51 protein-coding genes and 3 pseudogenes (1 of these 54 running past the window's edge) are annotated in these 57,671 nt (G+C 67.9%); 34 read left to right on the forward strand and 20 right to left on the reverse strand.

Annotated features, from left to right (window positions below; translation table 11 throughout):
- Nucleotides 1-262: 262 nt before the first annotated feature.
- From AV521_RS30995 to infA, 8 genes are all read left to right on the forward strand, one after another.
- Entirely contained in the window at nt 263-484 is a 222-nt protein-coding gene (locus AV521_RS30995; protein WP_076093017.1) for a hypothetical protein, read from the forward strand.
- 435 nt (nt 485-919) lie between these two features.
- Nucleotides 920-1,096 (forward strand): hypothetical protein, encoded by a 177-nt coding sequence (locus AV521_RS49505; protein ID WP_179023496.1) that lies wholly within the window; start codon nt 920-922, stop codon nt 1,094-1,096.
- 277 nt (nt 1,097-1,373) lie between these two features.
- Complete coding sequence (locus AV521_RS31010) at nt 1,374-2,684, forward strand: hypothetical protein (RefSeq protein WP_076093021.1); 1,311 nt, start codon at nt 1,374-1,376, stop codon at nt 2,682-2,684.
- Nucleotides 2,681-4,405, forward strand: coding sequence for an Hsp70 family protein (locus AV521_RS31015; protein ID WP_076093022.1), 1,725 nt, complete (start codon nt 2,681-2,683; stop codon nt 4,403-4,405). Before AV521_RS31010 ends, AV521_RS31015 begins: the two co-directional genes overlap by 4 nt.
- A gap of 4 nt (nt 4,406-4,409) precedes the next feature.
- On the forward strand, nt 4,410-5,144 hold the full coding sequence (locus AV521_RS31020) for a hypothetical protein (protein ID WP_076093024.1): 735 nt from the start codon (nt 4,410-4,412) through the stop codon (nt 5,142-5,144).
- A 374-nt stretch (nt 5,145-5,518) separates the two neighbouring features.
- A complete protein-coding gene (locus AV521_RS49510; protein WP_179023498.1) occupies nt 5,519-5,695 on the forward strand; it encodes a hypothetical protein in 177 nt (58 codons plus the stop codon).
- Between the two features lie 188 nt (nt 5,696-5,883).
- On the forward strand, nt 5,884-6,675 hold the full coding sequence (locus AV521_RS31035) for an N-acetyltransferase (protein ID WP_076093026.1): 792 nt from the start codon (nt 5,884-5,886) through the stop codon (nt 6,673-6,675).
- A complete protein-coding gene (infA, locus tag AV521_RS31040; RefSeq protein WP_010981942.1) occupies nt 6,672-6,896 on the forward strand; it encodes a translation initiation factor IF-1 in 225 nt (74 codons plus the stop codon). The genes AV521_RS31035 and infA overlap by 4 nt, the downstream gene beginning before the upstream one ends.
- 184 nt (nt 6,897-7,080) lie before the next feature.
- Here the strand turns inward: infA and AV521_RS52820 are convergent, their stop codons facing one another.
- From AV521_RS52820 to AV521_RS49515, 3 genes are read right to left on the reverse strand one after another with little or no spacing between them, the layout of a single operon-like run.
- Entirely contained in the window at nt 7,081-7,227 is a 147-nt protein-coding gene (locus AV521_RS52820) for a transposase (RefSeq protein WP_107481073.1), read from the reverse strand.
- A 33-nt stretch (nt 7,228-7,260) separates the two neighbouring features.
- On the reverse strand, nt 7,261-8,739 hold the full coding sequence (locus tag AV521_RS31050) for an oxidoreductase (protein WP_076093028.1): 1,479 nt from the start codon (nt 8,737-8,739) through the stop codon (nt 7,261-7,263).
- A gap of 47 nt (nt 8,740-8,786) precedes the next feature.
- Nucleotides 8,787-8,960, reverse strand: a complete 174-nt coding sequence (locus AV521_RS49515) for a hypothetical protein (RefSeq protein WP_179023500.1) — start codon at nt 8,958-8,960, stop codon at nt 8,787-8,789.
- Nucleotides 8,961-9,427: 467 nt separating this feature from the next.
- On the opposite strand from AV521_RS49515, the gene AV521_RS31055 reads away from it, so the two are divergent.
- Nucleotides 9,428-10,153 (forward strand): YqjF family protein, encoded by a 726-nt coding sequence (locus tag AV521_RS31055; RefSeq protein WP_076093030.1) that lies wholly within the window; start codon nt 9,428-9,430, stop codon nt 10,151-10,153.
- 675 nt (nt 10,154-10,828) lie between these two features.
- Here the strand turns inward: AV521_RS31055 and AV521_RS31065 are convergent.
- Complete coding sequence (locus AV521_RS31065; RefSeq protein WP_256725729.1) at nt 10,829-11,098, reverse strand: DUF3761 domain-containing protein; 270 nt, start codon at nt 11,096-11,098, stop codon at nt 10,829-10,831.
- 484 nt (nt 11,099-11,582) lie between these two features.
- Between AV521_RS31065 and AV521_RS31070 the strand changes: the two genes are divergently transcribed.
- A complete protein-coding gene (locus AV521_RS31070; protein ID WP_076093036.1) occupies nt 11,583-12,161 on the forward strand; it encodes a Type-2Aa cytolytic delta-endotoxin in 579 nt (192 codons plus the stop codon).
- An 866-nt stretch (nt 12,162-13,027) separates the two neighbouring features.
- Nucleotides 13,028-14,157: pseudogene (locus AV521_RS31080) on the forward strand (IS630 family transposase).
- A 72-nt stretch (nt 14,158-14,229) separates the two neighbouring features.
- Here the strand turns inward: AV521_RS31080 and AV521_RS47950 are convergent.
- A complete protein-coding gene (locus AV521_RS47950; protein ID WP_030825962.1) occupies nt 14,230-14,607 on the reverse strand; it encodes a hypothetical protein in 378 nt (125 codons plus the stop codon).
- Between the two features lie 521 nt (nt 14,608-15,128).
- On the opposite strand from AV521_RS47950, the pseudogene AV521_RS47955 reads away from it, so the two are divergent.
- Together AV521_RS47955 and AV521_RS47960 are read left to right on the forward strand one after the other, a co-directional pair.
- Nucleotides 15,129-15,448, forward strand: a pseudogene (locus AV521_RS47955) (transposase); the annotation flags it as partial.
- A gap of 144 nt (nt 15,449-15,592) precedes the next feature.
- The gene (locus AV521_RS47960; RefSeq protein WP_076093247.1) at nt 15,593-16,339 is read left to right on the forward strand and encodes a phosphotransferase family protein; all 747 of its coding nucleotides are present in this window, start codon (nt 15,593-15,595) and stop codon (nt 16,337-16,339) included.
- Nucleotides 16,340-16,413: 74 nt separating this feature from the next.
- On the opposite strand, the gene AV521_RS31100 is transcribed toward AV521_RS47960, so the two are convergent.
- Nucleotides 16,414-16,746 carry a hypothetical protein gene (locus tag AV521_RS31100; protein WP_076093042.1) on the reverse strand — a complete coding sequence of 111 codons (333 nt, stop codon included), beginning with the start codon at nt 16,744-16,746 and terminating at the stop codon, nt 16,414-16,416.
- A gap of 86 nt (nt 16,747-16,832) precedes the next feature.
- Complete coding sequence (locus tag AV521_RS31105) at nt 16,833-17,672, reverse strand: patatin-like phospholipase family protein (protein WP_076093044.1); 840 nt, start codon at nt 17,670-17,672, stop codon at nt 16,833-16,835.
- Nucleotides 17,673-17,811: 139 nt separating this feature from the next.
- Between AV521_RS31105 and AV521_RS31110 the strand changes: the two genes are divergently transcribed.
- A complete protein-coding gene (locus AV521_RS31110; RefSeq protein ID WP_079249497.1) occupies nt 17,812-18,468 on the forward strand; it encodes a TetR/AcrR family transcriptional regulator in 657 nt (218 codons plus the stop codon).
- Between the two features lie 574 nt (nt 18,469-19,042).
- On the opposite strand, the gene AV521_RS31115 is transcribed toward AV521_RS31110, so the two are convergent.
- A complete protein-coding gene (locus tag AV521_RS31115) occupies nt 19,043-19,945 on the reverse strand; it encodes a hypothetical protein (protein ID WP_076093048.1) in 903 nt (300 codons plus the stop codon).
- On the reverse strand, nt 19,942-22,149 hold the full coding sequence (locus AV521_RS31120) for a hypothetical protein (RefSeq protein WP_076093050.1): 2,208 nt from the start codon (nt 22,147-22,149) through the stop codon (nt 19,942-19,944). The genes AV521_RS31115 and AV521_RS31120 overlap by 4 nt, the downstream gene beginning before the upstream one ends.
- 964 nt (nt 22,150-23,113) lie before the next feature.
- Between AV521_RS31120 and AV521_RS31125 the strand changes: the two genes are divergently transcribed.
- The 3 genes from AV521_RS31125 to AV521_RS47970 all read left to right on the forward strand — a co-directional run bounded on the left by AV521_RS31125 (nt 23,114) and on the right by AV521_RS47970 (nt 24,712).
- Complete coding sequence (locus AV521_RS31125; protein WP_107481076.1) at nt 23,114-23,773, forward strand: transposase; 660 nt, start codon at nt 23,114-23,116, stop codon at nt 23,771-23,773.
- Nucleotides 23,774-23,782: 9 nt separating this feature from the next.
- Entirely contained in the window at nt 23,783-24,430 is a 648-nt protein-coding gene (locus AV521_RS31130; RefSeq protein ID WP_076093052.1) for a class I SAM-dependent methyltransferase, read from the forward strand.
- Between the two features lie 84 nt (nt 24,431-24,514).
- Entirely contained in the window at nt 24,515-24,712 is a 198-nt protein-coding gene (locus AV521_RS47970) for a transposase (RefSeq protein ID WP_179023502.1), read from the forward strand.
- A gap of 508 nt (nt 24,713-25,220) precedes the next feature.
- Here AV521_RS47970 and AV521_RS31140 read toward each other — a convergent pair.
- A complete protein-coding gene (locus AV521_RS31140) occupies nt 25,221-25,742 on the reverse strand; it encodes a hypothetical protein (RefSeq protein WP_076093054.1) in 522 nt (173 codons plus the stop codon).
- Between the two features lie 389 nt (nt 25,743-26,131).
- Between AV521_RS31140 and AV521_RS31145 the strand changes: the two are divergent.
- Both AV521_RS31145 and AV521_RS51230 read left to right on the forward strand, forming a co-directional pair.
- Nucleotides 26,132-26,668 (forward strand): annotated as a pseudogene (locus tag AV521_RS31145) (hypothetical protein); the annotation flags it as partial.
- 320 nt (nt 26,669-26,988) lie between these two features.
- Nucleotides 26,989-27,669, forward strand: a complete 681-nt coding sequence (locus AV521_RS51230) for a DUF4232 domain-containing protein (RefSeq protein ID WP_079249483.1) — start codon at nt 26,989-26,991, stop codon at nt 27,667-27,669.
- Between the two features lie 998 nt (nt 27,670-28,667).
- Here the strand turns inward: AV521_RS51230 and AV521_RS31155 are convergent.
- A complete protein-coding gene (locus tag AV521_RS31155) occupies nt 28,668-30,005 on the reverse strand; it encodes an MFS transporter (protein ID WP_076093058.1) in 1,338 nt (445 codons plus the stop codon).
- Between the two features lie 136 nt (nt 30,006-30,141).
- Between AV521_RS31155 and AV521_RS31160 the strand changes: the two genes are divergently transcribed.
- Nucleotides 30,142-30,501, forward strand: coding sequence for a metalloregulator ArsR/SmtB family transcription factor (locus tag AV521_RS31160; RefSeq protein WP_076093060.1), 360 nt, complete (start codon nt 30,142-30,144; stop codon nt 30,499-30,501).
- A gap of 290 nt (nt 30,502-30,791) precedes the next feature.
- Here the strand turns inward: AV521_RS31160 and AV521_RS31165 are convergent, their stop codons facing one another.
- On the reverse strand, nt 30,792-32,840 hold the full coding sequence (locus AV521_RS31165; RefSeq protein ID WP_256725731.1) for a spermidine synthase: 2,049 nt from the start codon (nt 32,838-32,840) through the stop codon (nt 30,792-30,794).
- 1,841 nt (nt 32,841-34,681) lie between these two features.
- On the opposite strand from AV521_RS31165, the gene AV521_RS31175 reads away from it, so the two are divergent.
- Nucleotides 34,682-36,583: an Ig-like domain repeat protein gene (locus AV521_RS31175; RefSeq protein ID WP_143658673.1), complete on the forward strand. Its 1,902-nt coding sequence runs from the start codon at nt 34,682-34,684 to the stop codon at nt 36,581-36,583.
- Nucleotides 36,584-36,869: 286 nt separating this feature from the next.
- On the opposite strand, the gene AV521_RS31180 is transcribed toward AV521_RS31175, so the two are convergent.
- Together AV521_RS31180 and AV521_RS48760 are read right to left on the reverse strand one after the other, a co-directional pair.
- Complete coding sequence (locus AV521_RS31180; protein ID WP_143658674.1) at nt 36,870-37,625, reverse strand: terpene synthase family protein; 756 nt, start codon at nt 37,623-37,625, stop codon at nt 36,870-36,872.
- A 543-nt stretch (nt 37,626-38,168) separates the two neighbouring features.
- Nucleotides 38,169-38,642 (reverse strand): terpene synthase family protein, encoded by a 474-nt coding sequence (locus AV521_RS48760; RefSeq protein ID WP_143658675.1) that lies wholly within the window; start codon nt 38,640-38,642, stop codon nt 38,169-38,171.
- 26 nt (nt 38,643-38,668) lie between these two features.
- Between AV521_RS48760 and AV521_RS48765 the strand changes: the two genes are divergently transcribed.
- Nucleotides 38,669-38,947 carry a hypothetical protein gene (locus AV521_RS48765; RefSeq protein ID WP_143658676.1) on the forward strand — a complete coding sequence of 93 codons (279 nt, stop codon included), beginning with the start codon at nt 38,669-38,671 and terminating at the stop codon, nt 38,945-38,947.
- Between the two features lie 1,123 nt (nt 38,948-40,070).
- Here the strand turns inward: AV521_RS48765 and AV521_RS31190 are convergent.
- The gene (locus AV521_RS31190) at nt 40,071-41,858 is read right to left on the reverse strand and encodes a serine protease (RefSeq protein WP_076093066.1); all 1,788 of its coding nucleotides are present in this window, start codon (nt 41,856-41,858) and stop codon (nt 40,071-40,073) included.
- On the reverse strand, nt 41,791-42,060 hold the full coding sequence (locus tag AV521_RS49520; protein WP_179023504.1) for a hypothetical protein: 270 nt from the start codon (nt 42,058-42,060) through the stop codon (nt 41,791-41,793). Before AV521_RS49520 ends, AV521_RS31190 begins: the two co-directional genes overlap by 68 nt.
- A gap of 139 nt (nt 42,061-42,199) precedes the next feature.
- Here AV521_RS49520 and AV521_RS31195 point away from each other — a divergent pair, with 139 nt between their 5' ends.
- The 11 genes from AV521_RS31195 (at nt 42,200) to AV521_RS51245 (ending at nt 54,553) form a co-directional block, all read left to right on the forward strand.
- Nucleotides 42,200-42,697 (forward strand): hypothetical protein, encoded by a 498-nt coding sequence (locus AV521_RS31195; protein WP_076093068.1) that lies wholly within the window; start codon nt 42,200-42,202, stop codon nt 42,695-42,697.
- A 1,110-nt stretch (nt 42,698-43,807) separates the two neighbouring features.
- Entirely contained in the window at nt 43,808-45,229 is a 1,422-nt protein-coding gene (locus AV521_RS31200) for a glycoside hydrolase family 15 protein (protein ID WP_218639376.1), read from the forward strand.
- 75 nt (nt 45,230-45,304) lie between these two features.
- Nucleotides 45,305-47,230 carry a GMC family oxidoreductase gene (locus tag AV521_RS52335; protein WP_076093070.1) on the forward strand — a complete coding sequence of 642 codons (1,926 nt, stop codon included), beginning with the start codon at nt 45,305-45,307 and terminating at the stop codon, nt 47,228-47,230.
- Nucleotides 47,227-48,342: a ferritin-like protein gene (locus AV521_RS31210; RefSeq protein ID WP_076093072.1), complete on the forward strand. Its 1,116-nt coding sequence runs from the start codon at nt 47,227-47,229 to the stop codon at nt 48,340-48,342. The genes AV521_RS52335 and AV521_RS31210 overlap by 4 nt, the downstream gene beginning before the upstream one ends.
- The gene (locus AV521_RS31215; protein ID WP_076093074.1) at nt 48,339-48,863 is read left to right on the forward strand and encodes a hypothetical protein; all 525 of its coding nucleotides are present in this window, start codon (nt 48,339-48,341) and stop codon (nt 48,861-48,863) included. Before AV521_RS31210 ends, AV521_RS31215 begins: the two co-directional genes overlap by 4 nt.
- Nucleotides 48,860-49,774 carry a myo-inosose-2 dehydratase gene (gene iolE, locus AV521_RS31220; protein ID WP_107481078.1) on the forward strand — a complete coding sequence of 305 codons (915 nt, stop codon included), beginning with the start codon at nt 48,860-48,862 and terminating at the stop codon, nt 49,772-49,774. The genes AV521_RS31215 and iolE overlap by 4 nt, the downstream gene beginning before the upstream one ends.
- Nucleotides 49,775-49,776: 2 nt before the next feature.
- Nucleotides 49,777-50,802 carry a sugar phosphate isomerase/epimerase family protein gene (locus AV521_RS31225; protein ID WP_076093076.1) on the forward strand — a complete coding sequence of 342 codons (1,026 nt, stop codon included), beginning with the start codon at nt 49,777-49,779 and terminating at the stop codon, nt 50,800-50,802.
- 55 nt (nt 50,803-50,857) lie between these two features.
- Nucleotides 50,858-51,673 (forward strand): MBL fold metallo-hydrolase, encoded by an 816-nt coding sequence (locus AV521_RS31230; protein ID WP_218639377.1) that lies wholly within the window; start codon nt 50,858-50,860, stop codon nt 51,671-51,673.
- 25 nt (nt 51,674-51,698) lie between these two features.
- Nucleotides 51,699-53,354 carry an alpha-keto acid decarboxylase family protein gene (locus AV521_RS31235; protein WP_076093080.1) on the forward strand — a complete coding sequence of 552 codons (1,656 nt, stop codon included), beginning with the start codon at nt 51,699-51,701 and terminating at the stop codon, nt 53,352-53,354.
- A gap of 24 nt (nt 53,355-53,378) precedes the next feature.
- Complete coding sequence (locus AV521_RS31240; protein WP_076093082.1) at nt 53,379-53,687, forward strand: EthD family reductase; 309 nt, start codon at nt 53,379-53,381, stop codon at nt 53,685-53,687.
- 485 nt (nt 53,688-54,172) lie between these two features.
- A complete protein-coding gene (locus AV521_RS51245) occupies nt 54,173-54,553 on the forward strand; it encodes a hypothetical protein (protein WP_076093084.1) in 381 nt (126 codons plus the stop codon).
- Between the two features lie 694 nt (nt 54,554-55,247).
- On the opposite strand, the gene AV521_RS31250 is transcribed toward AV521_RS51245, so the two are convergent.
- Nucleotides 55,248-56,207, reverse strand: coding sequence for an alpha/beta hydrolase (locus AV521_RS31250; RefSeq protein ID WP_076093086.1), 960 nt, complete (start codon nt 56,205-56,207; stop codon nt 55,248-55,250).
- Nucleotides 56,208-56,332: 125 nt separating this feature from the next.
- Between AV521_RS31250 and AV521_RS31255 the strand changes: the two genes are divergently transcribed.
- Nucleotides 56,333-56,986 (forward strand): TetR/AcrR family transcriptional regulator, encoded by a 654-nt coding sequence (locus AV521_RS31255; RefSeq protein ID WP_076093088.1) that lies wholly within the window; start codon nt 56,333-56,335, stop codon nt 56,984-56,986.
- Nucleotides 56,987-57,044: 58 nt separating this feature from the next.
- On the opposite strand, the gene AV521_RS31260 is transcribed toward AV521_RS31255, so the two are convergent.
- The 3 genes from AV521_RS31260 to AV521_RS49530 form a co-directional block, all read right to left on the reverse strand.
- Nucleotides 57,045-57,317 carry an IS30 family transposase gene (locus AV521_RS31260; RefSeq protein ID WP_256725734.1) on the reverse strand — a complete coding sequence of 91 codons (273 nt, stop codon included), beginning with the start codon at nt 57,315-57,317 and terminating at the stop codon, nt 57,045-57,047.
- Nucleotides 57,318-57,377: 60 nt separating this feature from the next.
- On the reverse strand, nt 57,378-57,551 hold the full coding sequence (locus AV521_RS51255; RefSeq protein ID WP_256725735.1) for a hypothetical protein: 174 nt from the start codon (nt 57,549-57,551) through the stop codon (nt 57,378-57,380).
- 88 nt (nt 57,552-57,639) lie between these two features.
- On the reverse strand, nt 57,640-57,671 hold the final stretch of the coding sequence (locus AV521_RS49530) for a hypothetical protein (RefSeq protein ID WP_076093090.1). 271 nt of this gene lie beyond the right edge of the window; 32 of the gene's 303 nt are visible here — the last part of the coding sequence; its start codon lies off the right edge, out of view; the stop codon is at nt 57,640-57,642.

Raw genomic sequence — 57,671 nt, forward strand, 5'->3', positions numbered from 1 at the left:
GTCGACGACCTCTTCGGTCAACGAGGGACGCTGAGCGATCAGCACGAGGTATTGCCTCCAGTATTGTGCGCCCGCTATGTGACGCCGTAGACACCACGAAGGGTACGGGTAGTTCGGTCCCCTACGAGGCCGAACCTCCCGACCCCGCCCCTCTGTCAGCCGGTCGGCAGACTCGGCGCTTACTGGAGTGAAGTCTAACGATCAACTACACCTGCCTCTGAGAGTGGGCCGGCAGCGCAGTTCGTAGCGCATACTTGGGGCAATGACAAAGCGTGCTGCGCCGAAGCGCCATCTGCCTACCAGCCCCTTCAAGGCCCCGGTCACACCGGCTCCCAAGCACTTCGCCGTGGGTGACCAGGTCACACACGACATGTACGGCCTCGGCCGGGTCATCGGCATCGAGGATGGAATCGCGGCCCTCGTGGATTTCGGCTCGACGCAAATGCGGATCCTGAGCCCGTACGCCAAGATGACCAAGCTGTAGGACCGCTGTGCCCGGTCACGGCACGCCAGGCCCCTTCAGGGGCTTGTAACGAAAGGGAGACCTCTCATCGATCTGACGTCGCTGTTCTCCGCCCTGGAAGGGCAACCCCGCTGTTCCGCTGCGGCATCGCCACCTCCGACGACGAACCCCTTCCAAGCCCCGGACTTCGGGGAAGACGAGACCTTCCTGCCCGAGCATGTCCATGGGCTCGCCTCGGGCACGCGTGCCGCGCAACCCAAGGCAGCGTAGCTCCCACGAGTGCGACGCTCTCGACGGCTGGCCGCAGCCGTCTCCGGCGCTGCGGTGAGGCGTGCGGCCGTCTCCGTTCCCGTCTTCTCAAAGAGCGTTTTGTCCTGCCAAGGCCGTTTGGTGGGACCGTAGTTCAAGCCGATCGCGGGTCGCTCTCGGGTGCGGCCTGTGAGGTTCGACGCGGGTATGGAGAATGCTCTGTGGGACCGGCTTTGGGCCGAGGTGCAGGCTGAGGTGGACGGCCTCGTCTCGGCTGGGCGGAACGAGGTCAACGTCCTCAGCGAAGCGAGCGACAGGTTCTGGGACCTCTTCGGCAGCCCTCGCACCAACGCCTCCTCGCCCTTCCAGAAGGTCAAGCGCTGACGGCCCGAGACAGGCGGTCGCCCGCATTCCCGAATCGATGGGTGAGACAGTCACGCGATCACGCAGCCGGTTCGGACGGTGTCGGCACAAAGGCGCAAGACGTTCGAAGTCGCAGTCCTTCATGACAACTGTGAGTCCCTCCCACGCAAACGTCGGGTGAGGGCCACCGGGGGTGTGCTATCTGTTAACTGGGAAGGCCGATCTGGCCTGATGGGGGATGGGTGGTACCGGTATGGCCGGGGGTAAGAAAGGCTTATTGTCGCGCCTGGTGAGTCTGGTGGGACTCGCCGAGCAGGCCGACAAGCTCATCGAGTGGGGCAACACGGCGACTGAAGGCGCCTTCGGCCTGCTCAAGGGGCACCAGGAAGGCAAGCAGGCCCAGCAGCAGCAAGACCATGAGATGCGGATGGGTTCGTTCAACGAATTCCTTCGTGAGCGGCAGCACTCACGCACCATGGAACTGGTCAGGCTGGCGTCCTCGAAGGGCGTCAAGACCGCCGCCATCAGAGCTGGGCTCGATGTGGTGACGACGAGTGTCAATGCTCTCGCCGCCGATATCGTCAACCAGCGAGAGTACGAGAGGAATCGGAAGCTCATCTCGGCTTCGCAGCAGGCGGCCGAGGACCTGGAATGGCACCGGGCGCTGGTGCAGGTGGCACTTCACGACGCGCTGCGGACACGAGAACTGGAACTGGCCAACAGCCCGTTTTCCCACACCCCCGAGGCCGTCCGGGAACACGTGGTCGAGGCCACTGGTGACGGCCGGAAGCCCGTTCTGCTGATCGCCCCCTTCTACCACGAGGGAGCCGTCACGGCGGACAACGGCCCCCGTTTCGTGGTCGCCGTGCGCCAGGCCTGGCTGACCAGCCATTGGCACGGCGACCTGGAGCCGATGGCCGGCCTGATCGACCGCCCACTGCACCGCCTCGACGTGGACGTGCGGACCGTCCAGCAGGTGCTTCATGACCTGCCCGTCGTGCTGGTGTATGGACAGGCGCAAGAGGGCGGGCGCATATGGCCGTCGCTGGCGGCCTGGAACATTTTACCCGGAACGGACTGCACGTCGTTGCACATGAACTTCCCTCCGATGCCCCTGACGGCCGCCGGCGATCCCGCCGAGGCTCAGGACATCGGTGACCGGCTCGGCCGGATGTTCTCGCTGGCCGCGGGGAACCTGGGCGACTGGTTCCACCTGCTCCGCCACGAGCGGGCGCCCAGGATGCACATCCTCCTGGCCGCCGGCGAGGACTCCGAACGCGCCCTGGCCTCGACCAGCGCCGCCGACTCATACGACTTCCTGGCCGCCACGGGCCGACTCGATACCCACTTGGCCTACGCCCATCAGGCCCGCATCCTGGCCGAGGGCGGCCTCACCGACCTGGCCCGCCGCATGGCCCGCACCGCGCTCGCCGAGCTGGCGTCCCTGCCGTTGGACGACGGGACCCGGCACTTGGCCGCCCTGCGCGAACTCCTCGGGGTATTCGGGCTGCTGGGCGACGTGCAGTACACGGCCGAGGCAGAGGCCCTCCGGGAGGCGGCCGCACAACGGCGCCTTGACCAGTTGCACGGCTGGGAGGGGCGTCGATGAGCGACGAGCCGAAGGTCGCCGCGGCCATCGACTTCGGGACGCACGGCAGCGGATACGCATGGGCGGTCAAGTGCAACCAGAACGACGACAGCGCCACGCGTCAGATCCTCAGCCGCGACCAGTGGAGCGACCAGCCAGCCACGTATCCCAAGAACCGGACGGCTCTTCTGTTGAACAAGGACGGAACCGTCGCCGACTGGGGACACTCGGCCCTGAAGAAATACCAGCAGCAGCGGGGGGACAGCGCGGGTGAACTGGTCACCGGGCTCCAGATGAAGATGTTCCTGGCCCCGGCCCACGACACCGCGCCTTCGATAGGTGGCCTCGCCCGCCGCAACGAGAAGCTCATTCCCCTCTATCTCCAGAAACTCTACTCGCTCGCCCTCAACGAGATACAACTCGGCGGATTCAAGGAAGAGGACATCGTCTGGTGCCTGACGGTGCCCGCCATCTGGGACGACCAGGCGCGTGACGCCATGCGGCGGGCGGCGGAACGAGCCGGTCTGCCCACCGAGGAGCACCGGTTCCACCTCGGCCTGGAGCCCGAGGTGGCGGTCCAGTATGCACGCAACGCGCTTTCCGGCGGGGGCATGGATCGTGCGGGAACCCGTATCGTCGTCGTAGATGCTGGCGGCGGTACTGTCGACATCACGGCCTACCAGGTCGAGCCGGACGGCCGCCGCCTCGCCGAGGTGATCACAGCGGACGGCGACCGGCTCGGCTCGGAGTACGTCAACCTGGCCTTTCGGACGGAGATCTTGGAGTCTCGGCTGAACAGCCCGGGGCACTTCGACGGCGCCTCCCGGCTTCTCGACTATGAGGAGAAGGCGCCTGGCCTGCTCCACGACCTGCTCCAGGCGTTCGAGCGAAGGAAGATCGACTTCGACCCCGACGACCCCGGCGACACGAACATCTCCATTCCGGGCAGGCTCTTCCGGCTGATGGGAGATGCGGGACTCGATGCGCTGGCGAGTAGGCAGAACGGCGTCGACGACGCCTTCGTCATCTCCAGGGATGCCTTCCTCGGCCTGTTCGACCAGGTCCTGGACCCCATGATGAACCTCATCGAGACGCAGCTGGACCGCGTGCTCGCCAACGCGCCGGAGAACGTCCGCCTGCTGGGGATGGGGGGATTCGCCCAGTCTCGGTACTTCCAGCGCCGCATGGCCGAGAGGTTCGACGACGGCGACCGGGTGCGATTCGTTGTTCCGCCCCTTCCCGCGTTGGCGGTTCTCCACGGCGCCGTGCACTTCGCCTACGACCCCTCCGGGACCCGGATTCGCCGCACTCGCTACACCTACGGGTGCGACGCGAGCTGGCCGTTCAAGAAGGGCGACCCGACGAGTTCGAAGGTGACCGACGACGACGGTGCGGAGCTCTGTTCGACGCGCTTCAACGCCTTCGTCCGGATAGGGGATCCGGTGGAGGTGGACCAAGAGGTCAAGTGCGTATACACCCCCATGAAGAACAACCAACAGGATATGGCGTTCACGCTCTACCGAACCACCGAGCACGACCCGCGGTACGTGACCGACCGAGGGTCGGTCCCCATCGGCGAATTGGTGGTGAAACTGCCGTCCGCGGTCAGGAAGCTAACCCGGACCGAGCGGAAGGTCGAGCTGTGCATGCGGTTCGGCGGCACCCAGACCAAGGTAACGGCAAGGGTTCTGGAAACCGGGGAGACGCTGGAAACGTCAATAGAGTTCAAACCCAGGTGGTGAGGACGTGAGCAGTTCGTCGGATCTCTTCGAGTACATGGCGGGATTGGATCCCGACGATCGCGAGGACCTGGAGACGCTCATGATGCACTTCGCCGGAATCATCAAGCGTAAGACCAGGCGGATCGAGGCGCTCGAGAAGGACTACCGGGAACTCAGGGGTGAACTGCAGAAACTCAAGCAGGAAGTGAAGGACCAGGGGGAGAAAATACAGCATCTGCTCGCGCGGCAGAACCAGCAGCGCATGGACGTGGCGACGGACCAGGACGTCCACCACCACAACATTGCCGAGGCATACCGCAACTTCCGGGAGCAGCAGCTGCTCACCACGGTGCGGAGGTCCATACCCCGCACGGGCGCTGGCCGCATCGACCGAAGGGAACTGGCGGAGAGGATGAGCGCCGTATGCTCGGAGCTCTTCGGCCAGGCGCTCCCCGATGTCCAGGCCATCAAGGACATCTTGTCCGGTGCCGCAGCGGACGAGGACGCGGAACGCCTGTGCGCCACCGCCGCGGAACTGCGCAGACGGGCGGAGTACCTGGGCGGCGACCCCGCCTGGGTCTTCGGCTCCTCGCTTGAGTCGCTCAGTCCCGACCAGCGGGAACCAGGGCTCGGCGCACCGGAGGAAGGTGACCCCGAATTCGTCATCGCCCCCGCCTACCGGGCGCGCGGCAAGGTCCACTGCACACAGCTGGTATGGACCACCAACCCGGACACTGCTGAGGGCACGGCCGGGCCCTGAGCCACCCTCAGTCGCCAGCGCAACAAAGCCGTCCGGGAGCAGCCGTGCCCGTGATCCAACTGCTGCCCCGAACGCAGGAGTGTCCCCTGAACTGGAACGACAGGGCTTGTCCAGGGTCCAGTTGCCACGTGGCTCGTGGACGATGACTTGTGGGCGCTGATCGAACCGCTCCCGCCGCCCCGGCCGAAGCGGTCGCCGGGCCGAGGCCAGTGGATGATCAGCTCTGTCTGCAGGGCATCCTGTACCTCCTGCACCGGGACATCGCCCGCCAACTCCTCCCGCTGGAGCCGGAGTCCGGGCAGACCTGCTGGCGAGCTCGACCGGACTCGCGCGTGCGTGGACGGCTCCCACGTGCGCGCGAAAGCGGGGGAGCCGTGACCGGTCGGTCGGCGGTCGACCGGCGGAAGGCGGGCAGCGAGCACCGCCTGATCTGCGACGGCAAGGGCACCCCGCTGCACGTCATCGCGGTGGCCGCCAACGTGAACGACAACACCCGGACCCTCGACCTCGGCGACGGCATCCCACCCATCGCCGGACGACCGAGCTCATAGGAAAAAGGATTTGAGTAAGCCGGTGACCCGTTGCTACTTTCATGGTGGACCGTGAAGTCGTCGTATGGAGGTGAGCCCCGTGAACACAGTTACCCGTGGGTGCTCCCTCAACCCGTCACGGTCCGGCGGCTGACGTTCGGTGTCGCCAGGAGCGCCTGAGATCGAGGCACTCCTGGAAGGAGACTCCGATGAACACGAAGCCTTTCACATCCGGCCTGAGCGAGAACGCGGTGGTGATCACGCGCGTTGCGGACAGGCAATGGCATGCACTGGATGACGACCTGGTGGTCGGCCGAGGGCATGCGGTGCACCGGCCCGACGGACGTTTGTTCGTCAGCATCGACGCCTGGCACGACGCCACCTTCGACCGGCTCGTCGAGGCGATGCTGGCGGTACTGCCGGCGCCGCTGTACACGGTGGTCGACGAAGCCGACGTCGAGCTGACGGCCGGCTGGCGGCGGGCCGGTTTCACGATCCGGCGCCGCGAGTGGGAGTACGCCGTGCCGACCGACCCGCGGGTCACAGGGCTCGACGCAGCCCTGCCACCGTCGGGCGTGACGATCGTGCCCGCCGGTCAGGCGGACGAGAGTCTGCTGCGGGCGGTGGACCGCGCGATCCGTGACGAAGTCGAGGCGACCGTCGGATGGCAGTCGATGCCCGCGGAGGTAATTCCCCGCCCCACAGGCGACACCATCGTCGACCCGTCGAAGTACGCGGTGGCCGCGACGCCGGACCGCTACCTGGGTCTGATCCGGGTGGTGACGGTGAACCGGCCGCGCGTCGGGCTGGTCGCGGTCCGGGCCGGCGAGCAGCGCCGAGGCATCGCGCGGGCGCTGCTGGCCCACGCGCTGGGGACGCTGCACCGCTCCGGCTTCGCCGCGGCCTGGGCCGAGGTCCACGAGTCCAACCAAGCAGCCTCGGCGCTGTTCGAGGGCATCGGCGCCCGGCCGATGAGCAGCAACCTGGAGCTGGTGCGATGACGAAGAACAAGAACGTCATCGAAGTCGAGGGCAAGGTCGTCGAGTGCCTGCGCAGCGCCATGTTCACCGTGGAGCTCGAGAACGGCCACCAGGTGCTCGCGCACATCAGCGGGAAGATCCGCAAGAACTACATCAAGATCATGCTGGAAGACCGGGTGCTGGTGGAGCTCCCGCCGTACGACCTGACGCGCGGCCGGATCGTGTTCCGGTACCGGAACTAGCGGCGGTCGGCACCTTCCGCAGTAGCTGATCCTGGGGCCCCGGTCACGGCGTTGGTGACCGGGGCCCCGATGATGGCTCGCACGGCCGTGGCGGCCACCGCTCCAGCCGCCGCCAGCAGGTCTGGCCCGGGTCGAACCCCAGCTTCTGGGGGAGCAGTTGCCAGGCGATGTCGTTGTGCAGCACCTACAGGATGCCCTCCAGGCACAGCCGGTCCGGCACCGGCCGCGGGCCAGGAGCCTCCTCGGGCCAGGGCGGCAGCAGCGGCGCGATCAGCGCCCACAGCCGGATCACCGGCCGCCTCAGTCGCTGCTGGACGCAGTGGACGCCCACGCCTCCGCTCTCTCAACTGGCCACTGGAAAGGGTCAGTTCCTGTTCAGGGTGCGGGTGATACCGGCAAGTACCGCGGTCGTCAGGATCCAGCCGGCGGCAATGAGGGCGTAAGACAGCCAAGCGGTCGCTCCACCCGTCCAGTACCAGGACGTGCGTTGGCCGAGACCACCAATAGGGATCAACAGGTCAAGGGTGTAGATGAAAGGGTTGAAGGGTGGCACTTGGCCGGGTTGGGCCGGCCGGGGCGTGTGGATCGCGAAGACCGTAGTGCCGAGCAGGACGAGCGCCGCGAGCCACACGCCCGCCAGCCAGGGGCGGTAGCCGTAGCCGACCGTGGCATCGAGGAGGTGGCCCCCCAGGCGGGTGGGCAGGCCCAGGGTCCTTCTGCGGTGGCGTTGCTTGGCCAGCAGGACGCGTCGGGCGTCGTCGTCGTGGCCGATCTGCCGGTACCAAACGGCCAGTTGCTCGTAGGGCTGGGCGGAGTAGCCGGGATGCCGTCGTATCCATGCCACGCGACGCTCAACGGACGTCGTCCGGAGATCACCGCTCTCGTGGAGGGAGCCGTAGGTGAAGCCCTGCAGTCGTACAGTGTCCGGCCAGGCGTCCTCTCGGTCGTGAACGGTCATGGCCCGGGCGTTCTCCAGGTTCACCTGGCCGGACGGCGGCTCGGCGGGGGTGAAGACGAAGACTCCTGCCTGCATGCGGGCGCAGTCCAGCGCCGTACCGTCGGCCCGGACGATGGCGCCGTCGAGGGTCAGCTGGTCGGTTATCTGCGCGCCCCGCAGGCTGACCGTCCCCTCGGCCGTGAATCCCTGGGACAGCGTCATGGTGCTCACCACCGCATGGTCGGCGAGGAGCGCAACGCCATCAGGGTGGTGTAGCTGCGCCTGCTCCATGTGCAGGCCGCCGGGCAGCTGAGCACCCAGGAGACGTATACCGCCGTGCACGATGGTTCTACGGCAGAACAGTCCGCCCTCCATGACGAGCCCGCCGGCGACGAGAGCCCAGTCCCCAGGGTGTGAGACGACCGCGTCGCTGAGCATCAGCTCGCCGGCCAGGCGCGCGTTCATCAATGAGAGTCTGCCGTTCAGGACCGTGTGGCGAAGGACGACCCTGCCTGCCACCCGCGCCATGGTCAGGTTGAGTCCCGGGAGCCTGCTGCCCTTGATCTCGATCGTCCGGGTTGCGGCTCCGTACAGTCCGAGGCCCTGCTCGAACCAGCAACCCTCGAACCACAGCCCATGCCCGATATCGGCTTCACTCAGGTCGAGCGCGCCGCTGATCCGGGCACCCGCGAGCCGCAACGCCGGAACGTGCCCCGGCTGTTCCGGATTAGCGCCGAGGAGCAGAGTGGCCACGACGGTGGCCCTGACCGTCCGCTCGGCGCCCCAACCCTCGCCGTTCTCGGGGTCGTCCTCCGCACCACCCGTACGGAAGTCCACCAGGCGCCCAGTGTGATAGGCGTCCCACAACTGGCGTTCCGCCGACGTGAGTTCCTCGTACGAGTGCACCCCAGAAGACTAACGGACAGCAACCTCAGGTGATCAAGCACGGACGCTCACGGCGTGGTGGTGAACTTCCCGACGCCCAGCTTGCGCAGCCGGCCTCGCTCGGCCAGCCGGTTCGGCTCCGAGCGCATCGCCTCCGAGCGGGCCGACTCCAAGGACATCCCCAGCTCAGCGCAGACCTGCTTGACCATGACCGGCGCATCCGCCCGCCGCGCCGCATCCATGACGCGCTGGTAGCCCTCCGGCAGGACCGCCTGCCCCCGGGCGGCGTCGCTTCCTGTTCCCCTTCTACAGGCAGCTGCTCGGCCAGCCGACGCACGTCCCGCTCGGCAACGGTGAGTTCCTCCGGCTCGCCGCGCACCTCTTGGAGTTGCCGACCCAACATCTCAGCCTGCAGCTCCAGTTCGGCCTCGCGGGCCGTGATCAGCCCACGAAGGTCGCATCCACACCGCTGGCCACCTGACGTACCTCCCGCCCGGATCGTACGGACAGGTATCTCAGCCTCATGACCAGCAACTCCAGGAGGGTGGATCTTCAATGAGTAGCACCGGGCGGAGTGCAAGAGCGTGGTCCTGAAGTTCCCGGGCCCTGTGTCGCAAGTCCAGTAGCATCGACCTACCGGTAGTGTTCCGTCTCCTGTCATGCTCAAGCTGTGCAGAAGCCCGCCCCTGACGCTCGCCGCTCACCTGGCATGGCAGTCTCCCCAGACGCTCCTGTCGACATACGCTTCCCGCTGCTCACCCAGCAGTGGCTGGATTTGGTGTTCATCCACTGGGCCGTCGAACCGGCCACGGTGGCACAGCTGTTGCCGACCGGGACCGTACCCGACATCCACGAAGGAAGCACTTACGTCGGGCTGGTCGCTTTCCGCATGCGCAAGGTCGGCTGGTTCCGGCTGCCCGGGGTGCCTTACCTCGGCTCGTTCCCGGAGACCAACGTCCGCCTGTACTCGGTGGACGAACACGGCCGCCGCGGGGTCGTCTTCCGTTCGATGGATGCCTCGCGCCTGATCCCCGTGGTGATGGGACGCATCGGTTTCCACCTTCCCTACCTGTGGTCCCGTATGGCCGTGCGCGCCGCCGGCGACACCGTCACCTATACCAGCTCGCGCCGGTGGCCGGGCGGGCCCGGTGCGGCCAGCCGCATCACCGTACGGACAGGTGAACGCATCAACGAACCAACGGAGTTGGAGCACTTTCTCACCGCCCGTTGGGGTATGCACAACGCCTTCCCCGGCGGGTTGGCGTATCTGCCCAACCACCACCCGCGCTGGCCCCTGCACCGCGCCGAGCTCATCACCTGCGAGGAGAACCTGCTCACCGCGGCTGGCCTGCCCGCGCCGAGCACCACCCCGGTCAGCGTCCTGTACTCACCGGGCGTCCCCGTCCGCCTCGGCCGCCCCGTCCGCCAGCCCTGAGCAGCCGTCTGAAGAACGATCTCCGCAGGGTGGGGACTGCACCCCTCTGATCAACGGGCGGCCCGCCGGGAGTGATGGTCACGCCCGACACCTTCTGGCCCACCACCGGATCGACTGGAGCCCTCCCCGCTACCGCCAGACCCAGAACGCCAGCCAAACGTTCGCCAGTGGAGAACGTGGTATGTGAGGGACCGACAGTCCCTGCAGGCCATCGCCGACCGCGAACACGTCAGCTCGGCCACCGTACGCCTCGCCCTGCGCAGACAAGGGGTGGTTCTTCGCAAAGCCGACGGACGCCCGGCTACGGAGTGCGGTGCGGCCAGTGGTGCCCGCCCGTCGCCAGTCGGGCCGCCAGCCACGGCGGGTCCAGCACCAGCGGCGCGCCCCAGTCGTCGGGCCGCGGTCGCCCACGGCCCGTATGTCGCGCCGTTGTCGGGTGCGGCTTCGGGTGGGCTCCTGCTTCATCGCGCAGTGCCGGTACGGGCACCGGCCTTACCCGCGTTCCACCGGCTGTCACGGCCCGTCCGGCCCTTTTCGCGACGCTGACCGACGCGTTGATGTCTCGGACACCGGCACTGACACGTCGTCGGTCGGCCGGTTCGGGAGAGCCGGCGCCGAGAGCACGCAGGGTGCTTCCTCCGGACATGGAGGAGGCACCCTGCGTCCATGATCGGGCTACTTGAACCAGTAGCGGACGCCGTGGTGGTGTGAGCAGGTGCCCTGCGAGTGCCGCGAGTACGACAGTGACGCGTCCGTGCACTTCGCGGTCTCGTACCTGTCCTTGGGCTTTTGGTGGTGCGTCCAGCCGCATACTCCGGTGGTGTGGCGTATGCACTGGTGGGCGGTGTTGGTGGACGGCAAGGTGGCTGCATACGCCGCCGGGGCGCTGAAGAAGACACCGGCGAGGGCGACAGCCACGGCCGAGGCAGCAAGACGTACGCGCAAAGGAATCCCCCCTTTGAAGTGGTGCGAGTGCAGCGGGAGTTTATAGCGGTTTGAACGACTTGGCGCGCTGGTGGCTCAACCTCATTCCCTTCGCCTGAACTCGCTGTCCACCGCTGGCCAACGCTCTTACGGTCGGTATCCGCCTCCGGGTGTGAGGCGCCGGGACGCAGAACGAATGGACACGTCCTATGGCGTAGACGAAGCTCGACAAGCAGTCGGAGGGGGCCGCCGAATCCCGCATGTTCGGCATTGGCTGGATCTTGGCCGGCCGGGACCTGGACGGCGTGAGGCGGGCCTGGCGCCACCTCCTGGCGTTCCGGACCCGCGTCCTGCTCGAAGGGGTGCGCCGTGCACCCAGCCGCCCCTGCAAGGTGTCGCTGTCACGCGTCGCGCCTGCCGCACCGGTGCCCTGCGGGGCGCGGTGGTGCACTGGTGCGGCATACTGGCGCCCCACCAGTGCAACAAAATGTTTAAGGAGGGGAAGTTGGCAGCCTGCTTCAGGACGGTCACCGAGGTGGGAGAGGCTCATCTTGCCCAGGCACAGGCCCTGGGGCGTGCCTTCCAGGAGGCGATCGCGCCCGCCACCGTCAACTACGACTTCGGTCACATTCGCGATGCCGCCGCCATGCTTCCCGACAGCGACATCGTCAAGATGATCCGTGGCTGGGGACTCCAGGAGGAGGCGCCGGTCCTGGTGATGGCGCTCTCCCTCAAAGAGGCGGTCCGCCAGGCGCTCCCGCCCGAGGCGGCTCAGGCGTCGTTCTGGGACACCGTCGAGCGCGACCTCATGGATGCCTTCACCGGTCTCGCGGCGCAGGAGGGCGAACCGGGACTGGCCTACTACGAGGAGGGGCCGGACCATACGAGCTACTACCGCGATTTGTTCTTCGCCCTCCAGGACGAGGAAGTCGGCGCGTACCTGTACGCCGTCGCGTTCTGCGCCGATGTCACCGTGGGCTTTGGCAAGTCCCGTGTGGGAACCCTGGGCCTCACCGATATCGCACCGTTCGCGGTCCGGCTCAACGCGATCGTCGTGCGCCAGAAGCTCGCGAACGTGGCCTGATCCTCTGGGCATCAGGGAGGACGCAGGCAAGCCCTCGGGTTGGAGATGTGCTGGTGGATCTGCCACATGAGGACGCCGAGGCCGAGAAGCGCGGCGAGCCGGGAGACTGCGGTGACCAGGAAGCCGAGCTGAGGGACGAGGGGTGCCGCCCGTGTCGTTGACGGCGGCGACGCGGCGGCCCGGCCGTGCCTCGAAGCAAAACGTGCGGCCTCCTCATCGACAACCCCTGGCCGGGCGCGCAGCTGGCCAACGCCGCCTCATGTGCCCCGCTGCTCGGTGGCGGGGCCGCCTTCCTGCTGCCGGTATCCGTCTGCAGCACGGCTCGGTGACCGCTTCGGCGGCGGGCGTGGTCGTCGGGGAGACCCCGGGCCCGGCCTGGGTGGGCGTCCGGTGGCCGGACGAGCGCGCCCGCGAGGGCCAGGTGGCGCCAGCGGTCGCGGGTTCGTGCCGGTGCTGGCCCGGTTCGGGCAGGCACTGGCGGATCAGGCCGTGGATCACCGAGGAAGGCCGACGTCATGAAGATGATGTCCACGGCCCTCAGCAGGAAAGGCGTATGGGTGCTCCCCGTGAGCCAACTCGCCATGAGGAGCGTCAGCGCGTTGTTCAGCAACTCTCCTGCCAAGACACACACATATCGAAAGGTCCCGGCGCCCGCTGCTTCGCCTTGCAAGCGCGATTCCAGGCCCGCGATGAACGGTTCGACCTGGCGGCGGACCATGACACGGTTCCTTCGGCACGCCGCGCTCGCCTCGGTGGTGGAAGAGCGCGCCGCGGACCTGCTAGTGCTGTGACCGCATAGGTTCACCGGGTTGGCGGTCGTGGCGGTTGGATGTGCGGCGACGTCCGATCCGATCGCTGGAGGCCCGGTGGCCGAGCCTGTCCGTGTACGCAGACTGACCGACCAGGAGGGGCGGAAGCTGCAGCAGATCATGCGCAGGGGCAGCACGAGTTCGGTACGCTACCGGCGCGCGATGATGCTGCTCGCCTCGGCGGGCGGGAACCGGGTGCCGGTGATCGCCCAGCTGGTCCAGGCCGACGAGGACACCGTGCGCGATGTGATCCACCGCTTCAACGAGATCGGCCTGGCCTGCCTGGACCCTCAGTGGGCGGGAGGCCGACCCCGCCTACTCAGTCGTGAGGACGAGGACTTCGTCATCCGGACGGCCACCACTCGCCCCACCAGGCTCGGCCAACCCTTCACCCGCTGGTCGATCCGCAAACTCGCCGCCTACCTGCGGAAAGTGCACGGCCGCGTCATCCGCATCGGCCGTGAAGCCTTACGAAGCCTTACAGTGCCTGTTCCGGCGCCGCGGCATCACCTTCCAGCGCACCAAGAGCTGGAAGGACTCGCCCGACCCTGATCGCGACGCCAAGCTCGACCGGATTGAGCAGGTGCTGGACCGCTTCCCGGACCGGGTCTTCGCCTTCGACGAGTTCGGGCCCCTGGGGATCCGGCCCACCGCGGGCTCCTGCTGGGCGAAACAGGGCAAGCCGAACCGGCTGTCGGCGACCTACCGCCGCACTCACGGCGTCACGTACTTCCGCGGCTGCTACTCCGTGGGCGACGACCGCCTGTGGGGCGTCAACCGACGTCGCAAGGGCACCGCCGACACCCTGGCCGCGCTCAAGTCGATCCGCGGCCCGACTCGACGGCGCCCCGATCTACATCATCTTGGACAACCTCTCCGCCCACACCGGCGCGGACATCCGCCGCTGGGCGAAGAAGAACAAGGTCGAGCTGTGCTTCACCCCGACCTAGGCTTCCTGGGCCCATCCGATCGAGGCCCACTTCGGCCCGCTGCGGCAGTTCACCCTGGCCAACTCCCACCACCGCAGCCAGCCCGCGCAAACCCAGGCACTGCACCGCTTCCTGCGCTGGCGCAATACCAACGCCCGCCACCCCGACGTACTCACCGCCCAACGCAAGGAACGCGCCCGCGTCCGCAGCGAGAAGGGCATCCGCTGGGGCGGACGCCCCCTCAACACAGCAGCCTGACCAACCGCGAACCGCAGCCCCCGAGCACCGAAGGGGGCAGGTTCAGGAGAAGGACAGCGACAGAAGGATGACTCAGGAGGCGGACGGTTCGATCTCCCCCGCAAAGACGATGACCTGGTCGATGAGGCTCCGCCGCAGATGGACGACGTCCGTTCCCGCCAGGCGGGGACCTCCATCCGGCGTGGTAAAGACCCACTGGTACCGGGCCCACTCGTCAGGCATGTCCACCGCCGAGCAGCGCACCATCGTGCCGGTCCCCGCCGGGTGGCGCCGGATGTCCAGCACGAACCGCTCGACCGCCGCGATTCCTTCGCTGCGACCCAACGGCCCCCAGAAGACCACGTCTGAGGTCAGAGCCTGGGAGAGCAGGGCAGTCACATAGCTGTCGTCCGAGGCGTTGAACGCGGAGATGAACGTGTCGATCGCGGAGCGTGCAATCTCTTCCTGCATACCCCAGTAATACCAGCCGTTGCGCGTGCGCTCGTCCCGCGAGCCGCCTTCTGATCACGGTGAACCATCCCGGTCACAGCACTAGTCGCGAACGCAGCGGTGGCACCGGCCGTTGCCGTGGCTGGATCAACATCGACGCTGCAGCCGCTCACTACCGGTCACGCCCCCAGCGTGCGACAGCCATGCTCCAACTCGCCGCCTGACAAGCTCTAACAGAATGATCACCGGCATCACGCGGAGTAACCCGTTCAACGCATCGGGCGTAGGACGTCGGCCAGTCCTGGTGTGGTTGAGTATCGGGCGCGCCGAATGGCGGTTGGGTTGCCGCATGGCGTGCCTCTGGCAGACCGAAACGATCAGCGATGCGACATCGATCACGACCGCGCAGGTCGCGTTGACGGTGTCCGCGTTCATCCGATCTCCCTGGCGAAGCCTCGCGGCTCTGACGGCATCCGAACCGATCGTCGTGTCCTGTCCCGACGTTCACCGGTTGTCCAGGTCATGGGGCGTGGCCGTGGGCCCTGTCGGATGAAGCTGGGAGCGGATCGAACCGCTATTGCCGAGGAGGGAGCGGCGGTTCCGGTATCCGGGCCGCAAACCTCTGCCGGACCGGGAGGTACTGCGCGGAAATCTGTACGTGCTGCACACCGGCATCCAGTGGGAGTACCTGCCGAGGGAGCTGGGCTTCGGCTCGGGCATGACCTGCTGGCGGCGGCTGGGGGACTGGAAGACCGGAGTCTGGCAGGGGCTGCACGAGGTCTGGCTCGGTCAACTCCATGCGGCTTCGAGGTTGGACTGGTCCACCTGCGTCGTCGACTCCTCCCACATCAGGGCCCCAAGGGCTCCTGGCAAAAGTGGTGGGCTTGACCTGGTCAGCGGTCGGTGTCGTGCACGAGGCCGCCGGGTAGTTGCACGCAGTCAGCCGCGCAATCGCACGCGACAAACCCGGCGACGTCGACGATCACCCCCGGGATACTGGTCGCCCATGGATGAGGTCAAAGTCGTGGTCGCCCATTCAGAGCGCGCGACCCTGCGCGTCGGCGACGTGTTCCTGAAGGTGGACGCCGATCAGGCGCGCATCGACGTCGAGGTCGAGGCGATGGCCCTGGCGCCGGTCCCGACCCCGAAGGTCCTGTGGCGCAAGCCGCCCGTGCTCGCGATCGCCACGGTCGCGGGGGCGGCGCTCGGCCGGCTCGGCGGGCCATCGACCGCGTCGCCGGCGGCGTGGGCCGCGGCGGGTGCCGCCATCCGGAAGTTGCACGACGCGCCGTTGCCGCCCTGGCCCGGCCGGGGCGGCCGGGGCCTCGACGAGTTGGCGGCGGATCTCGACGGCGAGTGCGAGCGGCTCGTGACGAACGGCGTCCTGCCCGCCGACCTGGTCACTCGCAACCGCCAGGTCGCCGAAGCCGCGCTCCGGCCGTGGACTCCGGTGTTCACGCACGGCGATCTGCAGATCGCTCACGTGTTCGTCGACGGCGACGAGATCACGGGCATCATCGACTGGTCCGAGGCGGGCCAGGGTGATGCCCTCTTCGACCTCGCCACCTTGACGCTCGGACACGAGGAGCACCTCGGCGACGTCGTCGCCGGCTATGGCACCGACGTCGACCTCGACGTGATCCGCGCGTGGTGGTCGTTGCGAAGCCTGTTGGCGGTTCGGTGGCTGGCCGAGCACGGCTTCGACCCGACCGCGCCGGGCTGTGAGGTCGACGTGTTGAGATCCCGGATGTGAGGCTGCGCGGGTCCGACTGCTACGAGTGCGTTCTGACGCATCGCGCAGGCCATCTCCTGGCGTATTGCCTGCCGTTACTCCCGACAAAGTGGGGTGCGCAGTCGTCGCCAGCAGATGACGGGGGAGCCGAGGGTGGCGAACGCGTGCGGCAGCGCGATCGCTCCTTCCACGACCCAGCGGTACATGCCCAGGCCGGACGCGTGCCCGGTGCCGCGCCGGGCGATGTGCGGGGTGATCTGGAACCGGCGGACCTCGTCCCGGCAGACCTCGTGGTCATAGCCGCGGCCGGCGTACAGGTGCGTGGGGCGGCGCAGTGGCCTGCCGCGATTGCCGCCGATCGGCAGGACGGCATGAACCAGCGGGATCAGTCGAGTGACGTAGAGACGGCTCTCTGGTCGAAAACCCACCTACCAGCAGCTTCATCGTCTCGTGCGGCAGACGACCTCGACTTCCCGCCTTCAAGGAGAGTTTGGCAACGTGCGCTTTGCCGCAGTCACCCCTGCCAGACGTCGGCCACCGAAGGGGCCAACGCACTGGCCTGGGCGTGGCCCGCGCGGGCGGCAGCCGACCGGCGGGTGTCGTCCGCCATGTTGCGGCCCATCATTCGGCGCGCGGCGCGGTCCGGGGACAGCAGGATGACACGCGCTCCGTCGTCGGACAGTTCCGCGGCCTGCTGCGAGGCGCTCGGATGCGGCCCGACCGCCCGGGGAATCGGCGCGACCGCCAGTACCCGGCGGTACCCGCGTGCGAGCTGGAGGTTGGCGGTCGAACGGCTGCCGCCGTCCATCCAGCGTCGGCCCGCCGCGGTGACCGGCGGCCATACGACGGGTACGGCGCAGCTCGCCGCGACCGCTTCGAGGAGTGTGGCTCCAGAGCGCGAGTGGAACACCTCGGTCTGTCCGCTCTGCGCGTCGACCGCGGCGATCCGCAGCTCCCGCTCGGGCCAGTCGCGTACGTCGCCCAGGAGCGCGCTGACCGTGTCGAAGACGCCTGACTCCGGGCCGGTCCGGGCGCGGAGTGCTGCCCGGGCGAGGCGTTCGATGGACCGCTGGGGATCGCGCGAGCCGAGCGCCGCCCAGAGGAAGCTCGCCGTCTGGCGCGCTGTCACCGGCAGACGGACCGCGTCTGCTCCGGAGAGCTGGCGCTCGTAGAGATCCGCGGGCGGGACGCCGGACCGGAGCCGGGATCCGAAGACGGCACCGGCGGAAGTGCCGATCACGACGTCGGCGCTGCCGATATCGATCCCGGCCTCGGCGAGCCCGGCGAGCACCCCGGTCAACCAGGCTCCCCCCACCGGTCCGCCGCCGCCGAGCACGAGTGCGGTGCCGAGCATGCTTCCCCCTCCCGGTGAACGACCCGCGGACGTCCCGTCCGCGGGAAGTAAAACGGGGAACAGTCCCCGCTTACTCGGCCGACGATAGCATCCGTACCGGGGAACACCCCCCAGTACGGGGCAAGACCAGGGAGACATGATGGGCGACCGTTCGCCGGCAGGGCGCCGTGATGCGCTGCGCAACCGGAAGCTGCTGACGGACAAAGCCCGCGAAGTCTTCGCCGAACAGGGCCTGGATGCCCCGCTCGATGTAATCGCCCGGCGGGCTGGGGTGGGCAACGCCACCCTCTACCGCCACTTCCCGACCCGTGCCGCGCTCGTCGACGAGGTCTTCCGGGATGCGCTGTCGGAGACCGCAGCAGCCGGCGAACGGGCACGAACCGCCGAGGACGCATGGACGGGACTGACGCAGTACCTACGAACTGTGTTCGCGGGCCTGGCCGCAGACCGCGGCACCAACGACCTCATGACCACGAACCTGGAAGGCGTCACTTCCCTGAAGGCGATCCACGCCCACAACCGCGAAACCATCGACGAGCTGCTCCGGCGCGGTCAGGAGCAAGCCACCATCCGCCCGGACCTCACCACCGAGGACCTGCTCTTCACTCTGGCAGCACTGGGCAGGGCTGTACCCGCACTCACCACGGTCGCCCCGGATGCCTGGCACCGCCCGCTCGCCCTGCTCCTCGACGGCCTTCGCACCAACCCGGCCGCGCCTGCTCTGACCGCGCCGGCCCTCACTTCCGACCAGCTCGGCAAGGTGCTGCTCAATCTCGGCCCGCACAAGCGGCGTTGAGAGGCTCCTGAGTCACACGGCTGCCCTGCTACACCAACCCTTCATCAGGAACTTTTCCGCCTCGGGCGTCGCGATCAGGTTGGAAAAGACTGGCGCCTGGCGAGCAGAACATGCCAGGCAGTGGTCTCGGCCTCACGCAGCCACAACCTGCCCGAGGTACCGGCCCCTTGCTACGAGCGTGTCATGAGCCAGTGCGTCGCCGATCTCCTCGGTCACGGCGTTGCGCTGCTGGGCGTCGAGCTCTGCGAGAAAGCTGAGCGCACGGTCGGCAATGCCTGCTTCGTTCCCCCTGACCAGGCGGTCGAAGAACGGGCCGCCCGCGTTGCCGGGGTCGATGTACGAAGCGGCTTGGCCTCCCGCGGCCTCCAGCGCACCCCAGAATTCATCGCCTTCGGGCCCTCGATTACGACCGTGTCGCCGTCACCTAAATCGAGGAAGGCATGCGATCGACGAAGGTGCCCGGTGCGTACCTGCGCCCCTTGCAGGTGGAGCGGTCGGTGGCGGTCGGATGCCCAGTCGTAGGGGCGGTGAAGACGCCGCCAAGCTGTGTCCTCGGACGATCCGTCTTGACTCATCACCTGATTCCTTGCAGGTTCGCCGCATAGATTCGCTCGCCCACGAGGTCACCACGGAGGTGGCACTCCGCGAGCGCCCGTTCGGTGAAACGCCGGGCCTCGGGAAGGGCACCGAGCCGGAAGTGGTTCAGGCCGAGCAAGCCGTAGATCTTGCCCAGGTAGCGCTTGCCGACCTCCTCGTCGGCCTCCGCCCCGTCGGACTCGTCGAGCAGCTCACACAGCACGTCGTTGCTTGCCACGTACCGTCTGGTGTCACTGAGGTCCTGTGCGTACGAGATGCGCTCCCGGTATCGCATCAATCGCCGGCCGAGGGGAGTCGCGAGCCGGATCTCCTGGGCCGTGTACACGGCTTCGAGGTTCTCAGCGTAGATCCACTGGCCTTCCCGGTCGCCGGTCTCGATACAGCATTGGAGGGCCCGCTCGGTGTACCGAACGGCTTCCGGAATCGCGTCAAGACGCACCGAGTTGGCGCCGAGCATGCCGTACGTCTTGGCCCGCAGGTCGTCCGCGGACGGGCCCTGCCAGCCGGCCATCTCCGCCAGCAGCTCATGCAGTACCGCTGAGCTGGCGGCGAACTCGCCGTCCTCATGTTTCTGCTGAGCCCTGTGCATCAGGTACCTCAACTTGCTGAAAGGATGAGCCGTTCCCCGTGGAGCGAGCCTCTCCATCGGCTGCGAATGTCCGAGGATCTGCATGACCTCGGCGACCGTGACCAGGGCCTGGCCCCATTGGGCAACCAGCCGCTGGTCCGCTCGATACTCCTCCGGCACCCTGGCCCACTCGTCGAACTGCTCGACAATGGCATCGGCGTAGGTCCGGCACAGCTCGACGAGCAGACCCTCCTCACCACGGAAGACGGCGGCGAACACGTCGTCGCGGAGGGACATCCGGTCGCCGTTCACCGGCGTGCTCCAGTGGTTGCCGAGCGCAGCTCTTCCAGCAATTGGTGCCGGAAGAGTCCTCCGGGCCACGCAGCGGACCGGGCCTGCCGTACCGCCACCCGGACCACGTCATCGGCGTCGCCGTTCTTTCCGCCGTCCGTCGGAGCGAAACGCATGACGTTGTTCTCCGGTACGTCGATCGCCAGTGTCACGAACGGCACCCGCGCCGCACGGAGCGCGGCGAGCAGCCCCCTCACCACTGGGCACTCAAGAAAGCGGACGTCACTGGCGACCAGCACCCACAACAGCGCGTCCACGTGCGCGGTGCGCAGCGTTCCCTCGGCGAAGTGCCCGACCGGTGCCACATCAGTGGCCAGCCAGGTCAGTGATCCGACCGGCATCCCCACCGCATGCTTCAGCTCGTCCTTGCGGGACACGATCCAATTGGCGAGGAGCACCGCTTCACCCTCGCACGCCCCGACGACCGCCACGTGGCAGGAACTGCGCCACCGCCTCCGCTCCAGGACGACATACGACTCGATCGTGAGTGGCTCCGCGGCAGGAATCCAGTCCACCGACGTCGCGCCTGCCCAGTCCAGCGTCGTGGTCTGCGCCGGCTGCGGCTCGCCCACCAAACGCGCGGTGGTGGTGGGCAGGACGATCGTGTGCCCGTGCTGGACGACGGGAAGCGGGAACGTGCCGGTGACCACCTCGCTGCCGTCGATGTGGATCTTCCTCGGGGCGCCCAGCCGACACAGCCCCTGGTAGATGGCCGGCAGGTCGGCCTCGTCGGTTGCCGCCAGCTCGAGTCTCCGCATACAGCCGGCCGGGGTCTGGACCCGGAACACCTCAGTGTCGAGCACCGCACGCCACACGACATGCGGCCGGTCCAGCAGGAGCTTGCTCAGGTGATCTTCCGTTCGGCCCTTCACCAGGGTCGGGCGGTCGGCTCCCACCAGCACGTCGAAATTCTGCAGCGCGTCGGCCGTCAACACTTCGAGCGTGCACCACGCCCTGCTCAGATAGTCGTCCGAGTCATCGAGCAGAACGGCGGTCCTCCCAAGTGCCTGGAGCAGGCCGAAGTGCCCCATTGCGAACTCGAAATCCTCCTGTTCCTCAGGGGTGCGCGGAGGCTGGGGAACGCAGCTGTAGTCGTACCAGACGTGGACACGAGCAAGCAGGGCTCCGAGCAGCGGGCGGTCGCCGACCAACTCGCGCAGGTGGGCAAGGCCGATGTCCGAACGAGCCTTCCGGACACCGTTGTCCGCGGTGACCTCCTGGAGCGGCAGTACCTCTTCGTACACGTCAGCCAGGGCGGAGGGATCCAGCGCCTCGCGCAGCACGTTGACGAGGAGGGACTCGGCGAGGTCGGATCCTGCGGCTCCGACGGCGGCGCTGACGAACTGGCTGTACTTCCTAGGTGTGTGCAGGCCGCGTTCTTTCGCCACATAGACCGCCTCGCACATGGCCGAGACCAGCTGCCAGGCCGCCAACCGGGCCTGGATGCCGTCGGGATCCGGTGAGGTCGGCGTGAGCCAGCGGTGCGAGAGGAAGAGGTAGTAATGGCCGGGCAGGGTTTCCGAAACCAGTGACGCCTGCCACTGCTGGCACCGCACGAAACGGCCGGCGCGGATCAGGGCGGGCAGTGGTAACCAGTTCGGCCGCCGGCCGTCAGCGAGGTCGTACCGCGCGTACTGGCTCAGCAGCCGGGGCAGATCACGGTCCTGCGCGCCGTCCAGGAACACGCTCGGCGGTGCGCTCAACGGAAACGACCACACGATGCCGTCCCCCGGCTCACCGCGCTCAGTCTTCTGCACCATGTTGAACAGGTTCTCGCTGGTCTCGTAGGCCCACTGCCCGTCCGGCACGCACAACGGGCGGTGCCTCAGTCTGGGCTGCTGCTCCAACAACGTCTCGACCAGCTCGGGCGCGCGCCACCGCTGCTGCCGCAGGGCGTCCGCCCGCGCCTGGGCGAAACTCTTGAACGGAACTTGTCCCTGGAACGGCGTCACGCTCAGCGAACGGAAGCCGATCTCGTCGTACGACAGCGAACCCGCGCTCCTGGCGTACTTCAGAGCCCTCGCCGCGGCCTCATGAGGCGCGTCCTCCAGATACCTCGCGATCAGTTCCGGCCGGTCAGCGAACTGCTCGGCCGGGACGTCCTGCCAGGCTGCGATGTCGATGTCGCGCAGCCGGTCGTGCACCAAGGCCTCGATGTGCCTCAAGCCCGCCTCCCGCAGGTGGTCAGGTCATAGGACCCCTCAGCTTCTCCGGACCTACCTCGCCCGGAATGAAGAGATGCCCAACTCCTCCCGGACATAGGCTAGATGAGAAGCGATGCCTGCGTTTCCACGGCGGACCAGGGTTGCGTGACAGCGAGGGTCCACCCTGGAGGTGGCCGCCGAACGCCAGCGCCTGAGGGAGGCCGCCGGGCTGAGCCAGGACCAGGGGGCGGCCGCACTGAAGCACGCCGTGAGGCGACGGGGGAGGGGGAGGCCGGCCGCACGAGCCACGGCCGCCCCAGCACGGCGCCTGAGTCCGGAACCGAGACGGCGAGCAGACCGACAGCCGCCAGCACCGCCTTGGGCAGGGCCGACGACCGACACGACTGTGGGGATGGCAATGCCGTCTCGGTAGTGGCCTGACCCGCGATTCGACTGACTGCCATGTCCTTCTTCTTGAACTGTCGACCGCCGTCCGGGGTGGTGCGTGCTGCCATCGAAGCGGTCGGGCGTGTCCCGAAAGGGGCCTTCGTGACACTGGAGGCTGCCCCACGGCCCGGGAGGGCTATCGCGAACTCCTTTTCTGGGGACGTGCTTTTGGGCAGTTATGGCGGGCCGGGGTGGAATGCATCGGCTCTTACGGAGCCGAGCCGCCCTCACCCGCTATCTGCACCATGAAAGCATCACGGTCACCGAGGTCAACCAGCCCGGCAAGGCTGTCCTACTGACGCGGCAAGCCCGACTCCATCGATGGGACGGCCGTCGCCCGAGCGGTCCTCTCCAGCCGGGCCACGGCCACCGCCAAGACGAGCTGCCGACCGGTCGAGACCATCCGGCTGTTCAAGTTGGCCTCCGCGGTCACGTCCCGGTACATGGCCATCAACCAGCTCAAGGCCGTGCTCGTGGCGGCAGAGTCGGCCTTGCGTGAGTGCTTGGCTGGGCTGAGTAACCCCAAACGCATCCGTCAGTGTTCGCAGCTGAGCAGCTGAGGCCCACGCCCGGCACGGGGCCGCGGGCGGCATCCCGCCACACGCCCAGGATCCTGGCGAGGCGGATCCCGCACCTCACCGACGAGAACACTGCTGTCGATGCCTGCGCACCCAAGCTCCTGGACCTCTACGGCGTCGGTCCGGACACGGCCGCAGCCTTGCTGACCGCGGTCGGCGAAACCTCCGACCGCCTGGCGGGCGAAGCCTCATTCGCCGCCTTCCGCAGTGCCAGGCCCGTGGAAGCATCGTCTGGAAAGACCCAGCGCCGCAGACTCAACCGAGGCGGCGACCGCCAGGCCAATGCAGAGCTACGCCATCGTCATCGCCCGCCCGGCCTGGGACACCCGCACCCGTTCACTACGTGGCACGACGGGTCGCTGAGGGCAAGACACGGCGCGAAGGCATCCGGTGCCAAAAGCGCTACGTCGCCCGTGAGATCTACCACGCCCTCCTCGCATCCGGACGGCAATCCCCGGCACCGGCCCCCGCCAGTTGACATCCATAAGGGGCATCAAACGCGGCCACATGTTCCTCGGCACCGTCACCGTGGCTGCACTCGTCATCTGGCTCCGCACATCATCGGCCGTAGAGCTTTTCGGTCAAACGTTCTTGAAACGCAGGCCCTCTCCTGCCGCTAGGGTCTCCGGGTGACCGAACTCGACACCCTGCACGCCACCCGCGAGGCCTACGACGCCATCGCCCCCACCTACGCCCAGATGTTCCATGACCCCCTGGGCGACCGCCCTTTGGAGCGCGCCCTCCTGCGTGCCTTCGCGGAGCTGGTGCGGACCAACGGTGACGTCGGGGTCGCGGACCTCGGCTGCGGACCGGGCCACCTCACAGCTCACCTCCATGGACTGGGGCTGAATGCCTTCGGCGTCGATGCCTCCCCTGTGATGGTCGAGCTCGCTCGCGAAGCCAACCCTGGGCTGCGGTTCGAGGTCGGCTCGATGGCCGCGCTGGACATCGAGGACGGCGCGCTCGGCGGGGTGCTCTCGCGGTGGTCCGTCATCCACACCCCGCCGCGGGACCTGCACGCCATCTTGGCCGAGATCGCCCGGGTCCTGGCTCCCGGCGGGCACCTGGTGATCGAATTCCCTGCCACTGACGGCCCCCACATCGAGACGCAGGCCTACGACCACACGGTGGTGACGGCCTACCGCTGGTCCCCCGACCGCCTCGCCGAGCTTCTGCGCGATCACGGATTGGTGGAGTCGGCCCGCCTGGTGATCGAGCCCAAGCCCACTGACCGGCGACAGTTCCAGGAAGTCCAGCTCCTCGCATACAAGGCGTAGACCGAGGAGCAACTCAGCAGATCACGCGACTGCATCGGCTCGGATCGTTGGTCTGAGCGGCGGGCGGGATCAACGAACCCGGGTGTGCCGTTGACTGACGCGCAATCGGCGCGGATCGAGCCGTTGGGTCCGGACCGGACACTCTGGCGGGGCGGTCGCTGGCGGGACCATCGTGAGGTGATCGGTGCGATCGCCTGGAAGGTCCAGGCCGGATCGCTGTGGGTTCACCTGCCGGAGAAATACGGCAATTGGAGAGGTGTCTACAACCGTCTGCGGATGTGAGCCCTCGACGGCACCGGGGGGCGGATGTTCACCGCACTGATGGCACAGGCCGACGTGAACGAGCATCTGGACTGGGCGGTCTCGGTGGACTCGGCGATCGTACGTGCTCACCAGCACGCGGGCGGGGCCCGCAAAAGGGGCCCTGGCCGGCGAGCCGGACGAGCACGCCATCGGCCGGTCCCGCGGCGGGCTGACTACGAAGATTCCCCTCGCCGCCGACGGCAACCGTCGGCCGATGGCGTTTGTGCTTGGCGCCGGACAGGCTGCAGGCAGAAGAACGGGTGGCGGGGGCGGGGGATGTGTCTGCGGGAGGTGTGCGGGGCGGAGATCCCCGGGTGGGTCGGCCGATGGGCGAATGGGCGCGGCCCGGACGCTGGGAGTGTGGTGCCTGGCGTCCGGGCCTGGTGATGCCTGTGTGGTGTGTGGGTTATGAGATAAGAATTTGGGGTCGGGGTTCCCGGCCCGATTCCGGCGGGCCGGGGCCCCGTATTGTGCTGTCGGCTTCCACTCAGTCGTCGCCGCGGTCGCCACGGCCGCCGCGGTCGTCGCGGTCGCAGTCCACGCGGAAGCTGGCCACCACGCCGTCCTTGACGTGGATGCCCTTGGTGTGGAGGTCGTCGACGCCGAAGCTGTCGCTGTGGGGGCCGACGGTGGCGATGGGAGCACCGTTGTCGCAGACCGCTCCGCGGAAGACCTCTACGCGCTTGTGGGTCTCGTTGCGGATGTTGAGGGTCTTGGCACCCAGGCCGCTGACCACGGTGATGCAGTCACCCGGGTGGGCGGAGTAGGACCGCTCGTTGACCAGGATCCGGCCTTCCCTCTCGTTGCCCCTTCTCTCGTTGCCTTTGCCTTCGTTGCCCTTGCCGTTGTTCTGCCCGGAGCTGCCGTCGAGGGGTGCCTGGGGGGCAGCGGCCGGGGCTGTCTGCGGTACCGAGCCGGGGGCGGCTGACGCGTAGGTGATGCCGGTCACGGCAAGTGCCGCGGCCGCCCCGGCAGAGGCGGTCACGATGGTGGAACGAGCGAGCTTCATGTCGCTTCTCCTGTCTGGTTCTCGGAGATGCCGGCTCGTCAGCCGGCTGCGATCAAAGCTACTCATGGTTGTCATATCGGTCATATCGGAAGGGTGGGGTCGGGGGGCCGATCGGGGGCATCTACGGCCCTTGGCCGCCACTCGGCCAGGATATGAAGTGGCTGGGAGAAAAGGCATAGTGAATGACTATTAGCCTGACGGGGTGATCTGCTGACGCCTGCTCACCCCCTGCCGACGGCGTGTCGCTGCGAAAGAGGCGAGTTGAGTCGTGGTAGGAAGTTGCTGCCTTTCCGAGCTTGAGGGCCGCGTTTCCGCTGATCAGGCATAGGTGTCGGTGATCCCGTGGGAGCTATGGCGTGCCATGTCGTCGCTCCGGTGGAGGTCGTGGAATGCCGTCGGTCGTGGGGCTGCTGGAACAGCGCGAGCTCGCGGCTCGCCGTCGGGTGGACGAGTTGCGGGAGGAAGCTCACCGCATCCAGGCAGATTTGGCTGTAGCCGACCGGGACCGGAAGGAGTGGGCCATCGCCTGCTCGCGGGTCGGCGAGGTACTGGCTCCCGTGGACGAGATCGACCAGGGTGATTACCGGCCCGACCAGGCAGTGTCGCCTACCGGGCGGCCGGCTGGGCAGACGCAGCAGGTGCCGGAGGCGGCGCAGCCGAAGTCGCAGGTGCCCGTGTGGCGTGAAGGGCTGGCCTGGTCGGCGCTGTCGGTGGACTACCAGTGCATCCTGCGGGCGCTCGCGGACCGGGTCCGCCTTGGGCAGGGCTCAGCGACCTGCCAGGAGACGGCCGCAGGGTTCGGCATGGAGGTGGTACGGGCACGGGTGGTGGCCCCGCGGGCGAAGGCGAAACGCCTGGTGGCCCGTGGCTGGCTTGGCGACCCGGCGCCGGGCCGGTTCACGCTCGCTGCGGGTGTGTCCGGCCCTGCGGCATTCTGCATCGGTCAGGTCCGACGGATGCCGACGCTGTCTCTCGGGCCGGTCGGACGCAGTGCCGCACCCAACCGGAAACCGGCATGCGACCGACACCGCTCAAGTCCCGAAAGACAACAGCTTCTCACGCGGTGGTGTCTCGCAGGGCGGGGACGCCGTCGGGCACCATGGCAGCCGAGCCGCTCAGACCGCCGAGCGGCGTGACATAACAGTGAAACCGCCGGGACACGTCCGGTACAACCATCGCAGCACCTGCGACGTCATGAGTGTCACACGGCCAATGAGCCGCTCTGGTCAGCAGAAAGGCAACCGCGATGTCATCTCCACTCACGCTCCGGCGAGTATTCCCGGCCACCGCGCTCACCTGCGTCGCGGTGCTCGCCACCGGCTGCGGCGCGGGCTCGGCCACCTCCTCCTCCGGTGGCGCGGCTGCGGCCAAGGCTTCTGGCGCATCGGCCACGACGGTGCCGGCCGCTACATCGTCGGCCGCGGCCAAGACGGCTCGGGTCGGCAGTACGGGCACCGGCACTCAGACGCAACCGGCCAGAACAACGCATAGAGGCACCGCTGCCTGCCCGACCCGTTATGTGAACGCCAGACCGGGTGTCAGCCAGGGTGCCGCCGGCAGCGTCTACCAGGTGATCGACTTCACCAACATCTCCCAGACCACCTGCACCCTGTACGGCTACCCCGGGGTCTCGCTCGTCGGCGGCAGCCCCCTCCATCAGATCGGCCCGGCCGCCACACGGAACACCACCGCCCCCCGCGCGCTGGTCACGCTGGCACCGGGGGCCACTGGCAACGCGCTGCTGCGGATCACAGACGCTGGCAACTACCCCACGACACAGTGCCATCCGACGGCTGCGCAGTACCTGCAGGTCTACCCGCCGGGCCAGACGACCCCGATCTACGTCGCCTACAACTCGAAGGCCTGCGCCGGGACGGTCGGCCTCCTGAGCGTCACCGCGGTCCGGCCGGGCTCGGGAGCAATGTAGTAGGACGCCGGGCCGGACCAACGGCGGCACTCCGGCCACCGGGCCACGGCGCGGTGGCGTGGGCGTGTCCCCGTGCCCGTTCGCGGGCCGCGGACTACAACAGGCTCTGATACCCGCCCGGGCCTTCACCGAGCCCGCGCCACGCCTCGCGCTGCCTGCGGGACTCAGTGGCCGGGGCAGCGGATGGTGTCCTGAAGCTCCAGCAGCGGCTGGCCGAGCCCGCGGACATCTTCGCGCGCGGGCTGCGGGCAGGCCACCGACCCCTCCACTCCGGCCTACCGCCTACCCGCTGCCCTGCTGCACGCCTCCGCCATCCCGGCGTCCATTGCGACGGCAGCTGCTGCGTTCAAGGTCGGCCACTGGCGGCTCGCGGTCGACCGGCACGGCATACAGATCACCGCAGGCCCGTGGTCCAACTGCCCGTGCTGCCGCGGGGCCGGTGGTGGCTGGTGGGGCGACGGTCCGAACTCGGAGATAGGGGCATGCAGTTGCCGGTGCGACCGGACCGAGCTGCGCATCCCACTCCAGCCCGTCCGTGGGTTCGGGTTCGGGGCGGGCACGGCTGGTTACTGCCCCTGCTCGCGGCAGGGGATACTCGATCCATCACATGATCGGCTCGCAGCTCGGTGCTTGCCGTGCCGCGCCCACCTCGGAAGGCAGATCCCAGCGTGTTCCAGGAAACCCCGATATTCAACCGCCTTGTCACAGAGCGCGGTGATGTGCCGGCTCAGGCGCGTGGTGAAGCAGACCGCGTCCGCCACGAGCTGGCGAGGGTATTGCCCTCCGCTCCCTGGCCTGTCCCACACACGCTCCGGCAGCAGCCTCAACTACCCGGCTGAAACCTCTCTCCCGCATGAGTGAGACATGGTGACTTCCACCCAACCGTTCCGGTGGCGTGCCGGTGCCGCTGCGGAGGGCGGCTGTCCGGGCCGCCCTGCGCCGGTTCCGGTCGGCGTGCGTGGGGCGGCTGCGAGGGACATCGGCCCCGTCCCACCTGGTCAGTGGACATGGAGCCCGTCCGCCAGCTGGCTGTGGCTGTGCCGCCAGCCGTTGGGCACCGGTCGGGCGCCGACGAGATGGGGGTGGCCGTCGTCCAGATCGGTGTGCTCGTGCTCCATGGCGACTGGCGCCTCGGACGGCCACAGTCGCACCGCCAGCAGCCCGGCCGCCAGGGCGATCGCGCCCAGGGCCGCCACAGCCGCACCCAGTCCCGCCTTCGCACCCAGCCAGCCGGCCAGCGGATACGTCAGCAGCCAGCAGCTGTGGGAGAGGGCGAACTGGGCGGCGAACGCCTGGGCCCGTTCTCCCGGCGGGGCCAAGCGGCGGATCAGCCGTCCGGTCGGTGTGAGCACCATCGAGCACGCGGCGCCGAAGGCCGCCCAGGTGAGCAGCAGGGCGGGCCAGCGCCAGCCGCCGCTGCCGACCGCGGTGACTGCGCCGAGTCCGCCGAAGACGAGCGTGAGCAGCAGGGCCCCGCTCAGCATCACCGCACGGTCGCAGATCCGGTCGAGGACACGGGGCAGGAGCAGCGCGACGATCGTCGAGCCGGCGCCGTACGCGCCGAGCGCCAGCGACACGTCGGCCGCGTCGAGGTCCAGCCGGTCGCGGACGTAGACCACGCTGTTGACGGTGACCATCGCGCTCGCCGCCGCCACCGCCAGGTTGAGCGCGAGCAGCGAGCGCAGCTGGGGCGTGCCGAAGAACAGGCGGGCGCCGGCGGTGGCCTTGGTGTAGACGCCGCCGGTGGTCGGAGCCTCGGGGACGGCCGGCTTCGGGAGCACTGCCGAGACCACCAGGGCGGCGGAGGCGAGGAAGCCGGCCACCGTGCCCAGGAACAGCCAGTTGTACGTGATCACGGAGAGCAGGGCGGCGGCGAGTGCCGGGCTGAACAGGCTCTCCAGGTCGTAGGCGAGGCGGGACAGCGACAGGGCCTGGGTGTAGTCGCGCTCTGCGGGGAGGACGTCGGGGATGACGGCCTGGAACGTGGGCGTGAAGGCCGCCGATGCCGACTGGAGCAGGAAGATCAGGGCGTAGACCTGCCAGACCTGGTCCACGAAGGGCAGGCTCAGGGCGACCGCGGCCCGGGTCAGGTCGGCGCCGACCATCAGCGCGCGGCGTGGCAGCCGGTCGGCGACCGCGCCGATCGCCGGGGCGATCGCGACGTACGCCACCATCTTGATCGCCAGCGCCGTGCCGAGCACCGAGCCGGCGTCCGCGCCCGCGATGTCGTAGGCGAGCAGGCCGAGCGCGACCGTGGCCAGGCCGGTGCCGACCAGGGCGATGACCTGGGCGGTGAAGAGGTGCCGGTAGGCGCGGTTGCGCAGGACGGAGAGCATGCGGCGGTCCCTCGGCGGGTTGGGGGGGCGGGCTCGGGCACCCACTGTACTATAGGTGCGCATGTGTGCACATGTTGATTTCAAGCCGAACCGGCCGGAGTCCGTATCTGCCGGCGCCAGCCTTTACGCTGTCTGCATGCCTGCTAGCGAGTCCTTGCCAACTGCACCTGGTGCGCATCTACGTGCCCCGGACAGCGCGCGTCTCGCGGAGGCGACCGAGGTGTTCGCGATGCTGTCCGACGCGACCCGGCTGCATCTGCTGTGGCTGCTGGCCCAGGGGGAGTCGGATGTCAGCTCACTGACCGACCGGTGCGAGGTGTCCCGGACAGCGGTGAGCCAGCACCTTGCCAAGCTGCGGCTCGCGGGGCTGGTGGAGACGCGACGCCAGGGGCGGTACATCTACTACAGCCTGCGCGACGGGCACCTGCGGCGGCTGGTGATGGAAGCGCTCAGCCACGCCGACCACCGGGTCAGCGGCCAAGCCCCCCACGACTAGACCTACGTGCGCGAGAGCCCGGCCGACCCGGTCGGCAGGGCCCGTGGCAGCCGAGCACCAGGGCTCTGTGCCGCGGCCGTGCGCGGAAGCGGCTCCCAGGCGGCGGACGAGGTAGACCGTTGCGCCTGCTACGACGGCCAACCACGAGGCCGATGCTGGCCCAGGCGCCGGCGGCCAGCCCGTCGGCGTCCTTCTTCTCGGCCTGGGCCGCAGGCGAGGCCGACGGCAAGGCTGACGCCTCCCCACCCGTCCCCGAGGCATACCCACACTCACATCAACCTGACCCGGGTCTACCGGCTGTTGACAGCCACCGTCTCGTCCGGCACCGGCGGTGACTGTGCGCCCGGCCGGCGCCCGGCGAATCGCATGGCGACGCACGCGCCCAGGTACAGCAGGGCGACGACCAGCAGCAGTGCCTGATAGCCCGTCACCAGCGCCAGATATTCCAGCGCGCCCCCGGTCAGCGCGCCCAGCAGATTCGCGCCGAACGCTGATGTCGGGTCCGAGGCGAGGGCGAGGCGGTCCGAGAAGATGAGGTTGGCGCAGAAGATGGGTGCGAAGGCCAGGGCGATGGCGGCGGCGAGCCGTCCGGTGAAGGGCAGCGAGAGCACGGCGTGCGCCGGGACGAGCCAGGCTGCCGCGAGGGTGGCGAAGAGCAGAAGTTGCAACGGCAGCTGGCTGACCCGCCGGAGCCGGCGCCGGACCTCGACCGCTGCGAGGACGGCGAGCAGGACGCCGATGAAGACCAGGGCGTTGACCAGCCAGGTTGTACCGAAGTAGAGCGCGAAGCCGATCACGTTCTTCGTTTCGAGCAGCATGAAGGCCGCGCCCATCAGGAACATGTCGGTGTAACGGACCGTGCTGCGGATACGGACCCCGGTCAGGCGCACCGCCAGGAACGTCACCAGCAGGATCGCGCCCAGCACGCCCAGGTAGAACGTGGGAACGGTCCGGTGCAGCAGATACGGGAACGGGTGGTCATCGCTCGCGGCCGCCGGGACCGCGCCGCCGGGCCGCCAGATCCGCTCGCACGACTGGTCGGCGCTCGTCATCCCGGCCACCAGCACGGCCGCGTTCTTGCCGAACGTCGTCATACAGGGGGCATGGCCGTAGATGTCATCGAGGGAACCGGCGAAGCGGTCGACCAGCCAGCTCGTCCGGTAGTAGTTGTACATGGCGAACGCGCCGTTCGGCGCCAGATGATCGCGCGCGGCCTCGAACGCCTGCTGGGTGAACAGGTAGCTCTCCAGGCGCAGATTGCTCGCCCCGGCCACCAGCGTCAGCGAGTCCGGCAGCGCCAGGACGACGAGGTCGTACTTGGCGTTCGTCCGCTCCAGGAAAGCCCGTCCATCGTTGATGTGGACGTGCACCCGCGGATCGTCGTACGGCTTCGCGGGGTGCAGCTGAGCGCCGATCTGCTGCAGCCGGGGATCGATCTCGACGGCGTCCACGCGCTGCGCTCCGTGCTTCAGCGCGACCGCGACGTCATTGCCGTTGCCGGCCCCGATCACCAGCACGCGCTTGTGCGGGTTGCCGGGCGTCCGGTCGTACGGCTGCCGATAGGGCGAGTTCTTTCGCATCAGCACCGGGAGCGGCGCGATGCTCTGGTGCGGGACGCCGTTGGCGGAGATGCGGTACCCCCCGGTGGTGGACGTCACGGGCGTGAGCTGGATCTTGTAGTAGGGCGACCAGGAGATACCGGCCGTCGTCGTCTCCACGAACAGCGCAGCGACCATCGCCATGAGGGGGACGCCGTACCGCAGGGTGTTGCGCCTTCCGCCGAGGATCAGCAGGGCCGCGGCGGCGAATACGCCCCACACGACCGACGGAGCGCGGAGCCAGGACAGCAGGGCGAACGACACCGAGCCGGTGATGCTGCCGAGCAGGTCGTAGCGGTAGGCATCGAGTGAGGGAAGCCGGCGGAAGAGATCGGCGGCGATCTTGCCGATCGCAGCCATGATCACCGCGGTGAGCAGGAAGATGGCCGGCAGTGTCACCCACTCGGGCAAGCCGGTGGTCTTCACGGCGGTGAAGTAGATGACCTGGCCGCTGCTCTGACGCACCTGCACCGGAAACTCGCGTACCAGAATGACGAGAAGCGCGAGCGGAACCGGTGCCCAGCGTGTGAGCCACTGCCCGCGCGCGGCGGGGATCAGGAACCCGATGCCGATACCCAGGAACGACCCCAGCAGGATGAAGTTCGAAAAGTAGCTGAGATGGACGACGTTGGCGCCCGCCCATCTGATCAGCGCCAGCTCGACGAAGAGCATGGTGGCGCTGGCCAGCAGCAGCCTCCAGCGCACGGACTGGTCGGTATCTCTGGTTCTGATCGGTTTCACACGCATTTACGGTGCCATCTTCGGCGCCGTGAGCCGAGATGACTTGCCGATTTTATGACGATATCGCCCTCATGGTCATCGGCCGTCCGGACGCGACCGCCTCCGCCGCCCGTCGTTTCAGATGGTGATGACGTTGACCGCCAGTGAAGCGAGGGTGGCCCAGGGCCAGGGCTCGGGCCTGGGCATAGTGGCGTGGGTCGGCCGGGAGGTGCGACGACTTTGAAGGTGTGGCCGGGCAGGGCGAGGCTCCGGATCTCCGTGGCTCCGGCCTTGAGGACGTGGAACAGCACGCGCTGTCCGGTCCTGACCTTGACGGGTCGGCCGTGGCCCAGCGTGCGGTCGTTGAAGCTGAAGACGCGGTAGCCGACCTCGTAGCCGCGCGGCCTGCCCCCGCCCAGCGAGCCCGGCCATCGTCTTCTCGCCCCTGCGTTTCAGGTCACCAAGTGCGGCCGCATGGGTGTGGTGGAGACGGAAACCGACCAGTCCTGGGGTGAACGACAGGCGCCGCATCCCATGCGCGGGGACGACCGGCATGACGGGAACGGTCCTGATCGGCATGCGGGCCCACTGCGCCGAGTACGGCAACCAGCCCACGAGTGCCGCGCACCCTGAATCGGTACATGTACCACTCGCGAGCTGACCGTCCTCATCGCTCCTGCGGGGACGGGGCGAGGACCGTCGACGTCGTAACCAGGGTTTGGCGCAAGCCGCACCGATACAACCCAGCTCCCCGACATGCACCGGTGGTTCCGCCTGGACCGCACACGCGGGCAGGAGTGGGCGCTGCATGTGGCGGCCGAGAAGCAACGCTGCGCCAACTGCTGACCGGGCGGCTCGCCGAGTACAGCATCCCGGTCCTGGTCGTGAGAGGGTTCGGCAGCCAGTTCTACGCAGATGTCGTCCGCGACCGTGCGCAGCGATCCCCGCCTGGCGGCGCTGCTCTACGACGGCGACTTCGACGCCAGCGCCTCGGACATCGAACGTGACTGGGTGGAGCACACCGATTGTTGGGACCGGGTGGACCGGGTGCTGCTGACGGACCGGCAGGTCCGCGAGTACCAGCTGCCGCCGGCCGAAGGGAAGAGGGATGATCCGTGCTGGCCCGGGTTCGCTCGCCGGCACGGCTTCGACCTGGACCGTCCGGTTCAGTGGGAGGTCGAGGCACTGGAACCGGCCGAACTCAAGCGCCTGGTGTTGGAGGCCGTCGGCGGCTACATCGACCGGGGAATCCTCGGATCCTCGCCGAGCTCATGGCCGAGGAAGAGCGGCAGCGTGCCCAGCTCGCCCCATCCTCGTTCAGCAGCAGAGCGGCTGAACGAGCGCACGGACTCGGCCATCGGAAGAGCCGGTGCGGCGAAAGCCGCCCTGAGCGGGGCTCCGGCTGCGACACTGGTCCTGCCCCGTCGTTCCCCCGTCGACGGGGCACCTACGCTGCAAGGACGGTCGGCCGGCCGCGGACAAAGAAAGCGGCCGGCGCCCAATCCGCCCAAGCGGGTGGCATGGGCACCGGCCAGGCGAGGTTCGCTGCCCGTTCCCTCCAACCGGGCCGCTCTGCGGAGGGGGGTCCTGCCAGGGGGCATCCAGCCTGATCACGGTCCGGCCGGTCGGCTGTCGGCCCCATCTGCCGCCGGCTGTATAACAGGTTGTCCCTCCTGCCGCACAACCTATCCCGCTCCTCGACTGTCACACCCATGACATACGCTGCCGTCGGCAACCGCGCCCCGGTCGTCATTGCACGGTGTCGGTCAATCCGGGCGATGCGCGGCGCCATCGGCTCCCGGTCTTTGACCGGGACTCTTCGTGGGGGTTACACAACTGTGCGTAGGCGCAGCATCTCGACCGTGACGGCGCTCGCGGTTCTCTTCAGCTCGGCGGCGCTGAGTGCCGTCGCGGCCGGTACGGCCTCGGCGGCTCCCGCCTCCGTATACGCGGTCGGCGGCTTCGTCGTCGACGGCGCGGTCGGCAGGGTCTTCGTCGGCGACGCCGAGACAGGCAAGGTCTTCGCCGCCGACTACAACGGCAACCAGGTCGGCGAGGCGGACGGCATCACCGACGTCACCGACCTCGCTCTGTCCGACGACGGCAGCACGCTGTACGCGGCTGCTTCGGGCAACCACCAGATCGTGGCGCTGGACGCGGCCAGTCTCACCGTCAAGACCCGCTACACCGTGCCCACCACCACCGGTCCGACCCATGTGGCCGTGTCCGGCGGCAAGGTGTGGTTCACGTACGGCGACCAGTGGGACGGCAACCTCGGTTCGGTCGACCCGGCCGGCGCCGGCACGGTGACGACGGGCCAGTACACCAACAGGCTCTGGGGTCAGGCGCTGCTCGACACCGACCCCAACCAGCCCGGCATCCTCGCCGTCGGCGAAACCGGCCTGTCCACCGACTCGATGGCCGTCCTCGACGTCTCCTCCGGCACGCCGCAGCAGGTCGCGTACTACCACGGCGATTACTCACTCAACAGCGGCATCCGCGACATCGACCTGGTCCCCGGCGGCACCCACGTGCTGGTCAACGGCACCGAGCGGCAGGCGTACGCGAACGGCACGTTCACCGCTGACGGCGCCTACCCGGCCGGAACCGACGCCGACATCGCCCCGAACGGGCTGGTCGCGCAGGCGAACGGCAGCACCGTGGCGGTCTACCGCCCGGACGGCACCATGCCGATCCGCACCTACAACACCGGCTCCAACGGGGCGAAGACCCCGCTTGCCTGGTCCCCGGACTCCACCGAGCTGTTCGCCCTCGTCGGCACCAACAGCGGCTGGGTCGTCACCCCGCTCGGCAACCCGACTCTGGAGCAGCCCACCCTGAGGGTGAACGCCCCGTCCACCGCGACCGGAGGCAAACAGCTCACCGTCTCCGGCTCGCTGTCGACGTCGACGCGGCTGCCCGCCGGCACCACGCTGAAGGTCGTGCGAACCGACGCGGAGAACCCGAACGGCACGGTCCTGCCCGCCGTCACCGTGCCGGCCGGCGGTTCGTACTCCTTCACCGACACCCCCAAGGCCGGCGGCACCGCCACCTACAAGGTCTCCTACGCGGGCGACGCCACTCACGCGGCGGCCACCGCCACCGCCCAGGTCAAGGTCTCCTTCGCGACGCCCAGCCTGACCCTGAACAACAACGGCAACGTGTTCGACTACAACAAGGCCGTCACCTTCACCGCGCACCTCGGCCCGACGTACAAGAACCGCACGGTCGCGATCTGGGCCAACCCCTACGGCGCCGACAAGCCCAACAAGCTGCTCAAGAGCGGCACCGTCGACTCGCGCGGCAATCTCTCCGTCACCATCAACATGCTCCGGGACACGGACGTCACCGCCGTATTCAAGGGCGACACCCGCACCGCGGCCAAAACGGTGAAGTCCACCGCGTACGCGCGCGTGGCCGTCTCTCTCGCGGTCGCCCGGCAGTACAAGACGGCGAAGATCGGCACGACCCCTTACTACTGGTTCCACAAGAACGTCGCGCCCCTGTTCACCACGACCATGACCTACTACCCCGGCCGCAAACAGCGCCTCGAACTGCAGGTCTACCTCAACGGCAAGTGGGTGGCAGACGGTTCCAAGTACTTCAGCCTTGGCACGGACGGCAAGTCCGTCGTCTACATCCCGGCCCCCGGCCATTCCGGAATCCAGGCGCGGATCCGGTCCTCGTACATCAACGGCACGTCCGGCGACACCGTGAACACGACGACGTACGGATCCTGGAAGTACCTGTACTTCACCAACTAGCCGTACCTGGCGCCCCGTTGGCACCGCCTTCCCTCGTGCGCGAGAGGCGGCGGTGCCCTTGGTGCTTCAGGCGCTCAACGCCTGCGGCCCGGGTTCGGCGGTGCCGAGGGGCACCCTCGGACCGCACCGACCGATCGGCGAGTACGGCCCAGGCCGGACCACTTGCCGGCCTCCGTAAAGGGCCCGGGAGACTGACGCCGGAAGACCGGAAGAGGTACCGGCGTAGGTACCAGCGTGCGTACCGATCTGGTTCAGCTGGGGGTTTCGACGGAAGCACCGGAGCCGGTCATGCATGCCACCGGAAGTCGCGGCTGTCGCGCTCGGGCTCGACGTAGGTGCCGGGGATGTAGCGTCCACTGTTCTCCACGTGCCAGGCGTAGGCGCCTTGGATCATGATGCCGAGGGCTTTGGCATAGCGTCGGGTGCAGTCCTGATCAGCGCCGAAGTCGGGAAGGTGGTCGCACAGAACGACGAATTCGCGCAGGTCCCGGTCGTGGAACTCCAGGGCCATCAGATAGGCGTCTTCCAGGCTCGCGTCGTGCTCCTGTTGCAGGACACGTACGAGGTTGAGGACGTCGCCCTTGCGGTGGAGGTCCTTGGGCAAGGAGATGAGGTCGTTGTGCCAGCCGATGAGCCGGCCCGCCAGGGCGTGCAGGCGGCGGATGACTGGGTGCTCCAGCACGGTGTCGGGCAGGGTGCGGAAGTCCTTCTCCACGCAGGCGTACTTGGCGAACGGCACGCCGCCGGAGGAGTTCTCCCGGATCACCAGGAACGTCTCCAGCGGAGGTGGCCGGTCGGCCATGATGTAGCGCTTCTCGTCCTGGTAGGCGGTGAACGGATTGTTCAGCTCGGCGATGAACCTCTCGTACAGGTGCGTCGGCATCCCGCAGGCCAGGGCGTCCCGGCGCAGCAGGTAGAACTGTCGGTAGATGCCGAGGCCGCGGGGTTCTTCGGTGTCCTGTCCGGACAGCAGTGCCATGACTCCCTCCCGGGCCCGGGACACCTCGGCGTGGGTGCTGTGGTCGAAATAGTCGTCCATCATCGCCCCCGAAGCGGTGAAACGGGCGACGGGCCGCAGCTCAGCGAGCGTGAGCGTGGGAAACGCGCGGGCGGGAATATCGGTGAGCCGGTGCGCTTGTGTCGCTCGCGGGCTCGTGGTGATTGGAACTGGTAGTCCTCGTCGATGCATCGGTCGCATTCGCCCGCCAACTCGTCGATGTGGGCGTTGACGAGGTTGGGAAATGGGTAATTGGGGCGGGGCAGGTGGGCGAAACGTGCGTAGAGGCTGTCTTCATCGCTCACCGTCATCACGGAGCCTCTTCCAGCCAGCCCTATTGGCCGCGCTGCTGGTCTGGCGTAGCAGAGAGCCCCTAGTCTCACGATTCCGACTCGCCGTTACGCCCGAACCAAGCAGGTGGACATCAGGCACTCGTGCACTTCCACACGCTTGAATTCGTCGCTCACAACCCCGGACCGTTTCATGAGGGTGTTTCAGGCGTCTGCACCCCGCAAGGTGGTGCGGTCAGGTCGGCCGTGAAGGTGGCTGGTTGGCTGTTCCGGAGTGTCAGGTGGAGGGAGCTTTCTGTCATACCGATGAGTGGAGCGCAGTGCCCAGTCGAGGTTGCTGCGAGATGTGGTGGCAAAGGCTGCCCAGGTATCGGCGCAGCGGATGGTTGGGGGTGAGGGTCACGTTCAGGTGGTTTTGGTGTTGCATGTAGCACCACATGGCTTGATTGCGAAGGCGGATTGCCTCGGCGAGGGCCTGCCAGCCAGGCAGATGTTCATGATCAGCCAGCGCGGTGACGAGGTTGATGTCACCGATATTGTTTTCCACCTCCATGGAGTACGAGTAGATGTCGTTGTCCCAGGCCAGGATGACCGCAGCGATGTCGGTGACCGCGCGGACGGTATTGCTGGCGAGGTCCTCGTCCCGCAGTTCATAGCCGTCGGCCAGTTCGATGTGGCGCCGATGCCGAAGCTGAAGGAGCCAGCATCGAGGGGACGCATCGTGGTCAGCTCGTCGACGGTGGGCACGGTGGCGGCCCGGTGGTAGGCGCACGTGGCAAGCACGCCGAGGGAGAAGCCTTGCTGGAGATTGATCCGCCACTGATAGAGCGCAGGGGTGGCCAGCGTACGCAAGGCGCTGAAGATCTCGCCGAACACTGTCCCGTATACATCGTCGCCGGACGGGGTGACTGGAACTTCCAGCATGCGGAGAAGGCTCAGATGCCGAGCGACGACGGTGGGCAAGTCATGGGCGGCGCGGGCTTCGATCTCGTTGTCGAAGGCGAAGCCCCACAAATGCAGTTTGGTGATCGCTTCCAATGCGTGGAGCCTGCCCCGGGGATACATGCGGGCCGCTAGGACGCCGACATGGGCATGCTCCAGCTTGCGACGGATCTTTTCGCTGCGGCAGAACCCCCGATCGGTCATGCACGTGATCGTCCGTCGGTCGATGTCGTGGGCACGGTCATGCATGGCGGCGGGGATCGGGCAGTAGATCGGCGGTCGAGCGGAGCGCTCGTCGGAATCGCGCGACATCACCATGTGGCCTCTCGCGTCTGGTGCACGACAGCTTCTGGGCTTCGTGGTTTGCAGGAGGCGCTGTCGCGGAGCATGGGCGCCAAGAGGTGGTCAGGGTCCGGCCGAGGCGTAGCGGGGTCCGACTGCTCGGGCACGCACGTGGGTGTGGTGGGCGCGACGATCGGCGCACTGGCTTTGTTCGCGAATAGTTGGCGTTGGGGCGACGCGAAAACGGGAGTCGCGTGTGATTGCGAATAGCCGATGTTCACCAGAACGGGAGTCACCATCTCAACGGTGTTCGGAGTGCCGGACCAGTAACGATCCGGCGCGGCCGGCGTGTGCAGCCCGTGACCACCGCCAGGCTGACCCGGCTGCGCCGATCCGCCCGTGCGATGCCCGCCCGAGCCGCCGCCCTCCGCGCCGCCGCCCCGGCTGATCAGCCCGGCTCGGCAAACGTCGGATCGGGAGTGCCTGGCCATACTGCCGCAGGGGGTTCTGGCAAGGGACGCGGTCAGCGGCGCTCGTCCTCCTCGTCCCATGGCGTCTCCGCTGCTCTTGTCGGTCTTGCGCTGCAGTTGGACGAACGCGTACAGGGCTTGGTCGCGCAGGGCGGCGGCGCGGAGGGCGAAGCCGGTGTCATCGTGCCGGAAGCTGACTCTGACCAGGCCTTGGAGTTCATGAACGCCTTGTAACCCGTTTTGGGCCTAGCCGCTGTTCCGGACTGGGGCTCCGTTCCCGGACGCGTCGCCACGATGCTTTCCCGAACGGCGTCGTCGTCACCCTCCAGCCTCGTGGCCCTGACCTGCGCAAAGACGATGTGACACAGCTTCCGAGGCGCGGAGGGAGGCCGGCAGGGCTCCTGCCGCGACCGTGCGTCGGGATGCGCCTGCGGCCTCGCGGGGTTTGGCACCCGGGTGGGCGCCGAACCCCGCGAGGCGGTGCACGGGTTCAGCTCGCGCCGCTGTTACGCGGGCGGGACGAGCATGAGCTCCTTGCCGAGCTGCGAGGCTGAGGAGTCGCCGTACATCGTGAGTTCACCGTCCGACCAGCGGACCATGAGGTCGTCAGGCCAGGAGTTGCCCCCGAAGTTGCCCGCCGAGATGACCTTGGCGTGGTCGCGCCACAGGGCGTTGGCGGCGAGGACCTGGTTCTCGGCGCCGAGACCGCTGATGCCGAGGTCCTTGTAGACGGTCAGTTCGCCGTCGGTCCAGCGGACCATCAGGTCGTTGTTGTCGGCGCCGCCGAAGTCGCCGGTGGTGATGGCACGGGCGTACTTCCAGACCGATCCCGGGTCGGCGAGCTTCTTCTCCGTGTGGAAGCCGGCCGCGTCCACGTCCCAGTAAAGCGTGGCCTCGCCGTCGTCCCAGGTGACGACCACGTCGTCGGGCCACTTGTTGCCGCCGAAGGCGCCCGTCGCCAGCGCGGTGGCGTGCTTCCACAGGGCGTTGGGCTGCTGGAGGGTGATCTCCTGGACGTTGTTGATCGACCCGGAGTCGTAGTCGACATCCTTGTAGAGGGAGACCTCTCCGTCGACCCACAGGACCATCAGGTCGTACTGGGCGCCACCGGTGAAGTCGCCGGCTGTGATGGCCTTCGCGTTCTTCCAGGTGCCGTTGGGGCCGATGAGCTTGCGATCCTTCTCGAAGCCGAAGGCGCCGTCGCCCTCGTAGAGGGACAACTCGCCGTCGTCCCACAGCACGATCATGTCCTGGCTGCCGGTGCGGCGGACTTCGGTGCCGCGCAGGCCGGTCGCGCGGGCAGCGGCCGCGTAGTCGGCCGGGTCGTAGAACGTGCCGGAGGTGATGGCCTTGGCGTGCTTCCAGGTGCCGCCGCCGCCCAGGCTGGACGCCTTGTCCGGCTCGTAGTTGTTCACCGCCTGGACGTACAGGCGGTTGATGTCGGCGTCGAACTGGGAGGAGTACGACGTGTTGGCGGTCGGGCCACCGGTCTTGTAACCGCCGATGACGCCGAAGACGTCACCGCGCTTGCCGTCCCAGGCGGCCAGGAACGGGGAGCCGGACGTGCCGGGCGTGTAGCCGTCGCAGTCGATCTGCACGAAGCGGTCGTCGAACTTCTTCGTGGTGGCCGTGCAGTCCCGGGGCTTCTTGGAACCACCGGGGTAGCCGATCAGGTGGGCGTCCTTCTGGGCGAAGTCTCCGGGGCCGATGAACTTGAGTCGGTTGCCGCCGCCGACCGTGGTCGCGAGTACCTGGTTCTTCTCGTTGCGCTGCACGCGCACGAACGCGAAGTCGAGGTCGTCGGCCTTGGAGGAGCCGAGCTTGATGTAACGGCCGTCGAGGTAGACGCGGTTCTTCTCGGCCCGGAAGATCCCGTAGGGCTTGGGGTTGGACGAGTCGTTGTACTTCGGGACGAAGCCGAAGTTCTCGAACCGGTCGGTGTCCGACAGGCAGTGCGCCGCGGATATGACGAGGTTCATGGACGGCGAGTCGACGACGGACGCGGTGCAGAACCGGTCCTCCTTGCCGCCGGCGCGGGTGACGACGAACACGCCGACGTTGTCGAAGCCGCCCGCGACCTCGTGGCTGGGCGCGCGCAGCGCCGATCCCATGCCGTGGGTGTCGCCGAGCCGGGCGCCGTCCGGGTCGTCCAGGGGCCGCGCGTTGCGCAGTCGCTCGGGCGTCCAGTACGCGTCCAGCGCCTTGGCCTCCTGGAGCTGTTCGGCGTCAAGGGGAGCCGGGGGACGGGGTGTCGGGTCGATGCCGAGCGAGCGGTAGTACTCCTCGTCCGACATTCGCGAGGGCGTCGGGCTCGGGCTCGGTGGGACCGGCGTCGCGCCGGGTGCCTTCGTCGAGGTCGGGAGCGGGGTCGCCGATGATGGCGACGTCGGGTCGGGCGTAGGGGAGTTGGTCACCGTAGGGGTGCTCGGCGCTGTCGTCGGCGGCGTGGGTGTTGCCGTCGCGGCGATCGCGGGAGCGGTCAGAAGTGCGGTGCACAGTCCGAGCGCGGCAGCGCTCAGAGTGAAGCGTCTCATCAGTGCCTTGTGTGCTATCGATGGTTCATCCCCGTCTCAAGCGGATGCAAGGAACGGGTAAAGTACAGGTGGTACTAGATCACTGATCAGGGGTGTTTGTCATGTTTCGTGCCGCCTGCCTGGCACTGGTGAGCTGCGCGGCAGCCGCCGCTCTGGCGTTCGGAGTGCTTGCGTCTCCGGCCTTGGCCGGGCCCACCTCGCCACCCCAGTACGCCCCTTCGGCCACCCTCAACGTCGACACCGGAACTCCCGGGCATGAGGTCAAGGCCCTGTGGCTCGACGAGTGGCGCGACGACAACGAGAAGACCGTGCAGGTCACGTCGTCGGCGTTCGAAGCACCCGCGACGCTGACCTTCAACGGCCGCCAGTACGAGGGCAAGGCGCGCCTGCGTCCGGACGCGCATCCAGGACAGGCTCAGGCGCGAGTCGTCACACACGGGGGACAGGCGGTCAAGAAGGCGGTGTTCTGGATCGACCCGGCGAAGGCGTCGAGCGATGACTCAAGTTCCCTGGTGTGGCTGACCGGTGGAGCGCTTGTCGTGGCGGGGGCAGGGGTGGTGGGAGGGTTCGTCGTACGGCGACGACGCACGCACCCGTAACGCCGTAAGAAGCTGTGCGGTGGAGCACCCCGAGCGGGTCCGGCACCTGGCCCTGACTTGCACCGGAGCCGGGACGCGGTCATTGGGAAACAGAACGGGGGAGAGGCCCACGCTCACCATCGGGATTCGACGCACAGTTTTGCAACAGTGAGCTGCACTCGATTACCCCAACCTCATACGCAACATCGGAATTTCCTATTGCGGCATCTACCCGGCTAGCTGTAGCCTGCGGTACGCAAAGATAAGGGCACGTCAAGTAGTATACCTATCGCGTACCTATCGCGTGGAAACGGTCACGTCTCAGGCTGCTTTAAATTGGTCTATGCCGTTCAGTGAAAAGCTGCCGTGGGGTCTGCTGCCGGAAAGTCTCTGCGTCGCGTGCTTCTGAGAAAACGGGGGGATCGAGGGATGTATTCCCTATTGACGCGATTATGGGAATGGAATCGACTCGGGCACCTGACTCGGAGTGTCATCGCCGGCCTGACTGCGTTGCCGTCCGCCACGCTCCTCGCCCGGTCCCCAGGGCGAGGACATGAGTCCGAGACGATCCGTTTGCCTGCCCTGCCCGGCAGGCGTGTGGCACCGCCGGAGTCCCGCGGGGCTGCGCGCTGCCTGGGAAGTCGTGTACAGGGACGGCTTCTGATGCTCATTCAGGTCACCGCAACTCGTCCGGTCAAGGGAAGTCCCGTGACTGCCCGCGCATCCTGCCGGCCATCCACGCGCGGGGCTCACGAGAGGCCTGCCGCACCCGTGCGGCCGCCAGGGTACGGCGACAGGCAGGTTGTGCCCAAGGTCGAAAGAGTCGACCGGAACGCGCCCGCAGCCCACGCGGAGATCTCGATGGTTCCCGCATATCGTTGGTGACGCGGCGGTGGTCTGCGCGTCAGGTGTCACCAGCAGCGATACCAACTCGCAGTCTGGCCATATACGTCCCTGTGAACAATCTGCGCCCTCTTGCGCGTCCATCCGGCTTGCTCGCGCCGGAATTCCACGCACCCGTAGCGGCAACCCATGGACGCACTCGGTGCCAAGCATTTCCATCCGCGTGACCAGGACGCCGACCGTCGGCCGGATCCGATAGATCCGCTCGAAAGATAACGGAGTTCAACAATGTCCGAGTCCACCACGCCCGACATGCGCGCCCGCACCAACCGGCTGACCGACGACTCCCGAGCGCGGGCGAGCGTCCAGACCTCCCTCGCCCCGGGAGCGGTCGATCTGCCGTCGCTCGTGCCGATCATGTATACGTTCATGTTCCGGAACATCGCGAGCGACGGCTTCGTCTACAGCGATCCTCAGTCGCCCGGCGACGTTTCCCGCGACTCGAAGCCGGGTTGCATCATCGCCGCCCCGTCCTTCCCGGCCCTGACCCCCGGCATCGACGAGGACTACGTCTTCAACTGGGTGCGCGACGGGGCCATCACGGCCATGGAGGTGGCGAAGGCCCACATGCCCGTGAGCCCGGGCGGGACGGTGCAGACGCTCAACGACTACGTGCAGTTCGCCGACCTCTGCCACTCCAACGCCCAGCCGACCAAGGGTCACGCCTGCTTCAACATCGCCGGCGACGCCCGCCCGTGGACCGAGCAGAACGACGGTCCGGCCCTGCAGACGATCACCATCCTGGCCGCCTACGACCAGCTCGACCTCGGCACCCAGAAGCGGGCGGTCGACCTGGTGAACTCGAACGTGGCCTTCCTCCTCGGCGTCTACAAGGATCCCACCACGAACCTGTGGGAGGAGCACAGCGGGTACAGCTTCTTCGCCCGGTCCGCCCAGCTGCGCTGCTTCGAGGAGATCAAAGCCTCGAAGATCGTCGGTATCAACAAGCCGACCGGGCTCCGGCCCGCCATCGACTGGCTGCGCCAGGCCCTCGCAGGCCACTGGGACGGAAGCAAGTACGTGAGCATGATGGCCGACCCCGGTAGCGGAGCCCAGCCATCGCCCCAGAATCCCGTCGTCAGCGGGTACGACCCGAACATCGACATCGTCCAGGCGGCCGTCTACGGCGCCGTTCCCGTCATCGACACCAAGCTGCTGGCCACGGCGGCCCAGCTGCGCTCGCAGTGGGAAGAGGGCGGCATCGCCTTCTACCCGATCAACAAGTCGGACAAGGAGCAGTTCGGTATCGGGCCGATGTTCGGCCGCTACCCGGGCGACGTCTACGACGGTGACACCGCGCACCCCGTCCTCGGCGGCCACCCCTGGGCCCTCTCCACGTGCAACGTTGCCGAGCTGCACTACAAGCTGGCCGCCGAGATCAAGTCGAGCGGCAAGGTCCCCGTGGACGACCTGTCAGCACCCTTCTTCGCCCAGTCCGGCATCGAGGCGTCGACGGCCCCGGCGGCAGCCGCCGCCGCCCTGACGGCCACCGGTGACGCCATGGTGATGGCCGTCATCTACCACAGCGACCACTTGGAGCTCTCTGAGCAGTTCGACGGCACCACCGGCTACCAGCGCAGTGTCCGCAACCTGACGTGGAGCTACGCCGCCTACCTGTCCGCCATGCGAGCCCGGGCCGAGGCCGTGTGACCGTGGCCGAACGACTCGAATCCCGGCCGCCACGCCGGTCCCGGCTGCGCCTGGCAGAGGAGGAGTGACTGCCCCATGTACGCGAAGTTCCCTCACGGGGCGGCGAAGCGCACCGATCCCGCGGCGGCGGCCGAGGATCTCTACGACGCCGTCATCGTCGGCGGCGGGATTTCCGGCGCCCTCATCGCCTCACGGCTGAGCGACGCCGGCAGGAGAGTGCTGATACTCGAAGCGGGCCCGGCCGAGGACCTCACCCTGAGGGGCTACGAGAGCTACCTCGACCGGTTCTACTCGGCTGTCAGCAAGGACAACCAGGCCCCCTACCCGGCCGTCGCCAACGCCCCGATGCCCCGCGGCACCGACGCACGGCGCATCACCCCGGGTGTGCCCGACGCCTCGGCCTACATCGTCCAGAGCGGGCCCCTCGCCACCGACACCACCTATACGAGGGTCCTCGGCGGCACCACCATGCACTGGGAGGGCAAGACGCTTCGGATGCTGCCCGAGGACTTCCAGATGCGGACGCTCTACGGCGAGGGGACCGACTGGCCGCTCACCTACGAGGACCTCTCCCCGTACTACAACGAGGCCGAACGCGAGATCGGCGTCTCCGCCGACGTGGAGGAGCAGGCCTACCTCGGGATCACCTTCGACGAGGGCTACGTATTCCCCATGAAGGGGCTGCCCCTGTCCTACCTGGACCAGATGGTCGCCAAGGACCTCGACGGGATGCCGGTCGAACTCGACGGGGAGCAGCGAGAGCTGCGAGTGCGGCCGTTCCCACAGGGCCGGAACGGGATACCGAACCCGGCCTACGACGGCGGGAAGGGTTATGTGCCGCAAGGTGCCGTGAGCACCTACCAGGTCGAGGTCGGCGGGCGGTGCCAGGGCAACAACAACTGCGTGCCCATCTGCCCGGTGCAGGCCAAGTACAACGCCGGCAAGACCCTCGCAGTGGCCCTCCAGAGCGGCCGGGTCGACCTGGTGGCCCAGGCGGTGGCCCACAAGGTGCACATCGACGAGCACACGCGCCGGGTGACCGAGATCGAGTACCGCCGCTACGACCGGCCCGACAGTCCCGGCTTCACCACGATGAGGGCCCGCGGCCGGCTGTTCATCCTGGCCGCCAACGCGGTGGAGAACCCCCGGCTGATGCTGGCCTCCGGCCTGCGCGGTTCGAGCGGCCTGATGGGGCGGAACTTCATGGACCACGCCTACCTGCTGGCGTGGGGCCTGCTGCCGGAGGTGGCCGGCACCTTCCGTGGCACGAACTGCACGGGCGGCATCACCGACCTGCGCGGGGGCCGCTTCCGCAGCCGCCAGGCGGCGTTCAGCGTCGACATCCACAACGACGGCTGGGGCTGGGCCCGGGGCGCGCCGATGACCGACCTGATCGACCTGGTGGACTCCGGTGGCCGCTACGGCGAGTCCCTCCGCCAGGGCCTGGTGGACCGGGTGTCCCGCCAGCTTCAGCTGGCGTTCATGGTCGAGGTCCCCGCCAACCCGAGCAACCGGGTCACCGTGAGCCCGGACTTCACCGACAAGCTGGGGAACATGCGGCCCATCCTCACCTACGACATCCCCGAGTACACGATGCGGGGAGTGGCGTACGCCCGGCAGTTGTCGCGACGGATCTTCGCCCGCCTCGGGGCCGAGGACCACACCGCGTACGACCCGAAGTTCTGGGGCTACGCCGTCCACGACGGCGAGGGGTACGAGATCCGCGGGGGCAACCATCTGGCCGGCACCCATGTGATGGGCCGCGACCCGTCGACCTCGGTGGTCAACGCGGATCAGCGGTGCTGGGATTACGAGAACCTCTACATGGTCGGCGGGGGAAGTATGCCCACCGTGGGCACGTCGAACGTGACGCTCACCGTCGCCGCCCTGTGCCTGCGCAGCAGCCGGGCCATGCTGGCCCAGCTCGACTCCGAGACCGCGCCGATCAACGTGATCTCGACCGGCGCCACCCAGCGCCCACCTCAGGAGGTGGCCCGGTGACCGTGTCGACCATCGAGAACCGTGACGACCTGATCAGCTACCTGCACGCGGCGATGGCGCTTGAGCACGCGACCATCCCCCCGTACCTGACCGCGTACTACTCCATACGCTCCACCACCAACTCCGACGCCGCCCACATCATCCGGGTGGCCGCGGTGGAGGAGATGCTGCACCTGACCCTCGTCGCCAACGTCCTGAACGCCATCGGCGGGAAGCCCGACCTGACCCGCCCCGGCTTCGTGCCGTCGTATCCGGCCTACCTGCCCGATGGGGAGGACGACTTCACCGTCGACCTGCGGCCCTTCTCCCCGGAGGCGGTGGAGACGTTCTGCAAGATCGAGCGGCCGGACAAGGCCCCCAGCGCCGACTCACGGCTGGTGAAGACATCGGACGGCGGGACTCCGCTCCTGGTCTCCAGCCCCACGGCCGAGGGGATGCGCTTCTACAGCATCGGCGAGTTCTACGAGGAGATCATCGAAGGGCTCGAGAAGGTGGCGGCCGACGACCCCGCGCTCTTCTGCGGGAATCCGGCCCTGCAGGTGGAGCCCGAGTACTTCTACTCCGGCGGCGGGGCGATGATCGTCGTCTCCGACCTGGACTCGGCCCAGCGGGCGCTCCGCTTCATCGCCGCCCAGGGCGAGGGCCTCGATTCAGGCATATACGACGCGGACGGGGAGCTGGCGCACTACTACCGATTCCGGCAGCTGCAACTCGGGCGCTACTACCAGGCGGGCGACCACCCCGATTCACCTTCGGGGCCTGAGCTGAGTATCTCCTGGGACGATGTGTACCAGGTGAAGGTGAGCGCCCGGCTGGCCGACTACCCGACGGGATCCGAACTTGCCCGTGTCGCCCGGGACTTCAACGCCGACTACGGGGCCTTCCTCGCCCTGCTCACCAAGGCGTTCAACGGGCAGCCAGGCCTCTTGCAGGAGGCCGTCTGCGACATGTTCCGCCTGCGCGACGGGTTCACCCGGCTGATACGCAACCCCCTGCCGGGCAGCGACGGCCTGCACGCTGCCCCTACCTTCGAGATTCCGGCCGCGGTCGGGTCCGATCCGCAGGCGTCGCCGGATGCCGGCGAGACGACCCGGGCGGCGGTGACGCGATGACCGCCCCGTCGTTCGAGGAGTTCCTCTTCCTGTCGGTCGACCTCACCGCCTTCGAGGAGACCGATCTGCTCGGCACCGGCATGGCCCACAAATATCTGGCGAGAGTGCGGGCCGCCTGCGGCGACGAGGTCGTCACCGCCCTCCTGGATGCCCACCGGGCAGCCCGGGCCGACGCAGCCGGTGACGCCGGAAGCCATGCCCGGACCCCGCTCGACCAGGATCTGTTCGACCGGGCCCTGCGCCACCGGATCTTCAGCGACGACCGGCTCGGCCCGGTGGCCCGCAACGTGATCAAGCTCTGGTACGCCGGGACGTGGTACGCGCTGCCACCCGAGTGGATCGACCGGTACGGGGCCCACACGGCGGCCGAAACCTCCACGGTTACAGCCGCCTCCTACCAGGAGGGGCTGCTGTGGCGGGCCATCGGGGCCAATCCTCCAGGTGCCAAGGCACCCGGATACGGCTCCTGGGCCCAGCCACCGCGCATCGCGGACCGCTACCTGAAAGGGGCGACACGATGACAGATCTGGCTGACCGCCTCAGCCCGGACAAGGTGAAGCTCGGCGTCTGCTGCACCCTGTGGTGGAACGACGACTTCCCCACCATCGACGCGGGTATCTCCTTCGGCCAGGCCGTGAGCGAGATGGCGCTCGCCGGCTTCCAGGGCTGCAGCATCGGGCACAAGTACCCCTCGGACTCTGCCGAGCTCAAGGCCGCCCTCGATCTCCGCGGCCTGCGGGTGTCCGAGCCCTGGACGAGCACGTACTTCACGGTCGGCAAGATGCGGCAGAAGACGATCGCCGCTTTCGAGGAGACACTGGCCCACATCAAGGCGCTGGGCGGAGCCGAACTGGTCGTAGCCGAGTTCGGCGCTTCGTCGCACCTGCTTCCCGTGGACGTGTTCGCCAACCGACCGGTTTTCACCAACGCCCAGTGGGACGCCCTGACTTCGGGCCTAGACGAGCTGGGCAAGATCGCATGCTCGGCCGGGATGAAGCTCAGCTATCACCACCACATGGGCACGGGCGTCATGACCCGGGCCGACATCGACCGGCTGATGGCTTCGACCGACCCGGACCTGGTCCACCTGCTGCTCGACACCGGCCACATGGCCTTTGCCGGCGACGATCCGCTGGACCTGGCCCGGGCCTACGCCGACCGCATCGGCCACGTCCACATGAAGAGCATCCGGCCCGAGGTCGTCAGCCGGGTGCGTGAAGAAGGCCTGTCCTTCCAAGAGGGCGTCGAGCTCGGCGTCTTCACCGTGCCCGGAGACGGCGCGATCGATTTCCGGCCCATCCTCGAAGTGCTGGCCGACGCCGAGTACGAGGGGTGGCTGGTGGTGGAAGCCGAGCAGGATCCGAACAAGGCCGTCCCGCTCGAGTACGCCAAGAAGGCCCGCTCCTACCTCGCCGACGTCCTGGGCTGGTGACGATGAACGTGACATTGGCGCGGGGCTTCCAGCCGAACGTCGAGCGGGACGTGTACTTCAGCTTCTTCATGTTCACGGCCGATCTGCGTCCGCAGGACACCCGCTACACCCAGATCCTGATCACCCATCTGAAGGCCCTGACCGAAATGGGCTACGCCGGCTTCGACGTGCATATCGCCGCCCGGCCCACAACCGTCGACCACAAGCTCGAGCTCGACAGCTACATCGGCCTGCGGAAGGCCTTCGACCAGGCGGGCCTGCGGGAGGTCAGATTCACCACCAACGTCGGGACCACGCGGACCTTCGACCCGACCTCGCCCTACGGGGAGCAGCGTGCACAGGCCCTCTCCTATCTGAAGTCGCGCGTCGACATCACCCGGGCCCTGGGCGGCGGCGACACCATCATGTCGGGTCCGTTCCTCTACCCCTACGGCGTCTTCCCCCTCACGGACGACGGCGAGCCGCTGTGGAGCGACGACCTCCAGGAGTGGATGAAGCCGCGCTTTCACGCGGCCCGTGGAGTCTTCGAGGAACTGTCGGAGTACGCCGCGGCCCGGGAGGTGAAGCTCGCCATCGAGCCCGTGAAGAGCTGGGAGACTCCCCCGCCCAACATGGTCTCGGAGGTCCTCGACTTCCTTGAGGGGCTCGAACACCCGCAGGGCGGCGTGACGATCGACACCGCGCAGGTCCTGATGGAAAGCCAGGGTCCTTCGGTCTTCCGGAACAACATCGCGCGGGCCGTGCGGCAGAACCGGCTGCACTACGTCCATATCTCGGCACCGGACCGGGGCGCGGTGAAGGACAGCTGGATTCCGTGGGACCTCGTGCGCAGCGAGGTCGAGCCGGTGTACCGCGGGCCGTATCTGGTCGAGGTGTTCAACGCGATCCCGCCGTTCGTCAGCTCGATGCGGATGGCGCGCAGGCGCTTCTGGCGGCCCGGCGAGGACGCCCCGGTGCGGGGCGCGGACAGCGCCTACGACGTCGCAAAAGCGGCGCTGGAGGAACTGAACACGCGCATCGCCGCATAGCCCCGCCCTTATCTCGTCCCGTTCCCTATCGGGGAGGTCCCGGATGCCGGCTCAGATGTCGGACCCCATCGTCATGGTCGTGAAACAGGCGGGCGACGTCCGTATTCACACCTTCGTTTCCTCTTTCGGCGACGGAAACATCGCGAACGCGACGCACATCGTCGAGTCCAGGAACTGCCTCGTACTGGTCGACGCACAGTTCCTCGCCCCTTATGCAAGGGAGTTCAGGGCGTACGCGGACAGCCTGCGCAAGCCGATCGACCGGCTGTATCTCTCCCACCGGCACCCCGACCACTGGTTCGGCCTGGGCGCCGCGTTCCGCGACGTCACGGTCTACGCGCTCTCCGAGACCATGACCTTCATCCACGAGCACGGGGACGAGTCGCTCAGCGACCACTGGAAGCTCGGCGGCCTCCTCCCGGAGCACATCGTCGTCCCCAAGCAGGTCGCCAGTCCCGGGCAGGAGACGATCGACGGGGTCCGTTACGTCCTGGACCGGGTGACGGACACCGAGATCGACTTCCACCTCACCCTCGGACTTCCCGAACTGGGGGTGTACTTCGCCCAGGACCTGCTCTACAGCGGCACCCATCTGTATCTGACACCACACCTGGGCCACTGGATCCGGGTGCTGCAGGACCTGCTGGTGTCGGAGTACGAGCTCTTCCTGCCGGGCCACGGCCTTCCCGCCGACAAGAACGAGGTCGCCCGCAACATCGAGTACCTCTCGGCGGCCCGGCAGGCCGCCGGCGACGGCCTTACGGGCGCTGCCTTCAAGGACTTCCTGCTGCAGCGGTATCCGGAGCGCAAGTGCCCGGGCATCTTCGACATCTACCTGCCCCGGCTGTTCGGCGGTGCAAGCGAATACTGACCACTGATCACAGAGGAGTTACGCCATGGCAGAGCGCTGCACGGTCGGGCAGTACCTGGTAGACCGGCTCCACCAGCTGGGTCTTGACCACCTGTTCGCCATCGCGGGCGACTACTCCATCGACTGGCTGAACCGGTATGTCGCGCCGAGCAGCGTCGAAATCATCGAGGAAGTCAACGAGGTCAACGCCGGCTATGCGGCGGACGGATACGCGCGGCTGAAGGGCATCGGGGCCCTCTGCGCCACCTACTCCGCCGGCGCGCTGTGTGCCGTGAACGCCGTCGCCGGCGCCTACGTCGAGAAGGTGCCGCTCGTGCTGATCAACGGCACGCCGAGCATCAAGAAGACCATCACCTTCGAGCAGACCGGCTTCATCGCGCACCACTTCATCACCGGGCGGGAGACCGACCTCCAGTCCTTCGAGCACATCACGGCCGCGGCCATCCGGGTCGACACCCCGGAGCTCGCGCCGGGCCTGATCGACCACGCGCTGCGCACGTGCATCACCGAGCGCCGCCCGATCTACATCGAGCTGCTCCAGGACATGGTCGACCTCGAGTGCGAGCCGCCCAGGGGCGCCCTCAAACCGGCCAAGCCCCTGTCGGACCGGGACAGTCTGACTCAGTCGGTCGCCCAGATCCGCGCGAGGCTCGAAAGCGCCGAGAACCCTCTCATCTGGGTGGGTCCCGAGGTCGACCGGTTCGGCCTGCAGGACAAGGCCGCGCGCCTGATCCAGCAGCTGAACATCCCCTTCGTCACGGAACTCCTCAGCAAGGCCGTCCTCTCCGAGGACGATCTGCTGTTCGCCGGCGTGCTCGACGGTCAGGCCTCGTCCGAGGCCGTCACGGAGCTGGCTGCCGCCTCCGACTTCGTGCTTGCCCTCGGCGTGTGGCTGACGGACATCAACTCCCTTGGCTGGGAACCGGATTACGACAAGACCGCCTTCGCGTCGTTCGACGCGGTCAAGCTCGGCACCTTCTTCGGCGGGCATGTAGCCCTTGAGCACCTGATAAGCGGCATTCTGGCGGAGAAGATCACGCCCAAGTCCCGGAAGCTCCCGGAGCGTCCCGCACGCAGCGCACCTGCCATGAGTCCCTCCGAGATCATCACGTACCAGGGGTTCTACGAGTTCATCCAGCGGTACGTCGACCGGAACACCGTCATCAGCAGCGACGCGAGCATGAACTATTTCGGGAGCCTGCTGCTCGACGTGCCCGCCCCGGGAGGGTTCATCGTTCAGTCGTCGTACTCCTCGATCGGCTACAGCGCGCCGGCCGCGACGGGTATCTGCCTGGCGAAGAAGCCCAATCAAAGGGTGATGGTGTTCTCGGGCGACGGCGGCTTCCAGATGACCGCCCAATGTCTCTCGACGCAGACCCGATTCCAGCTCAATCCCATCATCTTCGTCATCGACAACGGCGTTTACGCCGTGGAGCAGTGGCTCGCCGATGCGGGGGTCTTCCACTCCGACCAGCCGTTCTACAAGCCATGCGTGCTGCACCGGTGGAATTACAGCATGTTGGCAGAGGTCTTCGGTTGCCGGGGGTGGGAAGTTGGCACGTATGGAGAGCTGAGTAATGCCGTGACGGGTGCACTGGAGAACTCAAGCAGCCCGTCCATCATCCAGGTGCGAGTGCCTGACAAAACGATCCCGGACAACGCGAAGTGGAAGACCCAGTAGCAGGACGAACAAGGAGGAAGAATAATGCCGACGAAAATCACTGCAATCTACGAGAACCCGAAATCCCCCGAAGAATTCGAGGCCGGTCACCACGAGCAGATCGCGCTGGCGAAGAAGATCCCCGGAGTCAACAGGATCGAGAGCGCGAAGGTCTGGCCGAAGGAGGACGGCAGCGCGACGCCGGCCTATCGCGTACTCGACATGTACTTCACCGACTACGACGCGGCCAGCAGGGCCGTGACGACCGAAGAGGCATCGGCGTTCGTCGCCAAGGTTTCCGAGCTGGCGACTGGCGGTGTGCGGCTTCTCTTCACCGATGTCGAGGAGGTCTGATCTCGATTCTTCCGAGACGTGGTGTCCTCGCCGCGAGCGACTGGCTGCCCGATGTGTCCCGTGCCGTGGGGTGCCTCTATGTCTTTCGTCAAGTGAGGCGAGGGCTGCGGGGTTCGTACAAGGTGTCGTCGCGGAGCGTGGCGAGCAGGACGCTGATGCGGTGGGGAGCCAGGCGGTAGTCAGACCTCGCATCAAGCGTCTCCAACGGCGCATCCCGGGCCCGCTGACCTTCTGCGGTCCGGGATGGGCTGCTGGCTGGCTCGGCGCTCGTGATCCGGCATGACTCGCAAGATGGCTGGTGCCCCGTCAGGGACTGCCGTTCCCTTGAGATGTCTGCCGGACACTGGCGTCGGCCTGGCCCGCCCGTTGGCTTGATCAGCCGCTTGTCCGCCGCCTTCCGGCGTGACTCATCACAGTTCCGCCACGTGGTGACTCCACCCAGGCCGACGCCTGCCACGGCCGTCCGTCCGGAGGAGAACAACCGCGTGACCATGCTCGCAGAACATGTCGACGGCGTCATCGGCGTCGCCACTCGCCGAGGCACCCTGGCCGCAGCCGCCATCAACCCCATCGGCGCCGTCCTGGAGGCCACCGACGCACCAGCCCACGGTCGCGACTACCAGCGCCTTCTCGACTTCGCCCCCTCGCACGTGCCCGGCCGCCGCTGCTGGGCACTCGAAGGAATCGGCAGCTACGGCGCCGGCCTCGCCACCATCATCGAGGACGCTGGCGAACGCGTCATCCAGGTGTGCCGCCCCAGGCGCCGGCTGGTCCGCGGCGGACGCAGGGTGGACATACGCGACGCCATCCGCGCAGCCCTGACCGCCGAGCACGTCATCCAGCCTCGCAAACGCGGAGAACGGTGAGGCATGCGACTGCTGCTGGCCACCCGACAGGGCGCCGAGCACGCCTCCACCGCGGCGACCAACCAGCTCCAGGCCCCTGATCATCTACGCACTCGACGACCTCCGCACCGAAATGCGCCGCCTGAGCCGACCGCAGCAGGTCACACGCGGCGCCTGCCTCCGGCACCGCACTGTCCACCGAGCGCCGCATGACCATCCGGTCCCTGCGCTCCACAGCCCAGCGGATTCGGCACCTCCAGGCCGAGGCCCGCGAGCTGGAGAACGAGATCCTGCGGCTCATCCGCCAACATGCCCCCGAATCACTGGAGTTGCTCGGTGTCGGGCCGATCACTGCGGCTCAGATCCTGGTTGGTTGGTCGACCCGGGCAGGTTCCGTTCCGAGGCCGCCTTCGCCTCCTTCGCTGGCGTCGCGCCTGCCGCCAGATCTTCAAGGTCCTCGAACGACGGACCCGGCCGGACCCGTCAGAGCTTCCTCAACCGGCTTGACACGACATAGCAGCCTCGGCGGATCATCCCCGCACGCGCGGGGAACTGAAGGTGATGTTGCACGGTTTCCAGCAGGGTGGCCGCGGCTTCATGTGGGTCGGCGGGACCACACGCGCTCTTCATGCTCATGTGGCCGAGGCCGAGCCGGGAGATCGCGGGGCCGACGGGGCCGACGAGTCCGAGCGTGGTGGTGTGCGTCGTTCCTCCGTCACGCTGCCAGGGCCGCGCGGAGGAACTCGCGGATTTCCGCCCGGGCCGTCTCGGCCTGCGGTTCCACACCGGGCATGGCGAGGAACGCGTGCTTCGCTCCCGGATATTCGGTGAGCCGTACGAAGGTCCCGGCCGCCCGCAGTCGCTCGGCGTAGCGGCGGCCGTGATCGGCGACCGCGTCCTGAGTCGGTACCACGAGCAGCGCGGGCGCGAGCCCGTTCAGGTCGTCCGCGTACAGCGGCGAGAATGCGCGGGCGTCGGTTCCCGGTGGGACGGCGAGCCGCTGGAGGAGCCGCAGTTGCGGCATGGCGCGGGTCGGGCTGTATGCGTACTGGGCGATCGAGGGGTAGTCGTACATCGTCTCGGTCACGTCGACGGCGGGGTTGACCAGCACCTGCGCCTTGAGTCGCAGGCCGGCCTCCCGGGCCCGGATCGCGGTCAGGGCGCTGATCAGCGCGCCGAAGCTCTCGCCGAAAACGGCCGTGCGCGCCGGGTCGACGCCCCACTGCGCAGAGTGCCGCACCACATGCCGGAGTACGTCCCAGCCGTCGTCGGCGGCGTTCTTGAGCGGGCTGTCCGGGGCGATGAGGCGGTGCTCGACCGAGACGACGAGTGCGGGCAGTTGAGCGGCGAGGTGGCTGTTGGTCCAGTCGCACTGCACCGCTGTGCCCACGAAGCTGCCTCCGTGGATATGGACCACGAGTGGCAGGTCGGTTCGCGCGGCGACCTCGCAGCCGATCGACGCCGGCCGGTACACCCGGACCGGGAGGTCGCGGCCAGGCAGCGCGACGTCCTGCCACTCGATCGCGGCTCCGGGGTCTGGCTCCCCGGTGATCGCCCGCGCCGCGCTGGACGCCCGGAAGCGGTTCTCCGCCTCGCGGTAGGCGATGAGTTCCTCGGTCGTGATCGCCTCGAAGTCCGGCTCTGGCGGCCGTGTCACAGCAGTGGTCTCGCTCATATCCGCGTCTCTCCTTCGCTTCCTTCTGCCGCCCTGTCCTCTCGGCGAGCATGTGTCCCTAGTATGCACGCGGTGCGTGCAACAGCAAGTGCATAAGTTAAGCTGTTCCGGACGAGAGGGGCGAGATGGCAGGCCGAAGGCGTTGGTCAACCGACGAGATCCTGGACACGGCGGCAGAGCTGCTGCGCACGAGCGATGCCGAGTCGTTCAGCGTGCGCAAGCTCGCAGCAGCGCTCGGCACCGACTCCTCCAGCCTCTATCGGCACTTCCGCAACAAGACCGAACTGCTGCGCACGGTCGCCGACCGGATCCTGGTGGCCGCGATGGATGGCTACCGTCCCGAGGGCGACTGGAGGCAGCGCATCACCGCCGTAGCCCTGCGCTTGCGAGAGGCCTTCGGCCAGCAACCCCAGCTCGCCGCGATCTGGGGACGCTACGCATCGGGCGGCACCGGTTCCCGGCTGGTCATGGAGGAGGTGCTCCAGGCCCTGCAAGCCTCAGGCCTGCCCGAGGAGGAGATCCCGGCGTGCTACCACCGGATCGTGATCCTCCTCTCCGCGCTGATCGCCTCCGAGGCTGGCATCGGCACCCTCACCCCCGAGGAGTACGAACAGGGCATGGAGCAGTTCCGTGTCGCGGTCCTGGGGGCCGACCCCGAACGCTTCCCCGCCTTGGCGCACTTCGCCCGAGAGATTCGCCCCCTCGGGGCAGACCGCCGCACCGCGTTCGAAGAGATCCTCGCCGCCCACCTCGCCCATATCGAGTCCGCAATCCCCTGACGCGCGCTCTTGGCCTCCTGGCCGGTTGACTCAGGAGTGTCGGCAAACTACGGCGAGCTCAAGCGGTCAGTGCATCACCGCTGTTGAGAAGGTCAGCGTCGACCTCTGCCGGAGTTCGGTAGCTGTGGGTCTTGCGCGGACGGTGGTTGAGTTCGTAGGCGATGGCGTCGAGGTCAGACTGGTTGAACGTGCGGAGGTCTGCGGCCTTGGGCAGGTACCGCCGCAGCAACCGATTGGTGTTCTCGTTGGTGCCGCGCTGCCATGGGCTCCGCGGCTTGCAAAGATAGATGGGCGTACCTGTCTCGGCGGTGATGGCTTGGTGCTCGGCCATCTCACGGCCCCGGTCCCAGATGAGCGTTCGCCGCAACTGACTGGCAGCCGGGCGGCCATGTCATGAGTCGGGGATGCGGCGGACACCGCAGGTCGCGATCAGCCGATCGAACGGCGCGCGCTCCAGCCAGCCGCGCATGCCATCTCCCGCAGTCCGGGTCGGTGCGTACCCGGCACGGGCGAGCGCGGCACGGGTCGCAGAGACCAGCGTCGGGTCGACGCCGAGGGAGTACACGCTGCCGTCCCCGAGCGATGAGCCAGGAGAGCCGAGTCGTAGCCGGTCCCGGCACCCACCTCCAGGACCTTGTGACCGTCGGCCACGTTCAGGGCCTCCAGAGCATGCGAGCCATGACGG

The organism is Streptomyces sp. IMTB 2501, from assembly GCF_001953885.1.
Classification (GTDB): Bacteria; Actinomycetota; Actinomycetes; order Streptomycetales; family Streptomycetaceae; genus Streptomyces.

Bases quoted from the DNA above. Each gene is read 5' to 3' on its own strand.
- AV521_RS31240 (WP_076093082.1), top strand. From the start codon at position 53,379: ATGCCGACGAAAATCACTGCAATCTACGAGAACCCGAAATCCCCCGAA.
- AV521_RS47960 (WP_076093247.1), top strand. From the start codon at position 15,593: ATGGATGAGGTCAAAGTCGTGGTCGCCCATTCAGAGCGCGCGACCCTG.
- AV521_RS31105 (WP_076093044.1), bottom strand. From the start codon at position 17,672: ATGCTCGGCACCGCACTCGTGCTCGGCGGCGGCGGACCGGTGGGGGGA.
- AV521_RS52335 (WP_076093070.1), top strand. From the start codon at position 45,305: ATGTACGCGAAGTTCCCTCACGGGGCGGCGAAGCGCACCGATCCCGCG.
- AV521_RS51230 (WP_079249483.1), top strand. From the start codon at position 26,989: ATGTCATCTCCACTCACGCTCCGGCGAGTATTCCCGGCCACCGCGCTC.
- AV521_RS49505 (WP_179023496.1), top strand. From the start codon at position 920: ATGGAGAATGCTCTGTGGGACCGGCTTTGGGCCGAGGTGCAGGCTGAG.
- AV521_RS31180 (WP_143658674.1), bottom strand. From the start codon at position 37,625: ATGATGGACGACTATTTCGACCACAGCACCCACGCCGAGGTGTCCCGG.
- AV521_RS31235 (WP_076093080.1), top strand. From the start codon at position 51,699: ATGGCAGAGCGCTGCACGGTCGGGCAGTACCTGGTAGACCGGCTCCAC.
- AV521_RS31215 (WP_076093074.1), top strand. From the start codon at position 48,339: ATGACCGCCCCGTCGTTCGAGGAGTTCCTCTTCCTGTCGGTCGACCTC.
- AV521_RS31015 (WP_076093022.1), top strand. From the start codon at position 2,681: ATGAGCGACGAGCCGAAGGTCGCCGCGGCCATCGACTTCGGGACGCAC.
- AV521_RS31140 (WP_076093054.1), bottom strand. From the start codon at position 25,742: ATGAAGCTCGCTCGTTCCACCATCGTGACCGCCTCTGCCGGGGCGGCC.
- AV521_RS31225 (WP_076093076.1), top strand. From the start codon at position 49,777: ATGAACGTGACATTGGCGCGGGGCTTCCAGCCGAACGTCGAGCGGGAC.
- AV521_RS31195 (WP_076093068.1), top strand. From the start codon at position 42,200: ATGTTTCGTGCCGCCTGCCTGGCACTGGTGAGCTGCGCGGCAGCCGCC.
- infA (WP_010981942.1), top strand. From the start codon at position 6,672: ATGACGAAGAACAAGAACGTCATCGAAGTCGAGGGCAAGGTCGTCGAG.
- AV521_RS31055 (WP_076093030.1), top strand. From the start codon at position 9,428: ATGGCAGTCTCCCCAGACGCTCCTGTCGACATACGCTTCCCGCTGCTC.
- AV521_RS31250 (WP_076093086.1), bottom strand. From the start codon at position 56,207: ATGAGCGAGACCACTGCTGTGACACGGCCGCCAGAGCCGGACTTCGAG.
- AV521_RS49515 (WP_179023500.1), bottom strand. From the start codon at position 8,960: ATGGATGCGGCGCGGCGGGCGGATGCGCCGGTCATGGTCAAGCAGGTC.
- AV521_RS31110 (WP_079249497.1), top strand. From the start codon at position 17,812: ATGGGCGACCGTTCGCCGGCAGGGCGCCGTGATGCGCTGCGCAACCGG.
- AV521_RS30995 (WP_076093017.1), top strand. From the start codon at position 263: ATGACAAAGCGTGCTGCGCCGAAGCGCCATCTGCCTACCAGCCCCTTC.
- AV521_RS31255 (WP_076093088.1), top strand. From the start codon at position 56,333: ATGGCAGGCCGAAGGCGTTGGTCAACCGACGAGATCCTGGACACGGCG.
- iolE (WP_107481078.1), top strand. From the start codon at position 48,860: ATGACAGATCTGGCTGACCGCCTCAGCCCGGACAAGGTGAAGCTCGGC.
- AV521_RS31160 (WP_076093060.1), top strand. From the start codon at position 30,142: ATGCCTGCTAGCGAGTCCTTGCCAACTGCACCTGGTGCGCATCTACGT.
- AV521_RS47950 (WP_030825962.1), bottom strand. From the start codon at position 14,607: ATGCAGGAAGAGATTGCACGCTCCGCGATCGACACGTTCATCTCCGCG.
- AV521_RS31260 (WP_256725734.1), bottom strand. From the start codon at position 57,317: ATGGCCGAGCACCAAGCCATCACCGCCGAGACAGGTACGCCCATCTAT.
- AV521_RS31200 (WP_218639376.1), top strand. From the start codon at position 43,808: ATGTCCGAGTCCACCACGCCCGACATGCGCGCCCGCACCAACCGGCTG.
- AV521_RS31230 (WP_218639377.1), top strand. From the start codon at position 50,858: ATGTCGGACCCCATCGTCATGGTCGTGAAACAGGCGGGCGACGTCCGT.
- AV521_RS31035 (WP_076093026.1), top strand. From the start codon at position 5,884: ATGAACACGAAGCCTTTCACATCCGGCCTGAGCGAGAACGCGGTGGTG.
- AV521_RS31190 (WP_076093066.1), bottom strand. From the start codon at position 41,858: ATGTCGGACGAGGAGTACTACCGCTCGCTCGGCATCGACCCGACACCC.
- AV521_RS31155 (WP_076093058.1), bottom strand. From the start codon at position 30,005: ATGCTCTCCGTCCTGCGCAACCGCGCCTACCGGCACCTCTTCACCGCC.